The 57,331-nt window shown below is 68.1% G+C and carries 49 protein-coding genes and 1 pseudogene (2 of these 50 cut by a window edge); 31 read left to right on the plus strand and 19 right to left on the minus strand.

All coding sequences use genetic code 11. The features are described 5' to 3' along the window. From BN118_RS00265 to BN118_RS00275, 3 genes are all read left to right on the plus strand, one after another. Positions 1-2,718 carry the 3' portion of a multidrug efflux RND transporter permease subunit gene (locus tag BN118_RS00265; RefSeq protein ID WP_003815032.1) on the plus strand. Its footprint begins 390 nt before the window's first position, so 2,718 of the gene's 3,108 nt are visible here — the last part of the coding sequence; the start codon falls outside the window, past its left edge; it ends in the stop codon at positions 2,716-2,718. Continuing rightward, positions 2,715-4,217, plus strand: coding sequence for an efflux transporter outer membrane subunit (locus BN118_RS00270; protein WP_041166113.1), 1,503 nt, complete (start codon positions 2,715-2,717; stop codon positions 4,215-4,217). The genes BN118_RS00265 and BN118_RS00270 overlap by 4 nt, the downstream gene beginning before the upstream one ends. Before the next feature lie 98 nt (positions 4,218-4,315). Next, positions 4,316-5,266, plus strand: a complete 951-nt coding sequence (locus BN118_RS00275) for an IS481-like element IS481 family transposase (RefSeq protein ID WP_005012067.1) — start codon at positions 4,316-4,318, stop codon at positions 5,264-5,266. Here the strand turns inward: BN118_RS00275 and BN118_RS00280 are convergent. The 4 genes from BN118_RS00280 to argJ all read right to left on the minus strand — a co-directional run bounded on the left by BN118_RS00280 (position 5,263) and on the right by argJ (position 9,561). Then, positions 5,263-6,213 (minus strand): IS481 family transposase, encoded by a 951-nt coding sequence (locus tag BN118_RS00280; protein ID WP_014486105.1) that lies wholly within the window; start codon positions 6,211-6,213, stop codon positions 5,263-5,265. The two genes, BN118_RS00275 and BN118_RS00280, sit on opposite strands and share 4 nt — an antisense overlap. A gap of 100 nt (positions 6,214-6,313) precedes the next feature. Then, complete coding sequence (locus BN118_RS00285; RefSeq protein WP_003815027.1) at positions 6,314-7,276, minus strand: Nudix family hydrolase; 963 nt, start codon at positions 7,274-7,276, stop codon at positions 6,314-6,316. Next, complete coding sequence (locus tag BN118_RS00290) at positions 7,269-8,135, minus strand: ATP-binding protein (protein ID WP_003815026.1); 867 nt, start codon at positions 8,133-8,135, stop codon at positions 7,269-7,271. The genes BN118_RS00285 and BN118_RS00290 overlap by 8 nt, the downstream gene beginning before the upstream one ends. A 199-nt stretch (positions 8,136-8,334) precedes the next feature. Next, positions 8,335-9,561, minus strand: a complete 1,227-nt coding sequence (gene argJ / locus BN118_RS00295; RefSeq protein WP_010931662.1) for a bifunctional glutamate N-acetyltransferase/amino-acid acetyltransferase ArgJ — start codon at positions 9,559-9,561, stop codon at positions 8,335-8,337. Positions 9,562-9,730: 169 nt separating this feature from the next. Between argJ and BN118_RS00300 the strand changes: the two genes are divergently transcribed. Continuing rightward, positions 9,731-10,681 carry an IS481-like element IS481 family transposase gene (locus BN118_RS00300; RefSeq protein WP_014905388.1) on the plus strand — a complete coding sequence of 317 codons (951 nt, stop codon included), beginning with the start codon at positions 9,731-9,733 and terminating at the stop codon, positions 10,679-10,681. On the opposite strand, the pseudogene BN118_RS00305 reads toward BN118_RS00300, so the two are convergent. Beyond that, positions 10,678-11,846, minus strand: a pseudogene (locus tag BN118_RS00305) (MFS transporter). The gene BN118_RS00300 and the pseudogene BN118_RS00305 overlap by 4 nt on opposite strands. Positions 11,847-12,095: 249 nt before the next feature. Between BN118_RS00305 and glyQ the strand changes: the two are divergent. The 7 genes from glyQ to def all read left to right on the plus strand — a co-directional run bounded on the left by glyQ (position 12,096) and on the right by def (position 18,301). Continuing rightward, a complete protein-coding gene (glyQ, locus tag BN118_RS00310) occupies positions 12,096-13,007 on the plus strand; it encodes a glycine--tRNA ligase subunit alpha (protein WP_010929585.1) in 912 nt (303 codons plus the stop codon). 1 nt (position 13,008) lies between these two features. Further along, positions 13,009-15,147 (plus strand): glycine--tRNA ligase subunit beta, encoded by a 2,139-nt coding sequence (glyS, locus tag BN118_RS00315; protein WP_010929586.1) that lies wholly within the window; start codon positions 13,009-13,011, stop codon positions 15,145-15,147. Next, the gene (gene gmhB, locus BN118_RS00320; protein WP_003814404.1) at positions 15,144-15,683 is read left to right on the plus strand and encodes a D-glycero-beta-D-manno-heptose 1,7-bisphosphate 7-phosphatase; all 540 of its coding nucleotides are present in this window, start codon (positions 15,144-15,146) and stop codon (positions 15,681-15,683) included. Before glyS ends, gmhB begins: the two co-directional genes overlap by 4 nt. A gap of 3 nt (positions 15,684-15,686) precedes the next feature. After that, on the plus strand, positions 15,687-16,415 hold the full coding sequence (locus tag BN118_RS00325) for a lysophospholipid acyltransferase family protein (RefSeq protein WP_003814405.1): 729 nt from the start codon (positions 15,687-15,689) through the stop codon (positions 16,413-16,415). Further along, the gene (locus tag BN118_RS00330) at positions 16,402-17,295 is read left to right on the plus strand and encodes a M48 family metallopeptidase (RefSeq protein ID WP_010929587.1); all 894 of its coding nucleotides are present in this window, start codon (positions 16,402-16,404) and stop codon (positions 17,293-17,295) included. The genes BN118_RS00325 and BN118_RS00330 overlap by 14 nt, the downstream gene beginning before the upstream one ends. A gap of 70 nt (positions 17,296-17,365) precedes the next feature. Next, positions 17,366-17,761 (plus strand): lactoylglutathione lyase, encoded by a 396-nt coding sequence (gene gloA / locus BN118_RS00335; protein ID WP_003814410.1) that lies wholly within the window; start codon positions 17,366-17,368, stop codon positions 17,759-17,761. Positions 17,762-17,770: 9 nt separating this feature from the next. Further along, positions 17,771-18,301: a peptide deformylase gene (gene def / locus BN118_RS00340; protein ID WP_003814412.1), complete on the plus strand. Its 531-nt coding sequence runs from the start codon at positions 17,771-17,773 to the stop codon at positions 18,299-18,301. Between the two features lie 128 nt (positions 18,302-18,429). Here the strand turns inward: def and BN118_RS00345 are convergent, their stop codons facing one another. Continuing rightward, entirely contained in the window at positions 18,430-18,681 is a 252-nt protein-coding gene (locus BN118_RS00345) for a hypothetical protein (protein WP_041166115.1), read from the minus strand. 63 nt (positions 18,682-18,744) lie between these two features. Here BN118_RS00345 and BN118_RS00350 point away from each other — a divergent pair, with 63 nt between their 5' ends. The 3 genes from BN118_RS00350 (at position 18,745) to BN118_RS00365 (ending at position 21,578) form a co-directional block, all read left to right on the plus strand. Then, positions 18,745-19,695 carry an IS481-like element IS481 family transposase gene (locus tag BN118_RS00350; RefSeq protein WP_005013747.1) on the plus strand — a complete coding sequence of 317 codons (951 nt, stop codon included), beginning with the start codon at positions 18,745-18,747 and terminating at the stop codon, positions 19,693-19,695. Between the two features lie 98 nt (positions 19,696-19,793). After that, positions 19,794-20,744, plus strand: coding sequence for an IS481-like element IS481 family transposase (locus BN118_RS00355; RefSeq protein ID WP_010930048.1), 951 nt, complete (start codon positions 19,794-19,796; stop codon positions 20,742-20,744). Between the two features lie 243 nt (positions 20,745-20,987). Then, a complete protein-coding gene (locus BN118_RS00365; RefSeq protein ID WP_010929982.1) occupies positions 20,988-21,578 on the plus strand; it encodes a YceI family protein in 591 nt (196 codons plus the stop codon). Between the two features lie 15 nt (positions 21,579-21,593). Here the strand turns inward: BN118_RS00365 and BN118_RS00370 are convergent, their stop codons facing one another. After that, on the minus strand, positions 21,594-24,038 hold the full coding sequence (locus tag BN118_RS00370; RefSeq protein WP_014905390.1) for a TonB-dependent siderophore receptor: 2,445 nt from the start codon (positions 24,036-24,038) through the stop codon (positions 21,594-21,596). Between the two features lie 119 nt (positions 24,039-24,157). Next, the gene (locus tag BN118_RS00375) at positions 24,158-25,129 is read right to left on the minus strand and encodes a FecR family protein (protein ID WP_003814467.1); all 972 of its coding nucleotides are present in this window, start codon (positions 25,127-25,129) and stop codon (positions 24,158-24,160) included. Positions 25,130-25,260: 131 nt separating this feature from the next. Here BN118_RS00375 and BN118_RS00380 point away from each other — a divergent pair, with 131 nt between their 5' ends. Further along, on the plus strand, positions 25,261-25,785 hold the full coding sequence (locus BN118_RS00380; protein ID WP_023852739.1) for a sigma-70 family RNA polymerase sigma factor: 525 nt from the start codon (positions 25,261-25,263) through the stop codon (positions 25,783-25,785). On the opposite strand, the gene BN118_RS00385 is transcribed toward BN118_RS00380, so the two are convergent. The 3 genes from BN118_RS00385 to nspC all read right to left on the minus strand — a co-directional run bounded on the left by BN118_RS00385 (position 25,745) and on the right by nspC (position 29,249). After that, entirely contained in the window at positions 25,745-26,695 is a 951-nt protein-coding gene (locus BN118_RS00385; RefSeq protein WP_005012067.1) for an IS481-like element IS481 family transposase, read from the minus strand. The genes BN118_RS00380 and BN118_RS00385 overlap by 41 nt on opposite strands. 157 nt (positions 26,696-26,852) lie before the next feature. Continuing rightward, a complete protein-coding gene (locus BN118_RS00390) occupies positions 26,853-28,118 on the minus strand; it encodes a saccharopine dehydrogenase family protein (protein WP_003814462.1) in 1,266 nt (421 codons plus the stop codon). Between the two features lie 33 nt (positions 28,119-28,151). Further along, positions 28,152-29,249, minus strand: a complete 1,098-nt coding sequence (gene nspC / locus BN118_RS00395) for a carboxynorspermidine decarboxylase (RefSeq protein WP_003814461.1) — start codon at positions 29,247-29,249, stop codon at positions 28,152-28,154. 654 nt (positions 29,250-29,903) lie between these two features. On the opposite strand from nspC, the gene BN118_RS00400 reads away from it, so the two are divergent. Both BN118_RS00400 and BN118_RS00405 read left to right on the plus strand, forming a co-directional pair. Continuing rightward, entirely contained in the window at positions 29,904-30,854 is a 951-nt protein-coding gene (locus BN118_RS00400; RefSeq protein ID WP_014905391.1) for an IS481-like element IS481 family transposase, read from the plus strand. After that, entirely contained in the window at positions 30,855-31,424 is a 570-nt protein-coding gene (locus BN118_RS00405; protein WP_003814459.1) for a TetR/AcrR family transcriptional regulator, read from the plus strand. 67 nt (positions 31,425-31,491) lie between these two features. On the opposite strand, the gene BN118_RS00410 is transcribed toward BN118_RS00405, so the two are convergent. Next, the gene (locus BN118_RS00410; RefSeq protein ID WP_014905392.1) at positions 31,492-32,307 is read right to left on the minus strand and encodes an IclR family transcriptional regulator; all 816 of its coding nucleotides are present in this window, start codon (positions 32,305-32,307) and stop codon (positions 31,492-31,494) included. A 199-nt stretch (positions 32,308-32,506) separates the two neighbouring features. On the opposite strand from BN118_RS00410, the gene BN118_RS00415 reads away from it, so the two are divergent. The 6 genes from BN118_RS00415 to BN118_RS00440 all read left to right on the plus strand — a co-directional run bounded on the left by BN118_RS00415 (position 32,507) and on the right by BN118_RS00440 (position 40,511). Continuing rightward, on the plus strand, positions 32,507-34,093 hold the full coding sequence (locus BN118_RS00415; RefSeq protein WP_227914937.1) for an ABC transporter substrate-binding protein: 1,587 nt from the start codon (positions 32,507-32,509) through the stop codon (positions 34,091-34,093). Between the two features lie 78 nt (positions 34,094-34,171). Next, entirely contained in the window at positions 34,172-35,113 is a 942-nt protein-coding gene (locus BN118_RS00420; protein ID WP_010929978.1) for an ABC transporter permease, read from the plus strand. Further along, entirely contained in the window at positions 35,113-35,997 is an 885-nt protein-coding gene (locus BN118_RS00425; RefSeq protein WP_010929977.1) for an ABC transporter permease, read from the plus strand. Before BN118_RS00420 ends, BN118_RS00425 begins: the two co-directional genes overlap by 1 nt. 3 nt (positions 35,998-36,000) lie before the next feature. Continuing rightward, entirely contained in the window at positions 36,001-37,653 is a 1,653-nt protein-coding gene (locus BN118_RS00430) for a dipeptide ABC transporter ATP-binding protein (protein ID WP_010927038.1), read from the plus strand. 39 nt (positions 37,654-37,692) lie between these two features. Next, positions 37,693-39,090, plus strand: coding sequence for an amidase family protein (locus tag BN118_RS00435; RefSeq protein WP_010929976.1), 1,398 nt, complete (start codon positions 37,693-37,695; stop codon positions 39,088-39,090). Between the two features lie 41 nt (positions 39,091-39,131). Beyond that, entirely contained in the window at positions 39,132-40,511 is a 1,380-nt protein-coding gene (locus BN118_RS00440; protein ID WP_010929975.1) for an aminotransferase family protein, read from the plus strand. A gap of 39 nt (positions 40,512-40,550) precedes the next feature. Here the strand turns inward: BN118_RS00440 and BN118_RS00445 are convergent, their stop codons facing one another. After that, the gene (locus BN118_RS00445; protein ID WP_003814443.1) at positions 40,551-40,769 is read right to left on the minus strand and encodes a DUF1059 domain-containing protein; all 219 of its coding nucleotides are present in this window, start codon (positions 40,767-40,769) and stop codon (positions 40,551-40,553) included. A gap of 340 nt (positions 40,770-41,109) precedes the next feature. On the opposite strand from BN118_RS00445, the gene BN118_RS00450 reads away from it, so the two are divergent. The 3 genes from BN118_RS00450 (at position 41,110) to BN118_RS00460 (ending at position 43,144) form a co-directional block, all read left to right on the plus strand. Next, a complete protein-coding gene (locus BN118_RS00450) occupies positions 41,110-41,982 on the plus strand; it encodes an isocitrate lyase/PEP mutase family protein (RefSeq protein ID WP_003814441.1) in 873 nt (290 codons plus the stop codon). 113 nt (positions 41,983-42,095) lie between these two features. Next, a complete protein-coding gene (locus BN118_RS00455; RefSeq protein WP_010927036.1) occupies positions 42,096-42,743 on the plus strand; it encodes an OmpA family protein in 648 nt (215 codons plus the stop codon). Positions 42,744-42,766: 23 nt separating this feature from the next. Further along, positions 42,767-43,144, plus strand: a complete 378-nt coding sequence (locus BN118_RS00460) for a 4a-hydroxytetrahydrobiopterin dehydratase (protein ID WP_003814437.1) — start codon at positions 42,767-42,769, stop codon at positions 43,142-43,144. On the opposite strand, the gene BN118_RS00465 is transcribed toward BN118_RS00460, so the two are convergent. The 3 genes from BN118_RS00465 to BN118_RS00475 form a co-directional block, all read right to left on the minus strand. Further along, positions 43,129-43,830, minus strand: coding sequence for a DUF6776 family protein (locus BN118_RS00465; protein WP_003814436.1), 702 nt, complete (start codon positions 43,828-43,830; stop codon positions 43,129-43,131). The genes BN118_RS00460 and BN118_RS00465 overlap by 16 nt on opposite strands. A gap of 143 nt (positions 43,831-43,973) precedes the next feature. Then, positions 43,974-44,666 carry an N-acetylmuramate alpha-1-phosphate uridylyltransferase MurU gene (gene murU / locus BN118_RS00470; RefSeq protein ID WP_010931409.1) on the minus strand — a complete coding sequence of 231 codons (693 nt, stop codon included), beginning with the start codon at positions 44,664-44,666 and terminating at the stop codon, positions 43,974-43,976. Continuing rightward, the gene (locus BN118_RS00475; protein WP_010931410.1) at positions 44,666-45,769 is read right to left on the minus strand and encodes an aminoglycoside phosphotransferase family protein; all 1,104 of its coding nucleotides are present in this window, start codon (positions 45,767-45,769) and stop codon (positions 44,666-44,668) included. The genes murU and BN118_RS00475 overlap by 1 nt, the downstream gene beginning before the upstream one ends. Positions 45,770-45,878: 109 nt before the next feature. On the opposite strand from BN118_RS00475, the gene BN118_RS00480 reads away from it, so the two are divergent. From BN118_RS00480 to rsmA, 3 genes are read left to right on the plus strand one after another with little or no spacing between them, the layout of a single operon-like run. Continuing rightward, positions 45,879-48,251 carry an LPS-assembly protein LptD gene (locus BN118_RS00480; RefSeq protein ID WP_010931411.1) on the plus strand — a complete coding sequence of 791 codons (2,373 nt, stop codon included), beginning with the start codon at positions 45,879-45,881 and terminating at the stop codon, positions 48,249-48,251. Further along, positions 48,248-49,807 carry a peptidylprolyl isomerase gene (locus BN118_RS00485; protein WP_010931412.1) on the plus strand — a complete coding sequence of 520 codons (1,560 nt, stop codon included), beginning with the start codon at positions 48,248-48,250 and terminating at the stop codon, positions 49,805-49,807. Before BN118_RS00480 ends, BN118_RS00485 begins: the two co-directional genes overlap by 4 nt. 24 nt (positions 49,808-49,831) lie before the next feature. Continuing rightward, positions 49,832-50,629, plus strand: a complete 798-nt coding sequence (gene rsmA, locus BN118_RS00490; RefSeq protein WP_010931413.1) for a 16S rRNA (adenine(1518)-N(6)/adenine(1519)-N(6))-dimethyltransferase RsmA — start codon at positions 49,832-49,834, stop codon at positions 50,627-50,629. 31 nt (positions 50,630-50,660) lie between these two features. On the opposite strand, the gene BN118_RS00495 is transcribed toward rsmA, so the two are convergent. After that, complete coding sequence (locus BN118_RS00495) at positions 50,661-51,806, minus strand: glycerate kinase (protein ID WP_010931414.1); 1,146 nt, start codon at positions 51,804-51,806, stop codon at positions 50,661-50,663. A gap of 104 nt (positions 51,807-51,910) precedes the next feature. Here BN118_RS00495 and pyk point away from each other — a divergent pair, with 104 nt between their 5' ends. After that, entirely contained in the window at positions 51,911-53,353 is a 1,443-nt protein-coding gene (gene pyk, locus BN118_RS00500; protein ID WP_003814419.1) for a pyruvate kinase, read from the plus strand. A gap of 2 nt (positions 53,354-53,355) precedes the next feature. Here the strand turns inward: pyk and BN118_RS00505 are convergent, their stop codons facing one another. Then, positions 53,356-54,585 (minus strand): nucleoside recognition domain-containing protein, encoded by a 1,230-nt coding sequence (locus BN118_RS00505; RefSeq protein WP_014905394.1) that lies wholly within the window; start codon positions 54,583-54,585, stop codon positions 53,356-53,358. Between the two features lie 142 nt (positions 54,586-54,727). Here BN118_RS00505 and BN118_RS00510 point away from each other — a divergent pair, with 142 nt between their 5' ends. Next, on the plus strand, positions 54,728-56,743 hold the full coding sequence (locus BN118_RS00510; RefSeq protein WP_023852743.1) for an acyl-CoA dehydrogenase: 2,016 nt from the start codon (positions 54,728-54,730) through the stop codon (positions 56,741-56,743). Here BN118_RS00510 and BN118_RS00515 read toward each other — a convergent pair. Next, positions 56,723-57,331, minus strand: partial view of an IS481-like element IS481 family transposase gene (locus BN118_RS00515; RefSeq protein ID WP_005012808.1) — the 3' portion only. Its footprint extends 342 nt past the window's final position; only the last 609 of its 951 coding nucleotides appear in the window; its start codon lies beyond the right edge, outside the window; the stop codon is at positions 56,723-56,725. The two genes, BN118_RS00510 and BN118_RS00515, sit on opposite strands and share 21 nt — an antisense overlap.

Genomic DNA, 57,331 nt, shown 5'->3' on the forward strand with positions numbered 1-57,331 from the left:
AAGGCCAATCCGTCGGCGGCGCCGATCATGACGCTGGCCATGACCTCGGCCACGCTGGGCCAGGGCAAGCTGTACGACCTGGCCTCGACCATCGTCGCGCAGAAGCTGGCCCAGGTGAACGGCGTGGGCGAGGTGACGGTGGGCGGCAGCTCGCTGCCGGCGGTGCGCGTCAACCTCATTCCGGGCGCGCTGGCCAATCGCGGCGTGTCGCTCGACGAGGTGCGCCAGGCGCTGTCCAGTGCCAACGCCAACCGCCCCAAGGGCATGGTGGAGAACGACCAGTACCACTGGCAGGTCATGGCCAGCGACCAGCTCGACCGCGCCGAGCAGTACCGGCCGCTGATCGTGGCCTGGCGCGACGGCGCGGCCGTGCGGCTGTCCGACGTGGCCAGCGTGGAAGACTCGGTCGAGGACCTGTACCAGACCGGCTTCTACAACGACCGCAAGGCCATCCTGATGATCGTGCGGCGCCAGGCCGACGCCAACATCATCGAGACCGTCGACGCGGTGCGCGCCCAGCTGCCCCAGCTGGCGGCCCTGCTGCCGGGCGACGTGGACCTGACCGTGGCGCAGGATCGCACGCCCAGCATCCGCGCCTCGCTGCACGAGGCCGAGCTGACGCTGGTCATCGCGGTGGGCCTGGTGGTGCTGGTGGTGCTGCTGTTCCTGCGCCGGCTGCGTGCCGCCTTCATTCCCAGCGTGGCGGTGCCGGTATCGCTGATCGGCACCTTCTGTGTGATGTACTTGTGCGGCTACACGCTGAACACCATTTCGCTCATGGCCCTGATCGTGGCCACCGGGTTCGTGGTCGACGACGCCATCGTGGTGCTGGAAAACATCATGCGGCATATCGAGCGCGGCGCCACGCCCATGCGCGCGGCGCTGCGCGGCTCGCGCGAGGTGGGCTTCACCGTGCTGTCGATGAGCCTGTCGCTGGTGGCGGTGTTCATCCCCATCCTGCTGATGGGCGGCGTGGCGGGGCGGCTGTTTCGCGAGTTCGCCGTGACCCTGTCGGCCTCCATCCTGGTTTCGCTGGTGGTGTCGCTGACGCTCACGCCCATGATGTGCGCGCGGCTGCTGCGCGCCGAGCCGGCCGCGCCGCGCCCGCCGGGGCGGATCGGACGCCTCTGGACGCGCCTGTACGGCGGCATGCAGGGCGGCTACGAGCGCAGCCTGGGCTGGGCGCTGGCGCATGCGCGGCTGATGATGCTGATCCTGGCCGCCACCATCGGGCTCAACGTGTATCTGTACATGGTGGTGCCCAAGGGCTTTTTCCCGCAGCAGGACACCGGCCAGCTGCTGGGCTTTTTCCGCGGCGACCAGGGCACCTCGTTCCAGGCCACGGTGCCCAAGCTGGAGTACTTCCGCAAGGTCATCCTGGCCGACCCGGCGGTGCAGAGCGTGACGGCCTACGCGGGCGGTCGCGGCGGCAGCAATTCCAGCTTCATGCAGATCCAGCTCAAGCCGCTCGAAGAGCGCGGCGTGAGCGCCGACACGGTCATCAACCGGTTGCGCGGGCGCCTGCAGAACGAACCCGGCGCGCGCATGTTCCTGGTGGCGCAGCAGGATATCCATATCGGCGGGCGCCAGAGTTCCGGCTCGTACGACTACACGCTGATGTCCGGCGACCTGGCGCTGCTGCGCGAATGGATGCCCAGGGTGCAGCGGGCCATGGCGGCATTGCCCGAAATCACCGATGTGGACGCCGATGTCGAGGACAAGGGGCGCCAGATCGACCTGGTGATCGACCGCGATGCCGCCACGCGGCTGGGCGTGAGCATGGCCACCATTTCGGCCGTGCTGAACAATTCATTCAGCCAGCGCCAGGTTTCGGTCATCTACGGGCCGCTGAACCAGTACCACGTGGTCATGGGCGTGGATCCGCGCTTCGCGCAGGATATCGAGTCGCTCAAGCAGGTGCATGTGATCGCGGCCGACGGCCAGCGCGTGCCGCTGGCGGCTTTCGCGCAGCTGAAGGTGGCCAACGCGCCGCTGTCGGTCAGCCACCAGGGGCTGTTCGTGGCCGATACGATTTCGTTCAGCCTGTCGCCCGGCGTATCGCTGGACCAGGCCACCGGCGCCATCGACGCGGCCGTGGCCCGGATCGGCCTGCCGTCGGACCAGATCCAGGCGGGTTTCCAGGGCACGGCGGCCGAGCTGCAGAAGACGCTGGCGCGCCAGCCATGGCTGATCCTGGCGGCGCTGGTGACGATGTATATCGTGCTGGGCATTCTGTACGAAAGCCTGGTGCACCCGCTGACCATCCTGTCCACGCTGCCGTCGGCCGGCATCGGCGCGCTGCTGGCCCTGATGCTGCTCGGCCACGAGTTCACCCTGATCGCGCTGATCGGCGTGTTCCTGCTGATCGGCATCGTCAAGAAGAACGCCATCATGATGGTCGACTTCGCGCTGGAGGCCGAGCGGCGCGATGGCCTGGACGCGCGCGCGGCGATCCTGCGCGCCTGCCTGACGCGTTTCCGTCCCATCATGATGACGACCATGGCGGCCATTTTCGGCGCCTTGCCGCTGATGCTGGCCAGCGGGCCTGGCGTGGAGATGCGCCGTCCGCTGGGCATCACCATCGTGGGCGGCCTGGTGCTCAGCCAGATCCTTACCCTGTACACCACGCCGGTGGTGTACCTGTACCTGGACCGCTTCCGCCTGTGGGCCGCGCGCCGGCGCGCGGCGCGGTCCGCTCCTGATCCCACCCGCCCATGATCCGTATGCCTGGTTTCCGATTCTCCGTTCCGCCGCGCCGCCGGCTGGCCGTCGCGGCGCTGTGCGCGGCGCTGGGCGGCTGTGCGGTCGGGCCCGACTACCAGCGACCCGCCATCGACGTGGGGGCCGCCTACAAGGAGGCCGCCGCGCCGCAGCCCGGCTGGACGCCCGCGCAGCCCAGCGACGAGAGCGCGCGCGGGCAATGGTGGCAGGTGTATGGCGACCCGGTGCTCGACGGCCTGGTGCAGCAATTGAACCAGGGCAACTACTCCGTGGCGCAGGCCGAGGCCAATTATCGCCAGGCCCAGGCGCTGGTGCGCAATGCGCGCGCCGGCTTCTTCCCCACCATAGGCGCGGGCGCCGACGTGACGCGGTCCGGCTCGGGCGGCGGCAGCGGCGCCGGCTCGAACGGCAGCTCGGTCGGCAACCAGTACTCGCTCAGTGGGTCGGTCAGCTGGGAAGTCGATGTGTGGGGCCGGGTGCGCCGCGAAGTCGAGTCCAGCCGCGCCGAGGCGCAGGCCAGCGCGGCGGACCTGGCCGTCACCCGCCTGAGCGCGCAGGCCGCCCTGGTGCAGAACTACCTGCAATTGCGCGTGCTCGACGAGCAGAAACGCCTGCTCGACGCCACGGTGCTGGCCTACGAGCGCTCGCTGCGCCTGACGCAGAGCCGCTACGAAGCCGGCGTGGTGGGCAAGTCCGACGTGGCGGTGGCGCGCACCCAGCTGGAGAACACGCGGGCCCAGTCCATCGACCTGGACTGGCAGCGCGGCCAGTTCGAGCACGCCATCGCGGTGCTGATGGGGCAGGCGCCTTCGCGCTTCGCCCTGCCGGCGCAGCCGTTCGCGCAGCAACTGCCGGACATCCCGGCGGGCCTGCCCTCGCAACTGCTGGAGCGCCGGCCCGACGTGGCGGCCGCCGAGCGGCGCGCGGCCGCCGCCAATGCGCAGATCGGCGTGGCGCAGGCGGCCTGGTTCCCGGACCTGACCTTGTCGGCCAGCGGCGGTTTTCGCAGCGGCCAGTTCGCCGAGTGGCTGACCGCGCCGGCGCGCTTCTGGACCCTCGGCCCGGCGCTGGCCATGACGCTGTTCGACGGCGGCGCGCGTTCGGCGCGCGTCGAGCAGGCCCGCGCCGCCTATGACGCGCAGGCGGCCGCCTACCGCCAGAGCGTGCTGACGGCGCTGCGCGAGGTGGAGGATTACCTGGTGCAGCTGCGCGTGATGGAGCACGAGCAGCAGGTGCAGCGCAATGCGCTCGAGTCCGCGCGCGAATCGCTGCGCCTGGCGCGCAACCAGTACGAGCAGGGGCTGATCGACTACCTGAGCGTGGCGGTGCTGGAAACCACCGCGCTGAACACCGAGCGCAACGCCATCAGCCTGCTGGGCAGCCGGCTCAACGCCAGCGTGCAGCTGATCGCGGCGCTGGGCGGCGGGTGGCAGGGCTTGCCGGCCGAGGCGGCGGCCAGCGCGGCGGCCGAGCCGTCCGCGCCGTCCGCGCCCTAGCTGTGAAGATTCAATAGGTTGTATGCATGGTTCATCCGAACCGGATTTGAGAAACTGGAAATCGCCACCCCCCCAGTTCACTCAAGGAGCCCGGCCGGATGAACACCCATAAGCATGCCCGATTGACCTTCCTACGTCGACTCGAAATGGTCCAGCAATTGATCGCCCATCAAGTTTGTGTGCCTGAAGCGGCCCGTGCCTATGGGGTCACCGCGCCGACTGTGCGCAAATGGCTGGGCCGCTTCCTGGCTCAGGGCCAGGCGGGCTTGGCCGATGCGTCCTCGCGCCCGACGGTCTCGCCCCGAGCGATTGCGCCGGCCAAGGCGCTGGCTATCGTGGAGCTGCGCCGCAAGCGGCTGACCCAAGCGCGCATCGCCCAGGCGCTGGGCGTGTCAGCCAGCACCGTCAGCCGCGTCCTGGCCCGCGCCGGTCTGTCGCACCTGGCCGACCTGGAGCCGGCCGAGCCGGTGGTGCGCTACGAGCATCAGGCCCCCGGCGATCTGCTGCACATCGACATCAAGAAGCTGGGACGTATCCAGCGCCCTGGCCACCGGGTCACGGGCAACCGACGCGATACCGTTGAGGGGGCCGGCTGGGACTTCGTCTTCGTGGCCATCGATGACCACGCCCGCGTGGCCTTCACCGACATCCACCCCGACGAGCGCTTCCCCAGCGCCGTCCAGTTCCTCAAGGACGCAGTGGCCTACTACCAGCGCCTGGGCGTGACCATCCAGCGCTTGCTCACCGACAATGGCTCGGCCTTTCGCAGCCGCGCCTTCGCCGCGCTGTGCCATGAGCTGGGCATCAAGCACCGCTTTACCCGACCTTACCGCCCACAGACCAATGGCAAGGCCGAACGCTTCATCCAGTCGGCCTTGCGTGAGTGGGCTTACGCTCACACCTACCAGAACTCCCAACACCGAGCCGATGCCATGAAATCCTGGCTACACCACTACAACTGGCATCGACCCCACCAAGGCATCGGGCGCGCTGTACCCATCTCCAGACTCAACCTGGACGAATACAACCTATTGACAGTTCACAGCTAGCTGTCGATTCTCAATAGGTTATTCACATCTGGGATACGCGTGATGGGTGGCTGATGTCCGAGAGCGGAGTGTGGCCGATACCAGTTGTAGCGGTCAATGAAGGGCTGCAAGGCAGCCTGTCGTTCGGCTGAGCTCGTGTAGGGCCTGGCGTATGCCCACTCCCGTAAGCAGGTCTGCACGAGGCGCTCGGCCTTGCCGTTGGTCTTGGGGGTGTAGGGGCGGGTGCGGATGTGACGGATTCCCAGCTCCACGCACACCGCCCGAAAGGTCCTGGAGACGTAGCCGCTGCCGTTGTCGGTCATCACGCGGTCGATGCGCACGCCCAGACTGGCGTAGTAGGCGGTGGCTTGGCGCAGGAACTCAGCGCACTGATCGCCGCCTTCATCGTCGAGGATGCGAGCAAAGGACACGCGCGAGAAGTCATCGATGGCCAGGTGCACAGCGTCCCAGCCAATGCCGCGGTTGCGGTTCTGGGCCCGATCGCCGGTGATGCGATGGCCCACGCCCCGGATGCGGCCCAGCCGCTTGGTGTCGATGTGCAGCAGCTCGCCTGGGCTGGCGCGTTCATAGCGGCGCACCGGCGCCGGCGGCTCCAACGAGGCGAGTCGACTCAGGCCGATGCGTTCCATATACCGCGCCACGGTGGCCAGGCTGCGGCCGGCTTCACGCGCGATGCGCCACAGCGGCAGACGCTGGCGGCGCTGCTGGGCGAAGTGCTCAACCTGCTCGGGCGCACAGGCCTTCGGGCTGCGGTGCGGGCGAGAACTGCGGTCAAGCAGGCCGTCCAGACCTTCGCTTCGGAAGCGGGCAAGCCACTTGTAACCGGTGCGCAGGCTCACCCCTGCCGCCTGGCTGGCCTGCCTCATCGTCCAGTTCTGTTGCATCACCCTGTTAACAAGAAGGGCTCGACCTAGGCGGGTCAATCGCGCATGCTTATGGTTGTTCATCCAGTGTCCTGCCCTGAGTTGCGATGGCGTGGTAACCACAGCATCCCAGGTCCGGCCTGGATGAACAACCTATTGAGACATCACACCTAGCGCCGTTGCGTCAGAGCAGCCCGCGGATCCCGGCGATGCCGTGCGCGCCGTGCAGGCGCGCCTCGGCCAGGGTGGCGGGCGACTGGCCGCCCAGCGCGTAGACCGGCATGCCGGCGTCGCGGATGCCGGCCGCGAAGCCGGGCCAGCCCAGCGGCGCCTGCTCCGGGTGGCTGGCGGTGGCGAGCACCGGGCCCAGCACCGCGAAATCCGCGCCCAGGTCGCGTGCATGCACGATCTCGGCATGGCCGTGGGCCGAGACGCCCACCAGCGCGCCCTCGGGCAGCGCCGGACGCTGCTTGAGCGCCTGCGCGTCGCGCGCTGTCAGATGTACGCCGTCGGCTTCGCGCCACCAGGCCTGCGGATGGCGGCTGCTGACCAACAGGCGCGCGCCGGCGGCGCGGCATTGCGCCAGGATGGCCTGCATGGCGTCGCGCAGCGAAGCGGCGTCGGCGCCGCCGGGCCAGTCGGGCTCGCGCAGCAGCACCAGTTTCAGGCCCCCGTCCAGGGCTTGCCGCAGCCGCGCGGTGAAATCGGCCAGTGCGGCGGGCGCGCCGATGGCGCTGATGGCGTAGGCGGTGGGCAGCTGCAGCCAGCGCAGCGGCGGCAGGGCCGCCGGCAGCAGGTCGCCGACCTCGTGCGCGCGCGCCGGGTCGACCCATTCCAGGCGCTGGTTTTCCAGCCCGCGGGGTTCGCCTTCCCAGCCGGTGACGTGGCAGAACGCCAGCCGCACGGTGGTGTGCGGGTAGACGTGCACATAGGTCACCCAGGGGTGCGCCTCGGTCACGCGGATGCCCAGCTCTTCATGCAGTTCGCGCGCCAGGGCCTGCAGCACGGTTTCGCCCGGCTCCAGCTTGCCGCCGGGCAGCTCCCACCAGCCGGCCCAGGGCTTGCCCTCGGGGCGCTGCCCCAGCAGCAGCTGGCCATCCGGGCGCAGGATCAGGCCCGCGGCGACATCGACGATTTTTTCAGACATGGCGGGCGGCCCAGTCGCGTGCGAATTGATAGGCGACCCGGCCCGAGCGCGAGCCGCGTTCGAGCGTCCACTGCAGGGCCTCGGTGCGCGAGGCCTCGATCTGGTCGGCCGGGCAGTTCAGCTCGCGCAGCCAGTGGTAGACGATGTCCAGGTAGTCGTCCTGCTTGAACGGGTAGAACGACAGCCACAGGCCGAAGCGCTCGGACAGCGAGATCTTTTCCTCGACGGTTTCGCCGGGGTGGATCTCGCCGTCGGGCTGGTGCTTGGCGGCCAGGTTCTCGCTCATGTATTCGGGCATCAAGTGGCGGCGGTTCGAGGTGGCGTAGATCAGCACGTTGTCGCCCGAGGCCGCGACCGAGCCGTCGAGCACGGATTTCAGCGCTTTGTAGCCGGCCTCGCCTTCCTCGAACGACAGGTCGTCGCAGAACACGATGTAGCGCTCGGGCCGCGCCGCCACGAGCTCGACGATGTCGGCCAGGTCGCCCAGGTCGGACTTGTCCACTTCGATCAGGCGCAGGCCCCGGTCGCCGTAGGCGGCCAGCATGGCCTTGACCAGCGAGCTCTTGCCGGTGCCGCGCGCGCCGGTCATCAGCACATTGTTGGCCGGCTTGGATTCGAGGAACTGGCGCGTGTTGCGGTCGATGATGTCTTTCTGGCGCTCGATGTGCTGCAGATCGTCCAGCTCGATGCGCGCCACGTGGCGCACGGCGTCCAGCCAGCCGCGCGAACCGCGCTTGCGCCAGCGGTAGGCGTGGGCGGACCAGTCGATGTCGGGCGGCGCCGGCGGCAGCCAGGCTTCCAGTTGCGCCAGCACGCGCTCGGCGCGGGCGAGGAGGGGGGTGAGGTCTGTTGCGGTCACTGCGGTTCCTTGGCGGCGGCGCCCGGCGGGACGCCGCGTTTACGGTTGCTCGATGACGCCGGCGCCGCGCCGCGGGATAGGGCGCGGTGGGCCGGCAGGCGCGCGGACGGGGATGGCGCCGCGCGCTGCAGACGGGGCTTGCGGGCGCGCGGCGGCCGGGCGGCGTGCGCCGCGGCCATGCGCGCCGGGGTGTTCCGGTTCAGGAACGGTAATCGGCGTTGATGGTGACATACTCGTGCGAGAAGTCGCAGGTATAGACCGTGTCGGCCACCTGGCCGCGGCCCAGCGCGATGCGCACCAGGATCTCGGCCTGCTTCATGACGCGCTGGCCGTCGGCTTCCTGGTAGTCGGGGTTGCGGCCGCCGTCGACGGCCACCAGCACGTCGCCCAGCCACAGGCGCAGGCGCGAGACGTCCAGGTCGTCGATGCCGGCATAGCCGATCGCCGCCAGGATGCGGCCCAGGTTGGGGTCGGAGGCGAAGAAGGCGGTCTTGACCAGCGGCGAGTGCGCGACCGCGTAGGCCACCTTGAGGGCCTCTTCGGTATTGCCGGCTTCCTCGACGCGGATGGTCATGAACTTGGTGGCGCCCTCGGCGTCGCGCACGATCTTCTGCGCCAGGTCGGTGGCGGCGGCGGCCAGCGCATCGCGCAGGGCCGCATAGGCCGCGTCGCCGGCGCTGTCGACCGTCACGCCGGCCTGGCCGGTGGCGATCAGGATGAACGAGTCGTTGGTCGAGGTGTCGCCGTCGACCGTGATGCGGTTGAACGAGACGTCGGCCAGCTCGATGGCCAGCTGGCGCAGCAGCGGCTGGGCGATGCCGGCGTCGGTGGCCAGAAAGCCCAGCATGGTGGCCATGTTGGGCCGGATCATGCCGGCGCCCTTGCTGATGCCGGTGATGGTGACGGTCTTGCCGCCGATGTTCACGCGGCGCGAATGGATCTTCGGCAGCGTATCGGTGGTCATGATGCCGTGGGCCGCGCCGTACCAGCCGTCGGCCCGCAGGTCCGCCACCGCGGCCGGCAGGCCGGCGGTCAGGCGGTCCATCGGCAGCGGCTCGAGGATCACGCCGGTGGAAAACGGCAGGATCTGTTCGGCGGGGACGTCCAGCAGCTTGCCCAGCGCCGCGCAGGTGTCCTGGGCGTTCTTCAGGCCGGGCGCGCCGGTGCCGGCGTTGGCGTTGCCGGTGTTGACGACCAGGGCGCGGATCGGGCCGCCCTGGGCCAGGTGCGCTTCGCACACCTGCACCGGCGCGGCGCGGAAGCGGTTGCGCGTGAACACGCCGGCCACCGCGCTGCCCGGCGCCAGGCGGAACACCGTGAGGTCGCGCCGGCCGGCCTTGCGGATGCCGGCTTCGGCCACGCCGATTTCGACACCGGCGACGGGAAGGATTTCGGATTCGGAGGGAATCTGCAGATTAACGGCCATGACTTCGTCTCATAGGGCAGGGCGGCGCCTTGGGCGGCGTCTGAAGCTGGCTATTATCCCACTACTGCTAGGTGTGAAGATTCAATAGGTTGTATGCATGGTTCATCCGAACCGGATTTGAGAAACTGGAAATCGCCACCCCCCCAGTTCACTCAAGGAGCCCGGCCGGATGAACACCCATAAGCATGCCCGATTGACCTTCCTACGTCGACTCGAAATGGTCCAGCAATTGATCGCCCATCAAGTTTGTGTGCCTGAAGCGGCCCGCGCCTATGGGGTCACCGCGCCGACTGTGCGCAAATGGCTGGGCCGCTTCCTGGCTCAGGGCCAGACGGGCTTGGCCGATGCGTCCTCGCGCCCGACGGTCTCGCCCCGAGCGATTGCGCCGGCCAAGGCGCTGGCTATCGTGGAGCTGCGCCGCAAGCGGCTGACCCAAGCGCGCATCGCCCAGGCGCTGGGCGTGTCAGCCAGCACCGTCAGCCGCGTCCTGGCCCGCGCCGGTCTGTCGCACCTGGCCGACCTGGAGCCGGCCGAGCCGGTGGTGCGCTACGAGCATCAGGCCCCCGGCGATCTGCTGCACATCGACATCAAGAAGCTGGGACGTATCCAGCGCCCTGGCCACCGGGTCACGGGCAACCGACGCGATACCGTTGAGGGGGCCGGCTGGGACTTCGTCTTCGTGGCCATCGATGACCACGCCCGCGTGGCCTTCACCGACATCCACCCCGACGAGCGCTTCCCCAGCGCCGTCCAGTTCCTCAAGGACGCAGTGGCCTACTACCAGCGCCTGGGCGTGACCATCCAGCGCTTGCTCACCGACAATGGCTCGGCCTTTCGCAGCCGCGCCTTCGCCGCGCTGTGCCATGAGCTGGGCATCAAGCACCGCTTTACCCGACCTTACCGCCCACAGACCAATGGCAAGGCCGAACGCTTCATCCAGTCGGCCTTGCGTGAGTGGGCTTACGCTCACACCTACCAGAACTCCCAACACCGAGCCGATGCCATGAAATCCTGGCTACACCACTACAACTGGCATCGACCCCACCAAGGCATCGGGCGCGCTGTACCCATCTCCAGACTCAACCTGGACGAATACAACCTATTGACAGTTCACAGCTAGCGCGGCGCCTGGCCGCGCGGCAGCCAGTGCCAGAACACGGCGGCGGCGGCCAGGCCCACCCCGCCCATGGCCGCCACCCCGGCGGCCAGCGACACCAGCGCGGTGATGCCGGACAGCGCCACCGGCCCCAGGCTGCCGCCCAGGTCGGACATCAGGCGCCACAGGCCCAGGAACTCGGTACGCCCGGACGCAGGCGCCGCGTCGGCGCCCAGCGTCATGACAATGCCCGAGCCAATGCCGTTGCCCATGCCCAGCATCATCGCCACGATCACGAAACCGGCCACGCCGCTGGTCAGCGAGGTGCCGATCAGGGCGCAGCCCATCAGCAGCGTCGAGGGCACCGCCACCCACAGCCGCCCGCGCCGGTCCATCAGCATGCCTGCCGGATAGAACACCGACATGTCGATCGCCGCCACCAGGCCATAAATGAGCGAGGTGGTCGCCGGGTTGACGCCCAGGTGGTCGGCCCACAGCGGGATCACCACCTGCCGGGACGCGCGCACCGCGCTGACCAGCAGGATGCCCAGCCCCAGCGTCAGGTATACCTGGCGATGCGCGCGCGCCACGTCCAGCAGCCGCGGCCGGGCGACGGCCGCCTCGCCGCGGCGCCGCGGCGGCGCCATGTCGGGCGCGAACCACGCAATCAGGCCGGCCCCGGTCATGGCCACGGCCGCCACCCAGTACGCGCCCTGCAGGCCCATGAAGTGGATCAGCGCCGCGCCGGCGAACGGCCCGGCGAACACGCCGATGCGCATGGTGCCGGCCAGCGTGGACAGGGCGCGCGCGCGCATGTAGGCGGGCACGGCGTCGATCATGTAGCCCTGCCGCGCCAGCAGGAAGACCGAGGACGCCATGCCGACCATGAACACGCCGGTCGCCAGCATCCACAGCGTGCCGGCGAAGATGCACAGCAGCAGCGCCACCACGCTGAGCGCCGCTCGCCGTGGCGCGAGGTGAACATCGCGGCGGGGATGTTGCTGACCAGCGAACCGATGCCGACCAGGCCCACGATCAGGCCCGAGGTAGCCAGCGATGCGCCCAGTTCCCGTGCGGTAAGCGCCACCACGGGCAGGATGGCGCCATTGCTCACGCCATAGAGGATGGAGGGGCCGAAGGCGGGAACGGCAATGTCTTTGAGGCTGAACGAAGCGTCGTGGTCGGACACGATGGGAACAGGAAGTGGGGGCCGACCTGTATTCTAGGACCTGTCCCGCATGGGGACCGACATTCGCGGCAGCGTGTGCCTGTCCCCACTGGGACAGGCACACCGTCGTGCGACACGGCGAACGGCGGCCGCTCCGCGGACGGCCAAAAAGGGACGTGTCCGCCGTCTGCGCCAAGGCCAGTTAAAATGGCGGGTTTTCCACGCTGCCGGCTGGCGCGCGGCCTGCCGCGCCCCGACTTCCTTACCCCTATGCTCACCTTCCAGCAAATCATCCTCACGCTCCAGGACTATTGGGACAAACAAGGCTGCGCCCTGCTGCAGCCGTACGACATGGAAGTCGGCGCTGGCACCTCGCACACGGCCACCTTCCTGCGCGCCATCGGCCCCGAGCCGTGGCGCGCCGCCTACGTGCAGCCTTCGCGCCGCCCCAAGGACGGCCGCTACGGCGAAAACCCGAACCGCCTGCAGCACTACTACCAGTACCAGGTCGTGCTCAAGCCCGCGCCGCCCGAAATCCTCGACCTCTACATCGGCTCGCTCAAGGCGCTGGGCATCGACCCCACGCAACACGACATCCGCTTCGTGGAGGACGACTGGGAAAACCCCACGCTGGGCGCCTGGGGCCTGGGCTGGGAAGTCTGGCTCAACGGCATGGAAGTCACCCAGTTCACCTACTTCCAGCAAGTCGGCGGCCTGGACTGCACGCCCACGACCGGCGAGATCACCTACGGCCTGGAACGCCTGGCGATGTACCTGCAGGACGTCGAAAGCGTCTACGACCTGGTCTGGACCGAAGGCGCCAACGGCAACCGCGTCTACTACCGCGACGTGTTCCACCAGAACGAGGTCGAGCAATCGACCTACAACTTCGAGCACGCGTCGGCCGACATGCTGTTTGCGCACTTCAACGATTACGAAGCCGAGGCCAAGCGCCTGATGGACGTGCCGCTGGCCCTGCCGGCCTACGAGGCGGCGCTGAAGGCTGCCCACACTTTCAACATGCTGGATGCGCGCGGCGCGATCAGCGTGACCGAGCGCGCCGCCTACATCGGCCGCATCCGCAACCTGTCGCGCGCCGTCGCGCAGGCCTACTACGACTCCCGCGAACGACTGGGCTTCCCCATGCTTGCCGGCCGCAAGGCCGCCGGGGAGGCAGCCTGACATGACCACCGATATCCGCCCCCTGCTGATTGAACTGTTTACCGAAGAACTGCCGCCCAAGGCCTTGCAGAAGCTGGGCCAGGCGTTCGCCGAAGGCGTGCGCGCCACCCTGGCGCGCCACCATCTGCTGGCCGACGGCTGCGCGGTCGAGCCTTTCGCCACGCCGCGCCGGCTGGCGGTGCGCCTGTCGGCCGTGCTGGCCCAGGCCCCCGAGCAGGCCTACGCCGAGAAACTGATGCCGGTGAAGGTCGGCCTGGACGCCAACGGCCAGCCCACCGCCGCGCTGGCCAAGAAGCTGGCCGCCAAGGGCCTGGAAGGCCTGGATCCGGCCACGCTGGAACGCGAGTCCGATGGCAAGCAGGAATACCTGGTGGCGCGCGGCACGGCCGCCGGCGCGCAACTGGCCGTCGGGCTGCAGGAGGGGCTGGACGCCGCCATCGACGGCCTGCCCATTCCCAAGGTGATGCGCTACCAGTTGGCCGACGGCCAGACCACCGTCAAGTTCGTGCGCCCGGCGCACGGGCTGGTGGCCCTGTTCGGCGCCGACATCGTGCCGATCGCGGCGCTGGGCCTGCAGGCCGGCCGCGCCACGCAGGGGCACCGCTTCCAGAGCAACGGCGCCATCGAGCTCGCCACGGCCCAAGGCTACGAGGCCGACCTGGCCGAGCGCGGCCGCGTCATTGCCTCGTTCGAGGCGCGCCGCGCCGAGATTTCGCGCCTGCTCGACGAGCACGCGCAACGGCTGGGCGCCACGCTGGGCGACGACCCCGAAGTCACGGCCCTGCTGGACGAAGTGACCGCCCTGGTCGAACACCCCACGGTCTATGTCGGGCAGTTCGAGGAACAGTTCCTGCAAGTGCCGCAGGAGTGCCTGATCCTGACCATGCGGCTGAACCAGAAGTACTTCCCGCTGTTCGACCCGGCCAGCGGCAAGCTGACGCACCGCTTCCTGATCGTCAGCAACATGCAGGTGGCCGACCCGGCCAACATCGTCGAAGGCAACCAGCGCGTGGTGCGTCCGCGCCTGGCCGACGCCCAGTTCTTCTTCGAGACCGACCGCAAGACCCCGCTGGCCGCGCGCGTCGAGCAGCTGGGCAGCATCGTCTACCACAACAAGCTGGGCACCCAGCTCGAACGCGTCGAGCGCGTGCGCGCCATCGCGCGCGGCATCGCCACGGCGCTGGGCGGCGACGCCGCCCATTGCGACCGCGCCGCGCTGCTGGCCAAGGCCGACCTGGGCTCGAACATGGTGGGCGAGTTCCCCGAGCTGCAGGGCATCATGGGCGCCTACTACGCCCAGGGCGACGGCGAGCCCGCCGACGTGGTCACCGCCCTGCGCACGCAATACCGCAACCGCTATGACGCGCCGGTCGACGCCGCCACGCTGACCGCGGCCACGCTGTTCATCGCCGAGCGCATCGAAACCCTGGTCGGCATCTGGAGCATCGGCCTGGCGCCCACCGGCGAGCGCGACCCGTTCGGCCTGCGCCGCGCCGCGCTGGGCCTGATCAGCGCCTTCGAGCAACTGGCCGCCGGCGGCTGGCTGAAGGTCAGCGAAGACGGCCCGCTGTCGCTGGACGGCCTGCTGGCGCTGGCCGCGCAGGCCTTCCCGGACGGCAAGATCGGCGCCGACACCCTGGCCGAGGTGCGCGCCTTCATCTACGAACGCTACCGCAACCAGCTGATCGGCGAACACGACCGCAACGCGGTCGAGGCCGTCATCGCGCTGGCGCCGCCGCTGCACCAGGTGGCCGCACGCGTACGCGCGGTGGCCGCCTTCGCGCAACTGCCGGCGGCGGCCAGTCTGGCCGCGGCCAACAAGCGCATCGGCAACCTGCTCAAGAAGGCCGAAGGGGAAATCGGCGCGGTCGATGCCGCGCTGCTGCAGGACCCGGCCGAAAAGGCACTGGCCGAGGCCGTGGCGCAACTGCGGCCGCAAGCCCGGGCCCAGCTGCAGGCGGGCGATTTCGCCGCCAGCCTGGCCACGCTGGCGCAAGCGCGCGAGCCGGTGGACGCCTTCTTCGCCGATGTCATGGTGATGGCCGACGACGCGGCGCTGCGCGCCAACCGCCTGGCGCTGCTGGGCCAACTGCACGGCCTCATGAACCAGGTGGCCGACATTTCCAGGCTGGCCCAGTGAAACTGATCATTCTCGACCGTGACGGCGTGGTCAACCAGGACAGCGATGCCTTCGTCAAATCGCCGGACGAATGGATCGCGCTGCCTGGCAGCCTGCAGGCCATCGCGCGCCTGACGCAGGCCGACTGGACAGTGGTGCTGGCCACCAACCAGTCGGGGCTTGCGCGCGGGCTGTTCGACACGGCCACGCTCAACGCCATCCACGACAAGATGCACCGCGCGCTGGCGCAGATGGGCGGTGTCGTCGACGCCATTTTCATGTGCCCCCACGGGCCGGACGACGGCTGTGCGTGCCGCAAGCCGCTGCCGGGCATGTATCGCGACATCGCGCGCCGCTACGACGTCGACCTGGCCGGCGTGCCGGCGGTGGGCGACTCGCTGCGCGACCTGCAGGCGGCCGCGCAGGCAGGCTGTGCGCCGTGGCTGGTGCAGACCGGCAACGGCCGCAAGACGCTGGCGCAGGGCGGCCTGCCCGAAGGCACACGCGTATGCGAGGACCTGGCCGCGGTGGCCGAGCAACTGCTGCAGGAGGCCTGATCCATGGCCTGGCTGCGTTCGGCGCTGTATGCACTGTTCCTGATCGTCACCGTCATTCCCTATGCGTTCGCCTGCATCCTGTGGGCGCCGCTGCCGCTGCACTGGCGCTATCGCCTGACCGTGGGCTGGCCGCGCCTGGCCATCTGGGGCGCGCGCGTGATCTGCGGCATCCGCTGGCGCATCAAGGGCGCCGAGAACCTGCCCGACGGTCCCGCCATCCTGCTCTCCAAGCACCAGTCCGCCTGGGAGACGCTGTTCTTCCCGGCCCACATGCCGCGCGAAGTGTGCTTCGTCTACAAGAAAGAACTGCACATGGTGCCGTTCTTCGGCTGGGGCCTGGCGCTGCTGCGCATGATCCCCATCGATCGCGCCAAGGGCCGTGACGCCTTCGAGCAGGTCGTGCGCCAGGGCCAGGTGCGCCTGGACGAAGGCCGCTGGCCGCTGCTGTTTCCCGAGGGCACGCGCGTGCCGCCCGGAAAGACCGGCCGCTTCAAGATGGGCGGCGCGCTGCTGGCTTCGCGCACCGGCGCGCGCATCATCCCGGTGGCGCACAACGCCGGCGAATGCTGGCGCCGCAATGCCTTCGTCAAGCGCCCCGGCCTGATTACCGTCTCGATCGGCCCCGCGATAGAATCGCAGGACGTCGCCCCTGAAGTCCTCAACGCCAAAGTACAGGCCTGGATCGAAGGCGAGATGCGTGTTCTCAATCCCGAAAGGTATGGCCAAGCCTGATCAGCTGGAACTGCTGTTCGACGTCGCGCCGCCGGCGGATCCGGCCAGCGCGGCGCCGCGCAAGACGCCCAAGGCCCGGCCGGCGCCGCCCGCGCCGGCCGCCATCGCCACCCCGTGCCCCGATCCGCTGCCGCCCGGCGCGCGCTGGCGCGAAGTCCATACCGAACAACAACCCATCGGCTTCGTGCTGCTGCGCTCGCGCCGCCGCAGCATCGGCTTCGTGGTGGCCGACGACGGGCTGCGCGTCACCGCGCCCAACTGGGTCACGCTGGAACAGATCGATGATGCCGTGCGCGAGAAGGCGCGCTGGATCCTTGCCAAGCTGCGCGACTGGCACGCCCGCAAGGAACAACTGGCCATGGCGCACACGCGCTGGCAGGCCGGCGGCGAACTGCCCTACCTGGGCAAGCGCATCGTTCTCGGCCTGGGCGCCGAACGCCGCCAGGCTTGCCTGTCGGGCGATGCCGACGCGCCCTGCGACGGCGACACCCTGTGGCTGGCGCTGCCCGTCGATGCCGACCAGGCGCGCATCCGCGACGCCGCCCAGGCATGGCTGCAACAGCGCGCCGGAGCCTGGTTCGGCGCCCGCCTGGCGCACTTCCTGCAGCTCACCGGCCTGCGCATCCGGCGCTGGCGGCTGTCCTCGGCCGCCACCCGCTGGGGCTCGTGCACCAGCGACGGCAACATCATGCTCAACTGGCGCCTGATCCACTTCGCGCCGGCCATCATCGATTACGTCATCGCCCACGAACTGGCCCATCTGCGCGAGATGAACCACAGCCAGGACTTCTGGACCGAAGTCGGCCATATCCTGCCCGGCTTCGAGGACGCCAAGAACGTACTGCGGCGCCACGATCCCGCCACCCTGCCGCAGTTCTGAGCCCGCGCCGGCTGGCGCGGCCGATTTGCTACGATGACGCCCTGGACGTTTTACCCATGAGGAGTTCATCATGCGCCTGTTGCATACCATGCTGCGCGTCGGCAACCTGGATAAATCCATCGATTTCTATACCAGCGTGCTGGGCATGCGCGAACTGCGCCGCAAAGACTACCCGGATGGCCGCTTCACCCTGGCCTTTGTCGGCTACCAGGACGAAAGCGAAGCCGCCGCCATCGAGCTGACCCACAACTGGGACACCGAGAAATACGACCTGGGCACCGGCTACGGCCACATCGCCATCGAAGTCGACAATGCCTACGAGGCCTGTGACAAGGTCAAGGAAAAAGGCGGCAAGGTCACCCGCGAGGCCGGCCCCATGAAGCACGGCACCACGGTCATCGCCTTCGTCGAGGATCCGGACGGCTACAAGATCGAGTTCATCCAGAAAAAGGGTCGCAACGACTGAGGCCCCGCCATGATCCACGCCATACTCAAGATGGGCGACCCGCGCCTGCTGCGCGTGGCCGCGCCGGTCGAGCGCTACGACACGCCCGAACTGCGCGCGCTGATCGACGACATGTTCGAGACCATGGCGCACGCCCAGGGCGTGGGCCTGGCCGCGCCGCAGATCGGCGTGGATCTGCAGCTGGTGATCTTCGGGTTCGAGCGCAACGACCGCTACCCGGACGCGCCGGCCGTGCCGCGCACCATCCTGTGCAACCCGGTCATCGAACCGCTATCGGACGAGATGGAAGACGGCTGGGAAGGCTGCCTGTCGGTACCCGGCCTGCGCGGCCTGGTGCCGCGCTACCGCCATATCCGCTACAGCGGCTACGACCCCGCCGGCCAGCGCATCGAACGCGAAGCCGAAGGCTTCCACGCCCGGGTGGTGCAGCACGAATGCGACCACCTCATCGGCCGGCTCTACCCCACCCGTATCCGCGACCTGACCAAGTTCGGCTACACCGAGGTGCTGTTTCCGGAGATGGACCCGAACGCCGACTGATCCAGGCGCCTGTCCCCGCGGGGACGGATACGGTCTTGGCCGTCAAACCGCAGTGTGCCTGTCCCAGCGGGGACAGGCACACTGGCCGCAGTTGGGACAGGCACCCACGCACCCGGAGCCTGCGCCCGCTACCGCCCGCGGCCGGTCAGCTCCTGCGGCACGAAATCATCGACCGCCAGCACGCCCGCCACCGCCGCCTCGGCGGCCTCGATCTCGGCCGCCTGCTCGGGCGTCAGCGCGCCGCCGCGCAGCGCGTCGCGCCAATCCGGCACGCCTTCGCGCCGCAGGCGGTCCAGCAGGGGCTGCACCGCCGTCGCCAGGGCAAAGGCGCGCTCCAGGCGGCCGCTGTGAAGATTCAATAGGTTGTATGCATGGTTCATCCGAACCGGATTTGAGAAACTGGAAATCGCCGATCCCCCAGTTCACTCAAGGAGCCCGGCCGGATGAACACCCATAAGCATGCCCGATTGACCTTCCTACGTCGACTCGAAATGGTCCAGCAATTGATCGCCCATCAAGTTTGTGTGCCTGAAGCGGCCCGCGCCTATGGGGTCACCGCGCCGACTGTGCGCAAATGGCTGGGCCGCTTCCTGGCTCAGGGCCAGGCGGGCTTGGCCGATGCGTCCTCGCGCCCGACGGTCTCGCCCCGAGCGATTGCGCCGGCCAAGGCGCTGGCTATCGTGGAGCTGCGCCGCAAGCGGCTGACCCAAGCGCGCATCGCCCAGGCGCTGGGCGTGTCAGCCAGCACCGTCAGCCGCGTCCTGGCCCGCGCCGGTCTGTCGCACCTGGCCGACCTGGAGCCGGCCGAGCCGGTGGTGCGCTACGAGCATCAGGCCCCCGGCGATCTGCTGCACATCGACATCAAGAAGCTGGGACGTATCCAGCGCCCTGGCCACCGGGTCACGGGCAACCGACGCGATACCGTTGAGGGGGCCGGCTGGGACTTCGTCTTCGTGGCCATCGATGACCACGCCCGCGTGGCCTTCACCGACATCCACCCCGACGAGCGCTTCCCCAGCGCCGTCCAGTTCCTCAAGGACGCAGTGGCCTACTACCAGCGCCTGGGCGTGACCATCCAGCGCTTGCTCACCGACAATGGCTCGGCCTTTCGCAGCCGCGCCTTCGCCGCGCTGTGCCATGAGCTGGGCATCAAGCACCGCTTTACCCGACCTTACCGCCCACAGACCAATGGCAAGGCCGAACGCTTCATCCAGTCGGCCTTGCGTGAGTGGGCTTACGCTCACACCTACCAGAACTCCCAACACCGAGCCGATGCCATGAAATCCTGGCTACACCACTACAACTGGCATCGACCCCACCAAGGCATCGGGCGCGCTGTACCCATCTCCAGACTCAACCTGGACGAATACAACCTATTGACAGTTCACACCTAGCTGTGAAGATTCAATAGGTTGTATGCATGGTTCATCCGAACCGGATTTGAGAAACTGGAAATCGCCACCCCCCCAGTTCACTCAAGGAGCCCGGCCGGATGAACACCCATAAGCATGCCCGATTGACCTTCCTACGTCGACTCGAAATGGTCCAGCAATTGATCGCCCATCAAGTTTGTGTGTCTGAAGCGGCCCGCGCCTATGGGGTCACCGCGCCGACTGTGCGCAAATGGCTGGGCCGCTTCCTGGCTCAGGGCCAGGCGGGCTTGGCCGATGCGTCCTCGCGCCCGACGGTCTCGCCCCGAGCGATTGCGCCGGCCAAGGCGCTGGCTATCGTGGAGCTGCGCCGCAAGCGGCTGACCCAAGCGCGCATCGCCCAGGCGCTGGGCGTGTCAGCCAGCACCGTCAGCCGCGTCCTGGCCCGCGCCGGTCTGTCGCACCTGGCCGACCTGGAGCCGGCCGAGCCGGTGGTGCGCTACGAGCATCAGGCCCCCGGCGATCTGCTGCACATCGACATCAAGAAGCTGGGACGTATCCAGCGCCCTGGCCACCGGGTCACGGGCAACCGACGCGATACCGTTGAGGGGGCCGGCTGGGACTTCGTCTTCGTGGCCATCGATGACCACGCCCGCGTGGCCTTCACCGACATCCACCCCGACGAGCGCTTCCCCAGCGCCGTCCAGTTCCTCAAGGACGCAGTGGCCTACTACCAGCGCCTGGGCGTGACCATCCAGCGCTTGCTCACCGACAATGGCTCGGCCTTTCGCAGCCGCGCCTTCGCCGCGCTGTGCCATGAGCTGGGCATCAAGCACCGCTTTACCCGACCTTACCGCCCACAGACCAATGGCAAGGCCGAACGCTTCATCCAGTCGGCCTTGCGTGAGTGGGCTTACGCTCACACCTACCAGAACTCCCAACACCGAGCCGATGCCATGAAATCCTGGCTACATCACTACAACTGGCATCGACCCCACCAAGGCATCGGGCGCGCTGTACCCATCTCCAGACTCAACCTGGACGAATACAACCTATTGACAGTTCACAGCTAGGCCTGCCTGCGCCGCCGCGGTTTGCCAATTCGCGCGAAGTCTTGGCGATTTCCACGCTCGGCCCCACGGCGTCGGGCGGCCTCCATTGGTGCCGGCAGCGCAACGCTGTGGCCGTTTCGTACGGCTACCGCTTCAATCGAACATTCCTTATCCTTATGCCATGTCCCGGCGGCCAGCTGGCCTGGCCGCCGCCATGAACCAGGGCGCTTCCGATTTCCGGAGGCCAGGCACCAACGCGCATCCATGAAGAAAAACTACCCTGCCTATTTCGCCGCCACGCTCCTGGCGCTGGCTGGCCTGTCGGCGCAGGCCGCGCCGGTCGATTACCGGATCGATCCGGAGCACACCGAAGTCGTGGTCACCTGGGACCACCTGGGCTTCTCCAAGCCCACGGCGCACGCGGGCGGCGTCACCGGCGTGGTGCGCTACGACGCGGCCAGTCCGGCGGATTCGGCGGTCGATCTGCGCATACCGGTGTCGAAGCTGACTTCGCACGTTCCCAAGCTGGACGGGATGCTGCAGGGCGTCCAGTTCTTCGAGGCAGCCAGGTATCCCGATATCCGCTTCAAGAGCACCTCGGTGACCGACCGGGGCGACGGCAGGCTGCAGATCGACGGCATCCTGCGCATCAAGGGCATCGACAAGCCGGTGGTCCTGCAGGCGCGCCGGAACGGGCAGGGCATGCACCCGATGGCGCAGCGTCCCGCCATCGGTTTCGACGCCACGACGACATTGAAGCGCAGCGATTTCGGCGTGGACGCGTTCGCGCCGGATGTCAGCGACGAGGTCCAGCTGCGCATCACCATCGAGGCGGTCGCGGAAGCGGCGCGCTGACGCCGGCCGCGTTCCCTACCATTTGTACGTGACCCGGCCCAGCACGGTCCTGCCTTCTCCGTAGAAGCAGGCATAGGTGCACGAGGCCACGTAGTCCTTGTCGAACAGGTTGCGCACGGTGAGATCGGCCGTCCAGCCTTTCAGGGACAGGCTGCGCGCCCCGAAGTCGTAGCGCAGGGCGGCGTCGAACACGGTGTAGTCGCCGACCTTGGCGGCATTGGTGTTGTTGTAGGTCGAGCCCATGTAGCGCACGCCGGCGCCGATATTCAGCCCCGCCAGCGCACCGGACGGGACGGTGTAGTCGGACCATAGCGACGCCATGTTGCGCGGCACGGCCTCGGGCGTGTTGCCTAGCGTGTTGGAGTTGCTCTTGGTGATTTCCGCGTCGGTATACGTGTAGGCCGCGATCAGGTTCCAGCCCGAGGCCAGGTTGGCGGTGGCCGACAATTCGAGGCCGCGCGAGCGCACCTCGCCTTCCTGCACGCTGTAGACGGGGTTGGCGGGGTCGGTCGTGGGGACGTTGGTGCGCGTCAGCTCGAAGACGGATGCGGTGATGAACGAGTTCGAACCATTGGGCTGGTACTTCACGCCGGCTTCCCACTGCTTGCCCTTGGTCGGGTCGAAGGGCGTGGTGCCGCGTGCGGGCGAGGTGGTGCCGGCCTGCGGCTGGAACGAAGTCGAATAGCTGGTATAGGGCGCCAGACCGTTGTCCGCAAGGTAGAGCAGGCCGGTGCGCCACGTGAACGCGTTGTCGCCGGTGCGGGTATTGACGCCGCTCAGCTTGTTCAGCGTCGAGCCGTCGGCATTGTCGTAGCGGCCGCTGAGCACCACCACCAGTTTGTCGTCGAACTTTATCTGGTCCTGCAAGTACAGGCCGAGCTGGCTGCGCTTCTCGTTGGTGTAGGTGTCCGGCTTCGCCGGCAGCAGTACGTCCGAGCCGTACGCCGGATCGAAGAAGTCGATCGGGGCGAGGTTGTTGTAGCCGGCGTACTGTTTGCGGGTGAACGAGGTTTCGGTGTAATCGAGGCCGAACAGCGTGTTGTGCCTGAAGCGGCCGGATTGCCACGTGGCCTCGAACTGGTTGTCGATGCTCACGCCGTGGGCGTCATCGTCGCGGCGGTAGGCGCCGCGCTCGGCCGTGGAGAAGTCGCTTCCGGGCACCCAGGTCCACCAGTAGGCGTGGTTGACGCGGTTGCGCGACTGGGCGTAGCCCAGGTTCTGCTTGAATTGCCAGGTGTCGTTGAAGCGGTGCGCAAACTGGTACCCCACGTTGGCGACCTCCTGGTCCCACTTGCTCCAGTCCGGCTCGCCGGTGAAGCGGTGACGCGGGATGCGGCCGTTGGGGTTGTACTTGACCGTGCCTTCGAGCGGGTAGCCGGCGTTGTTGATGGTCTTGTTCTTCATGTAGCTCGCCAGCAGCGTCAGCGAGGTGTCCGGGCTGATGCGCCAGGTCAGCGCGGGGGCGAGATAGTAGCGGTCGTCCGGGACATGGTCGATCATCGTGTCGGCATTGCGCGCCAGGCCGGTCAGGCGGTAGGTCAGCCGTCCCTCGTCGTCGATGCGTCCGCCGAAGTCGCCGGCGAGCTGCCTGTTGCTGTGCGAGCCGCCGCTCAGCTGCAGCTCGCGCAGCGGGCTGTCTGTCGGCCGCTTGGATACCACGTTGACGATGCCGCCTGGCGAGGCCTGTCCGTACAGCACCGAAGCGGGGCCTTTCACGACCTCGATGCGTTCGAGCGCGTAGGGTTCGGACATCGCGCTGTAATGGGGCAGGGGGATTTTCAGCCCGTCGCGGAACATGACGCCGGGATTGGTGCGGACGTCGAAGCCGCGGATGATGAAAGGATCGTCGGTGCGGTTGAATCCTTCCTGCACCACGATACCGGGCGTGTAGCGCACGGCGTCGCCCAGCGTCTGCGGATTCTGCTCGCGGATCTGCGCGGCGGTCACCACCGAAATGGATTGCGGTATTTCGATCAGCGGCGTGTCCGTCTTGGTGCCGGCTGTCGTGCCTGTGGCCACGTAGGTGTCGGAGTCAGGCAGGGCGCCGACCACGCTGATTGCCGGCAGCGTCGCAGTCAGCGGCATGGGCGTGAGCGTGACGGTGTTGTGCTGGATCGAATAGCGGATGTTGCGGCCTTTCAGCAGGCGTTCCAGCGCTTCGGCAGGTTCCATGCGGCCCTGCACGGCGGGGCTGCGCTGGCCATCGACCAGGTCCTGGCTGTACAGGACCTGCAGGTTGGCTTGCCGGCCAAGCTGGTGCAGGGCTTGGGCCAGGTTCTGGGGCGGGATATCGACGTCGATGGGCGCGGCCTGTACGCCAGTGCCCAGGCAGGCAAGCGCGCCCAGCAGGGCAGGGATCAGGCGGCGGGGGCGCGACGATGAGTGCAGGGCGCGGGTTGCCGCGCTCGGTCTGGCTCGCATGGAATGTTTAACCGAAAAGAGATTGAAAGTAATTACCACTACCAATCTCTAAGACGGAACGGCCAGACCTCCTGGGAATGCAAAATTGAAACAAAATGAAACGTCACGCGAGTCTCGGCCGGCCGCTGCGCGGCGCTATCGCAAACGTGCGCCGCGGCTTATCGAGGCGGGTTGGGAACCAGCGCCAGGCTGCCGTCGGCCTTGCGTACCGTACGCACGGGCAGGATGTCAGGCAGCGCGCGGGCCAGTTCGCCCACATTGCGCACATCGTAGGTGCCGCCCAGGCGCAGGCCCGCGATGGCGGGATCCACCGCCGTGTAGCGCGCCTCGGCGGGCAGGTAGCGGTTGATCTGCATGATGGCGTCGCGCAGCGTGGTGTTGTCGAGCACCAGCTTGCCGTGGCGCCAGGCCGCGGACTGCGCGCCGTCGACGGCGCGCGTGACAGGCTCGCCGCGCCCGGCGTAGCGTGCCTGCGTCAGCGGTTGCAGGCTTACCGTCTTGCCGGTGGCGCTGGCGCGCAGGTCCACGCGGCCCTCGACCAGCGTGACGACGACGTTGTCGCCCGATTTCCAGACATTGAATGCCGTGCCGGTAACGGTGATCGTCCCGGCCCCGGCTTCGACCACGAAGGGATGGCTGGCGTCGTGGAACACGCGGAAATAGGCCTCCCCGTCGCTCAGGCGCACACGGCGCGCGTCCCGGTAGTTGCGATACACCATGGCCGTGTCGATGTTCATGTCGACTTCGGTGCCGTCGCCCAGCGTGACCGTGGCCACCCGCGCATCGCTGGCGTAGCGGTGGTAGGAACTGGGCAGTACGGCGAACCACCAGCCGGCTGCCCAGCAGGCCAGGCCCAGCGCGCAGGCGCCCAGCGCCCGGCGGGCGGCGGGATAGGGACGGCGCCGCGGCGCGCAGGCCTTGGCCGGCGCCTCATGGGCCGGCAGGTCCTGCGCCAGCGTCCAGATATCGCGCACCGCTTCGTACTCGCGGGCGTGGCGCGGATCTGCTTCGAGCCAGGCTTGCAGCGCCGCGCGGTCCTGCTCGGAACAGCACGCATCGTGGATGCGCACGCACCATTGCACGGCCTGCTCGGTCAGGAGGTCGTCCTGCTTGCTGGGTGGGACAGCCATGGCTGTTAATATAAATGAGATTTGTTACACATTTGGCGCCGTGCACGGCCTGGGGGAGAGCACGGTTTCAGGCGGCATTATGCAGGATTCCGCATTTGCGCCTTGGTCGGTCGACGCGGGGGAAGGCCTGGATGGAGCAGTACTACACGGAGTTGTTGCGGTTCCTTGCGCGAAAACTCGGCAATTCGCATGACGCCGCCGATGTCGCCCAGGAGGCCTATGCGCGCGTGCTCGATCGCAATGGCAGCTGCGCCATCGTCCAGCCGCGCGCATTTCTGTTCCGGGCCGCCCTGAATCTTTGCACGGACCTGTATCGCAACCGTCGCGGCAGCCAGGTCATGCCGCTGGACGCCGCCGCAGAAGCCGTCCGGTGCGAAGCGCCGCTGCAGGACGAGCGGCTCTACCGCCGGCAGCAACTGGCGCGGCTGGAACGGGCCCTGCAGGAGTTGCCGCCGGCCTGCCGTCAGGCCTTCCTGATGCGGCAGGTCGAAGGCATGTCGCACGATGAAATCGCCAACAGCCTCGGCATTTCCGTTGATATGGTGCACAAGCACCTCACGCGCGCGCTACGGCACTGCCGCTCCCGCTGCGCGCGTGGGAACACGGCGCCGATGCCTAGCTGTGAACTGTCAATAGGTTGTATTCGTCCAGGTTGAGTCTGGAGATGGGTACAGCGCGCCCGATGCCTTGGTGGGGTCGATGCCAGTTGTAGTGGTGTAGCCAGGATTTCATGGCATCGGCTCGGTGTTGGGAGTTCTGGTAGGTGTGAGCGTAAGCCCACTCACGCAAGGCCGACTGGATGAAGCGTTCGGCCTTGCCATTGGTCTGTGGGCGGTAAGGTCGGGTAAAGCGGTGCTTGATGCCCAGCTCATGGCACAGCGCGGCGAAGGCGCGGCTGCGAAAGGCCGAGCCATTGTCGGTGAGCAAGCGCTGGATGGTCACGCCCAGGCGCTGGTAGTAGGCCACTGCGTCCTTGAGGAACTGGACGGCGCTGGGGAAGCGCTCGTCGGGGTGGATGTCGGTGAAGGCCACGCGGGCGTGGTCATCGATGGCCACGAAGACGAAGTCCCAGCCGGCCCCCTCAACGGTATCGCGTCGGTTGCCCGTGACCCGGTGGCCAGGGCGCTGGATACGTCCCAGCTTCTTGATGTCGATGTGCAGCAGATCGCCGGGGGCCTGATGCTCGTAGCGCACCACCGGCTCGGCCGGCTCCAGGTCGGCCAGGTGCGACAGACCGGCGCGGGCCAGGACGCGGCTGACGGTGCTGGCTGACACGCCCAGCGCCTGGGCGATGCGCGCTTGGGTCAGCCGCTTGCGGCGCAGCTCCACGATAGCCAGCGCCTTGGCCGGCGCAATCGCTCGGGGCGAGACCGTCGGGCGCGAGGACGCATCGGCCAAGCCCGCCTGGCCCTGAGCCAGGAAGCGGCCCAGCCATTTGCGCACAGTCGGCGCGGTGACCCCATAGGCGCGGGCCGCTTCAGGCACACAAACTTGATGGGCGATCAATTGCTGGACCATTTCGAGTCGACGTAGGAAGGTCAATCGGGCATGCTTATGGGTGTTCATCCGGCCGGGCTCCTTGAGTGAACTGGGGGGTTGGCGATTTCCAGTTTCTCAAATCCGGTTCGGATGAACCATGCATACAACCTATTGAATCTTCACACCTAGCTGACCAGCGCGCGGGGCCCGGCCCGGGATGGCGCAGGCCGGGGCGATGGCGGCGTCAGGCGGCTTTCAGCAGCTTCCCGCATGGGCTGAGCAGCGCGCGGTCGCCGTGCGCATCGCGGATCCGGGACGGCAGCCCCATGGTCTCCAGCAGCTGCAGCCACGGGCGCGGCGCGAGTTGCTCGATGTTGTTCATCTTGCGGTTGTCCCACGCGCCGTCGGCGATCAGCAGCGCGGCCGCGGTGGCGGGCACGCCGGCCGTATACGAGATGGCCTGGCTGCCCACTTCGCGGTAGGCCTGCTCGTGGTCGCACACGTTGTAGATCAGGACCTCATGGGGGCGGCCGTCCTTGACGCCGCGGACCAGGTCGCCGATGCAGGTCTTGCCCTTGTAGGTGCGGGCCAGGGACGCGGGGTCGGGCAGCACGGCCTTGACCACTTTCAGCGGGACGACCTGCTGGCCCTCGGCCGTGCGCACCGGTTGCTCGGACAGCAGGCCGAGGGAGTTCAGCACGGTGAAGACGTTGATGTAGTGGTCGCTGAAGCCCATCCAGAAGCGGATGTTGGGGACGTTCAGGTGCGTCGACAGCGAGTGGATCTCGTCATGGCCGGTCAGGTAGGTGGTCTGGCGGCCGACCACGGGCAGGTCCCAGGCGCGCTGCTCTTCGAACATGCGGTTCTCGCACCAGCGGCCTTCCTGCCATGACCAGACGGATCCGGTGAACTCGCGGAAGTTGATCTCGGGATCGAAGTTGGTGGCGAAGTACTTGCCGTGCGAGCCCGCGTTGGTATCGATGATGTCGATCGAGCTGACCTCGTCGAACAGTTCGTCGACCGCCAGCTTAGCGTAGGCGTTGACCACGCCGGGGTCGAAGCCCGCGCCCAGGATCGCGGTCACGCCGGCGTCGGCGCAGGCCTGCGCCTGCTTCCACTCGTAGTTCGCGTACCAGGGCGGCGCCTCGCAGGTCTTCGCGGGGTCTTCGTGGATGGCCGTGTCGATGTAGGCCGCGCCGGTTTCGATGCATGCGGCGAGCACGGCCATGTTCAGGAACGAGGTGCCGGCCTGGATGACGATGCGCGCATTGGTGGCGCGGATGAGCGCGGCGGTCGCCTTGATGTCCAGTGCGTTCAGGCCATGCGCTTTCACGACGCCGTTGGTTTGCAGGTTGCCCATGGCATGGACCGAGCGGACGATTCCCTGGGCCTTGTCCAGCGTGCGCGACGCGATGTGGATTTCGCCGAGCGTGGCGTTGTGCTGCGCGCATTTGTGCGCGACCACGTGCGCCACGCCGCCGGCGCCGATAATCAGGACGTTTCGTTTCATTTTGACCTCGCTTCAATCAACAGAGCCAGTTCCTCAGGACAGGCTGTCTACGTAATCCTGGTAGCCGAACTCCCGCACCAGCCGAATTTCTCCATCCAGTTCCCGGATCGCGATGGCGGGCATGCGCACGCCGTTGAACCAGTTCTTCTTGACCATCGTGTACCCCGCGGCGTCCTGGATGGAAATCCGCGAACCGGGTTGCAGCGGCGATTCGAAGCTGAATTCGCCGAACACGTCGCCCGCCAGGCAGGAGTTGCCATAGATGACATAGCGGTGCGGGCCCTGGTCGGGCTGCACGCGCGCGCTCATGCGGTAGATCAGCAGGTCGAGCATGTGGGCTTCGGTCGCCGCGTCGACGATGGCCAGGTTCTTTTCGTTGCGCATCACGTCCAGCACCGTCACTTCCAGTGTGGCCGTATTGGTGATGGCCGCTTCGCCCGGCTCCAGGTATACCTGGACGCCGTACTGCTCCGAGAAGCGGCGCAAGCGGTCGCAGAAAGCGTCCAGCGCGTATCCGGGCTCGGTGAAGTGGATCCCGCCGCCCAGGCTGATCCAGTTGATTTGCCCAAGCAGGTGGCCGTAGCGATGCTCGAGTTCGGTCAGCAGGGCGTCGAAGCGGGTGAAATCGCGGTTCTCGCAATTGTTGTGGACCATGAAGCCGTCGATCATCGGCATGGCTTGCGCGATCCTGTCCAGGTCCGTTTCGCCCAGGCGGCTGAAGGGCCTGGCGGGGTTGGCCAGGTCATAGCCGGACACGCTGATGCCGGGGTTCAGGCGCAGCCCCCGCGGTATGGCCGAGGCGCGCGGCGCGTAGCGCTCGAGCTGCGACAGCGAGTTGAAGATGATCTTGTCGGCGCAGGCGACCACGTCGTCGATGTCGTCCTCGGCATAGGCCACGCTGTAGGCATGGGTCTCGCCGCCGAATTTCTCGCGGCCCAGGCGGACTTCGAACAGCGACGACGATGTCGTGCCGTCCATGTACTCGCGCATCAGGTCGAATACGCTCCAGGTGGCGAAGCACTTGAGCGCGAGCAGGACCTTCGCCCCGGATCGCTCGCGGATGCGGCGTATGACCTCCAGGTTCTGGAGCAGGGCACGTTTGTCGATCAGGTAGTAAGGCGTTTTCAACATGGCGGGGCAATGCCACGCACGGGGCTCGCAAGGCCATGCGTGGAGTGTTGCAATAGGAAAGTGGCCGGGCGATCGGCCGCGAAGCCGGGAGCCCGTGAAGGCGATGGCGGGTGGAGGCGCGCCGCAGCGCGGCGCTGGCCTCAGGTACGCATTCGGTCCGAGTGGGGAAGCAGCGTGCCAGCCTTGTGGTGCAGCGCGCCATGCAACGGATGCAGCGCACGCGCGGCCGACGCGAATGCGATTCGCGTTGCGGTCACGATAGTTCTGTCTTCCGTTTGGGTCGTGTTCAGCGATGCCGGAACGATCCCCAATTGGAAGAGGGCGTCACTATTCATAGCGTCCTCTCCAACCAGTAGATGGGCCCCTGCCGAGACGGGGCCGAGACTTCATATTGCATTACGCCAACGGCGGCCAGTGAGGCCGGACTCGCGGCGGGACAACGGGCGCGGCGTCACGCGCCATATGGAGGCACGAGGTGGAGGCACGAGGCGACACGAACCCCGGGACTCCGACTTGTTATCATATGATCGTATCATAATTGAATTTGGACGCCTAGATGTGAAGATTCAATAGGTTGTATGCATGGTTCATCCGAACCGGATTTGAGAAACTGGAAATCGCCACCCCCCCAGTTCACTCAAGGAGCCCGGCCGGATGAACACCCATAAGCATGCCCGATTGACCTTCCTACGTCGACTCGAAATGGTCCAGCAATTGATCGCCCATCAAGTTTGTGTGCCTGAAGCGGCCCGCGCCTATGGGGTCACCGCGCCGACTGTGCGCAAATGGCTGGGCCGCTTCCTGGCTCAGGGCCAGACGGGCTTGGCCGATGCGTCCTCGCGCCCGACGGTCTCGCCCCGAGCGATTGCGCCGGCCAAGGCGCTGGCTATCGTGGAGCTGCGCCGCAAGCGGCTGACCCAAGCGCGCATCGCCCAGGCGCTGGGCGTGTCAGCCAGCACCGTCAGCCGCGTCCTGGCCCGCGCCGGTCTGTCGCACCTGGCCGACCTGGAGCCGGCCGAGCCGGTGGTGCGCTACGAGCATCAGGCCCCCGGCGATCTGCTGCACATCGACATCAAGAAGCTGGGACGTATCCAGCGCCCTGGCCACCGGGTCACGGGCAACCGACGCGATACCGTTGAGGGGGCCGGCTGGGACTTCGTCTTCGTGGCCATCGATGACCACGCCCGCGTGGCCTTCACCGACATCCACCCCGACGAGCGCTTCCCCAGCGCCGTCCAGTTCCTCAAGGACGCAGTGGCCTACTACCAGCGCCTGGGCGTGACCATCCAGCGCTTGCTCACCGACAATGGCTCGGCCTTTCGCAGCCGCGCCTTCGCCGCGCTGTGCCATGAGCTGGGCATCAAGCACCGCTTTACCCGACCTTACCGCCCACAGACCAATGGCAAGGCCGAACGCTTCATCCAGTCGGCCTTGCGTGAGTGGGCTTACGCTCACACCTACCAGAACTCCCAACACCGAGCCGATGCCATGAAATCCTGGCTACACCACTACAACTGGCATCGACCCCACCAAGGCATCGGGCGCGCTGTACCCATCTCCAGACTCAACCTGGACGAATACAACCTATTGACAGTTCACACCTAGATGGTCAGACCCCGCACGATAGATCGAGAGCGTTTGCTGGATATCGCCGAATCCATCATTTCGGAGGCGGGCGCCGTGACGATCTCCTTTGGCGGGCTGGCCGAGGCGGCCGGCCTGTCCAAGGCGAGCGTCCAGTCCGTGTTCGGCACGCGCGAGGCCATGATGGAGGCCTTGCTGGAAAGGTGGCTGCGCAAGGAACAGCGCGCCTACCAGAAGAAGATCGGCCCGCAATCGTCGCTGCGCGAGCGTGTGCGCAGGCATGTCAAGATCACCGGCAAGGAATCGTCCGAGGCCAACTCAAGGCTGGCGGCGGTCCTGACGGCGCTGGTCGGCTCGGATGCGACCGAGGGCGTGATGGCGAAGTGGTACGCGTCGCGCGTCGGCAAGTTCTCGGCGGAAACTCAGGAAGAGCGGCTGTTGCGCATTGCTTTTCTTGCTGCCGAAGGTGCGTTTTTCATGCGGCATGTGGCTGGATTTCCGATGTCCGATCGGCTCTGGCGCGAGCTGTTCCACGATCTGCTGGACTTCGTGGCCGAACCCGTGGGCGGCGCGGCGCGCTCGGCCGCGTAAGGCGCGGCCATGGGCATGCCCGCGCGAGCCCATGGCCCGGATACGGGCTGCCGGCGCGGGCGCCGTCTCAGCTCAGGCGATTGATGGCCGTGGCGGCTTCCACCGCCAGCGGCGCGAATCGCGCGGTGAAGGCTTCGGGCGTCCACTCGCTCAGCGAGCCCGCGATATGTATCGCGCCGACCGGACGGCCGTCGGCGCCCAGCACCGCCACGCCTATGCCTATCTCTCCCACCAGCACCTCCTCGATGGTGACGGCGTAGCCGGACACGCGCGCCTGTTCGACTTTCTTGCGGATCTCCCTGAGCGCGGTGATGGTCTTGTCCGTGAACGGGGTGCGGTCGGAGCGGGCGATGATGTCGTCGACCTCGGCGCCGGGCAGGTGGGACAGGATGGCTCGCCCGCCGGCGGTGCAGAACGTGGGCACGCTGTGCCCCACCAGGGTGGCGAAGAAGGTCTCCCGCTTGCTCTGCAGGCGCGAGGCGTAGACCAATCGCAGGTCGTCGAACACGCTGAGGTCGACACGCTCCAGCGCATTGCGCCGCAGGTCGAGCAGGACGGGGGAGGCGCGCGAAATCAGGGTATTGAGCCGCAGGTAGTCCAGCGCATGGTCGAGGATGCGTATGCCGGGGACGTAGCCGCGTCCTCCGTCGCTGCGCTCGACATAGCCGAGCACGCGCAGGGTGTTGAGAATGCGCTGGGTGCTGCTGCGGCCCACTCCCGACGCCTCGGCGATTTCGTCCAGGCTCATGGGCCGCACCGCGCGATGGAAGGCGGACAGCACCTGCAGGGTTCTCGCCGCGGCCTGCACGAACAACGGGTCTTCGAGCTCTTCTTCGGTGGGAGACCTGACGCCCAGTTCGCTGTTGACAATACTGCGCCGCATGAATTCCTCCTATTGACGGGCTGACGATATCTCATTTAGGATTGTCACAAACAATATATAAGTATCTCACAGCGATACTTAAGTTCCGAAGTTTGTTTTCGATGTTAGTTGTTCCCGGTCACCGAAGTCATCTCTGATGTAGTCGACACAACAAGGGGAAGAAACGATGTTCATCGCACGCAATGCGGCTGATCCCGCTGTGAAGATACGCGCCGGCGCACGCCTGGCGGCCGTGGCGGCCGCGCTCTGCGGACTGGCCGCGACGGTCCCCGCGGCGGCGCAGGCGCCCAAGACGGTGACGGCCGTCATGCACTCGGGGCTGCGCGTCCTGGACCCCATCATCACGACGGCCCACATCACGCGCAATCATGGGTACATGATCTATGACGTGCTGGTCTCGATGGACAAGGACTTCAATGTCCGGCCGCAGATGGCGGATTTCAGTGTGTCGCCCGACGGGCTGACCTACACCTTCACGCTGCGCGAGAACCTGTGGTTCCACGACGGGGCGCCGGTCACGGCGGCCGATGTGGTGGCCTCGCTCAAGCGCTGGGGCGAGCGCGACACCGGCGGCCAGCACATTTTCGACCAGACCGAAAGCCTGGCCGCCACTGACGCCCGGACGATCACCTGGAAACTGAGCAAGCCGTTCGGCCCGATGCTGGAAACCCTGGGCAAGCAGTCGACGGTGCCGCCGTTCATCATGCCCGAGCGGGTGGCCAGGACGCCGTCGAGCGAAGCCATTACCGACTACACCGGCTCCGGCCCGTTCCGCTTCGTCCTGGACGAGTTCTCGCCCGGCGTGAAGGTGGCGTATGCGAAGTTCGACAAATACGTGCCGCGCAACGAACCGGCCAACTGGATGGCGGGCGGCAAGGTGGTCAAGGTCGACCGGGTCAACTGGGTGACCATGCCGGACGCGCAGACGGCGGTCAGCGCGCTGTCGTCGGGCGAGATCGACTATCTGGAGCAGACGCCGACCGATCTGCTGCCCATCCTCGAGTCGAACGCCGACGTGGTGCTGGAAGTGCGCGACCAACTGGGCTACCAGGCCCTGGGGCGCATGAATTTCAAGCAGCCGCCGTTCAACGACAAGCGGATACGCCAGGCCGCGCTCAAGGCCATGAGCCAGGAGCCCATCCTGGCGGCCATGGTCGGCAATCCCAAGTATTACCAGGTATGCGGCGCGGTGCTGGGCTGCGGCACGCCGCTGGCCTCCGAAGCCGGCGCCGGGGCCCTGACCGGCAAGGGCGACGTGGAGGGCGCGCGCGCCCTGCTCAAGGAGGCGGGCTATGACGGATCGCCCGTCGTGATCCTGCAGCCGACCGATGTGCCCATTCTCGCCGCGCCGCCGCTGGTGGCGGCCCAGCAATTGCGCGCCGCCGGCTTCAAGGTGGACCTGCAGCCGATGGACTGGCAGACGCTGGTGACCCGCCGCACCAACAAGGGCGCGCCGTCGCAGGGCGGCTGGAGCATGTTCTTCAGTTACTGGATGGTGCCCGAGGTCACGACGCCGTTGATCAACGCCACGCTCAACGCGCGCGGCGACGAGGGCTTCTTCGGCTGGGCGCAGGATCCCGAGCTGGAGGCGATGCGCGGCGAGTACATCACGGCCGGATCGCCGCAGGCGCAGCTGGACGTGGCCAAGCGGATCCAGGCGCGCGTCATGGACGAGGTCACCTACCTGCCGCTGGGCCAGTTCCAGACGGTCCAGGGGCGCCGCGCCAACCTGGTCGACATCATTGCGTCGCCGGTTCCCGTGTTCTGGCAGATGGACAAGAAGTAGCCATCGCACCATGGCGGACCGGCGGCCTGGAGAGGCCGCGGTCCGCCCCATCCTGACTCAATCCACAAGGGGCGGCCGATGTTCGGTTACATCCTGCGGCGCGTGCTCGCCACGATTCCGGTCGTGGTGATCGTGGCGGTGTTCGTATTCCTGCTGCTGCGCCTGACGCCGGGCGACGCGGCGGCCATCATCGCCGGCGATTCGGCCACGCCCGCCCAGATCGAGAACATCCGCAAGTCGCTGGGCCTGACCGAGCCGCTGACGGTGCAGTTCCGCACCTGGATGACGCAGCTTGCGTCCGGCGACCTGGGAACGTCGATCATTTCCAGGCAGCCGGTCACCAAACTGATCGGCCAGCGGGTCGGGCCGACGCTGCAGATCGCCACCCTGACCATCATCCTGTCGGTGCTGATCGCGGTGCCGCTGGGGGTGCTGGCCGCATGGCGGCATCGCAGCTGGCTCGACTACGCGGTGATGGCGTTCTCGGTCATCGGCTTTTCGATCCCGGCTTTCGTGGTGGGCTACATCCTGATGAAGATCTTCGCCGTGGACCTGCGCTGGCTGCCGGTGCAGGGCTTTACCTCGGTGTTCCAGGATCCGCAGCAGTTCCTGTGCACGGCGGTCCTGCCCTGCATGACGCTGGCCACGGTATTCGTGGCGCTGATCGCGCGCATGACCAGGGCCAGCATGCTCGACGTGCTGGGCGAGGACTACATCCGTACGGCGCGGGCCAAGGGCGTCAAGGAGCGCATCGTGCTGTTTCGCCACGCGCTGGGCAACGCGGCGGTGCCCATCGTCACCATCATCGGCACGGGGTTCGCGCTGCTGATCGTCGGCGTGGTGGTGACCGAGAGCGTCTACAACATTCCCGGCATCGGCCGCCTGACCGTGGACGCGGTGCTGGCGCGCGACTATCCGGTCATCCAGGCGATGATCCTGCTGACCAGCGCGCTGTACGTGTTCATCAATCTGTTGATCGATCTGTCCTATACCATTTTCGATCCGAGGATCCGCTACTGATGACCACGCTACCGCAGCCGGCCAGCGCCCTGCAGGCCGTATTCCGGGTCACCCAGCTGCCCGCATGGTGCCGCTTCGGCTGGCCGCCGATTGCCGCCGCGCTGGTGCTGGCGGTCCTGGTCCTGGCCACGGCGGCCGCCTATCTGTACATCCCGCACGATCCGATCGCGATCAACCCGCTGATGCGCCTGAAGCCGGCCAGCGCGGATCATTGGCTGGGCACGGATGCGCTGGGGCGCGACGTGTTCTCGCGCGTGATGGCGGGCGGCCAGGTCTCGCTGCTGGTGGGTGTGGCGGCGGCCGTCATCTCCATCGCCGCGGGGCTGTGCATCGGCCTGGTCTCAGGGTTCTTCCGCGTGCTCGACGGCGTGGTCATGCGCATCACGGACGCCGTGATGTCGGTGCCGTCCATCCTGCTGGCGATCGCCCTGGTCGCGCTCAACGGGCCGAGCATCTGGTCGGTCATCATCGCCATTACGGTGCCGGAGGTGCCGCGCGTGGTGCGCCTGGTGCGCTCGGTGGTGCTGTCGGCGCGCGAAGAGCCCTATGTCGAGGCGGCCCTGGCGCTGGGCACGTCGATGCCCGGCATTCTCTGGCGGCACATCATGCCCAATACCCTGGCGCCGCTCATGGTGCAGGCCACCTACGTCTGCGCCTCGGCCATCCTGACCGAGGCGGTGCTGTCGTTCCTGGGGGCGGGCGTCTCCACCGAGATACCGACCTGGGGCAACATCATGGCGGAAGCGCGCATGTACTTCCAGATCCGCCCGGGGCTGATGCTGTGGCCGGGCCTGCTGCTGTCGCTGTGCATCCTGTCCATCAACCTGCTGGGCGACACCGCGCGCGACATGCTCGATCCGCGCCTGAAGCGGCGGGGGGAGTAAACGATGATATTTCGCAAGCGCGATCTCCAACATCGCCCGGTGGTGCTGCGCATCGCGGGCCTGTCCCTGGTGGACGGGCAGCCGGGCGCCGGCAGCGCCATCTTGCGGGATATCGACGTCGATATCCGGCAGGGCGAGACGGTCTGCCTGGTGGGCGAAAGCGGCTCGGGCAAGTCCATGACCTCGCTGGCGGTCATGGGCCTGCTGCCCAAGGGGCATCTGCGGGTGACAGGCGGACGCATCGAACTCGATGGCCAGAACCTGCTCGACCTCGGGCCGGCCGCCTTGCGGGACTTGCGCGCCAAGCGCATTTCCATGATTTTCCAGGAGCCCATGACGGCCCTGAACCCGGTCATGAAGGTGGGGCCGCAGATCGAAGAGGTGCTGGACAGCCACACGGCGCTGCCCAGGCGCGAGAAAAAGCAGCGCGTGCTCGACATCATGGAGCAGGTCCACCTGCCCGACGTGGCGCGTATCTACGAGTCCTATCCGCACCAGCTCTCCGGTGGGCAGCGCCAGCGCATCATGATCGCCATGGCGCTGGTGCTGGAGCCGCGGCTGCTGATCGCCGACGAGCCGACCACCGCGCTGGACGTCACCACGCAGAACCAGGTGCTCAAGCTGATCAGCGAGCTGCAGCACAAGCACGATACGGCGGTGCTGTTCATCACCCATGACATGGGGGTGGTGGCCGAGATCGCCGACCGGGTCTATGTCATGCGCCTGGGCGAAATCGTCGAGAGCGCGCCGGTCGAGCAATTGTTGCGCGAACCGCGGCAGGACTACACCCGCAAGTTGCTCAAGTCGGTGCCCAGCCTGATTCCGCGGCCCGGCCGGGCCGCGCCGCAGGCGTGCGCCACGCTGCAGGTGCAGGGGCTTGCGAAACGCTATGCGATGGGCGGGTTCCCGGGCCGCCGGCGGGAAGTCCAGGCCGCGCACGATGTCGCGTTCAGCATCCAGCCCGGCCGTACGCTGGGCATCGTGGGCGAGAGCGGCTCGGGCAAGTCCACGGTGGCGCGCTGCGTGATGCGGCTGATCGAGCCGAGCGAAGGCGCCATCCGTGTCGGCGATGCCGATATCGCGCGGCTGGGCCCCAGGCAGCTCAAGCCGTTTCGCAAGCATCTGCAGATCGTCTTCCAGGATCCGTACCGTTCGCTCAACCCCCGCCGCACCATCGGCGCCAGCCTGATCGAAGGGCCGGTGAACTTCGGGCAGGACAGGCAGGCCGCGCTGGCGCAGGCGGCCGAATTGCTGGAGCTGGTGGGCCTGCCGGCCGACGCCCTGGCGCGCTATCCCCATCAGTTCTCGGGCGGGCAGCGGCAGCGCATCGCCATCGCGCGCGCCATCGCCATGCGGCCCGACGTCCTGGTGGCCGACGAGGCGGTGTCCGCGCTCGATGTCTCGGTACAGGCGCAGGTGCTCGAATTGCTCGACACGCTGCAGCGCAAGCTGGACATCGCGATTCTGTTCATCACGCACGATCTGCGGGTGGCCGCGCAGATCTGCGACGAGGTCATGGTGATGCGGCATGGCCGCGTGGTGGAGCACGACACGGCCGAGAATGTCCTGGCGCGGCCCGCGCACGCCTACACGCGCGCGTTGATCGAGGCCGCGCCGGGACGCGATTGGGACTTTGCCAACTTTCGCGAACGGTAGCCATCTGTCCGGCTTGCGAAGCATCGAGGGGGAAGGGGCGTGACATCAGAATTGTGGCGGCTGTCGGCCTGCGAGATTGTCGCGGGCGTGAAGTCGGGGGCGTTCTCGGCAAGCGAGGCGGTGCGCGCCGCGCTGGACCGCATGGAGGCCGTCAATGGGCGCATCAATGCCGTGGTCGACAGCGACCCCCAGGCGGCGCTGGCGGCGGCGGCCCGCGTCGACGCGCGCATCGCCGCCGGCGAGGACCCCGGCCCGCTGGCCGGCGTGCCGGTGACGGTCAAGGTCACGCACGACCAGGCGGGTTTCGCGACCACCATGGGCATCCGCAAGCTGAAGGACCACCGCGCCGCGGCCAACAGCCCCATCGTGGACAACTTCGAGCGGGCCGGGGCGATTCCCATCGGGCGCACCAACATGCCGGCGTTCGGCCTGCGCTGGTTCACCAATGGCCGCCTGCACGGCGACACCTACAACCCGTTCGACCGCAGCCTGACGCCAGGCGGCTCTTCCGGGGGCGCCAGCGCGGCGGTTGCCTCGGGCATCGGCGCCATCGCGCATGGCACGGACATCGCCGGCTCGATCCGGTATCCGGCCTACGCGTGCGGCGTGCACGGCCTGCGTCCGACCCTGGGGCGCATTCCCAACTACAACGCTTCGTTCCCCGAACGCGGCCTGGGCGGGCAGCTCATGTCGGTCTCCGGTCCGCTGGCCCGCACCGTGGCCGACATCGAATTGTCGTTCGCCGCGCTGGCCCACGCGGACCCGCGCGACCCGTGGTGGGTGCCCGCGCCGCTGGCCGGCCCGGCCCGGCCGCGCCGGGTGGCGCTGTGCCTGCGGCCCGACGGCCTGGAGATCGACGCCGCGGTGGCCGATGCGCTGCTGGATGCGGCGGCGCGCTTGCGCGACGCCGGCTGGGAAGTGGCCGAGCTGGACGACATTCCGCCCATGCGCGATGCCGCCGTGGCCCAGGTGACCCTGTGGCTGGGCGACGAATATCCGGCCTTGCTGGCCGAGGCGCAGGCCGAGGGCGACCCGGGCGCCCTGGCCATGCTGCGGGGCCAGCCGCAGTCGGCCGGCGTCACCCTGCAAAGCTACTGTTCGGCGCTCAAGGCGCGGGCGTCCTATCTGCGCCAGTGGATGCTGTTCTTCGAGGACTATCCCTTGATGATGCTGCCGGTGTCGGCCCGCCTGACCTTCGCCAACGACCTGGATACCCGGTCCGCGGCCGATTACGACAGCGTCTGGGAGGCGCAGATGCCGCAGCTTGGCCTGGCCTTCATGGGCCTGCCGTGCATGAGCGTGGCGACCGGCATGTGCGGCTCGGCGCCCGTGGGTATCCAGCTGGCGGCCGGCCGTTACCGCGAGGACTTGCTGTTCCTGGCGGCCGAGGACATCGCCGCGCGCGGCATGCCGCCCGTCCCGGTGGACCCCGTGTAACCCGTTTATTTCCCAGCCCCTACTTTCAGCGGAAGGTTTCCATGAACGACTTGGCAACGATCAATGATCTTCACAGCGTCGTCGAAGACGACCGCAATGCCATCTGGCATCACATGCTGCAGCACGACGCCCTGCAGGCCACGGCCCCCTGGGTGGTGGTCGAAGGAAAGGGCACGCGTATCCGCGATGCCAGCGGCAAGGAGTACCTGGACGCCACGGCCGGCGGATTCTGGACCGTCAATGTCGGCTACGGGCGGGAGCGGATCGCCAACGCCATGCGCGACCAGATGCTCAAGCTGAACTATTTCGCGCAAAGCGCGGGCAATGTGCCCGGCGCGCTGTTCGCCAGGCAGCTGGTCTCGAAGATGCCGGGCATGAGCCGGGTGTATTTTTCGAACTCGGGCTCCGAGGCCAACGAGAAGGTATTCAAGATGGTGCGCCAGATCTCCGCGCGCCACCATGCCGGCAGGAAATACAAGATCCTGTTTCGCGAGCGGGACTATCACGGATCGTCGATTGCCACGCTGGCGGCGGCGGGCCAGCCCGAGCGGGCGGCGCAGTACGGTCCGTTTCCCGACGGTTTCGTCCAGGTGCCGCACTGCCTGGAGTACCGCAAGCAATGGGATGTGGCGAACTACGGCGAGCGCGCCGCCGACGCCATCGAGGAGGTCATCCTGCGCGAAGGCCCGGAAACGGTCGGGCTGCTCTGCCTCGAACCCATCACCGCCGGCGGCGGCATCATCGTGCCCCCCGAGGGCTACTGGCGCCGCGTGCAGGAGATCTGCCGGCGCTACGATGTGCTGCTGCATATCGACGAGGTCGTGTGCGGCCTGGGGCGCACCGGCAAATGGTTCGGCTACCAGCATTTCGACATCGAGCCGGATTTCGTCACGCTGGCCAAGGGCACGGCCTCGGGCTATGCGGCCATTGCCTGCACGGTGACGCACGAGCGCATCTTCGAGCAGTTCAAGGACGAACCGGACGATCCCCTCAGTTTCTTCCGCGACGTCTCCACCTTCGGCGGCTGCGCGGGCAGCGCGGCGGCGGCGCTGGAGAATCTGCGCATCCTCGAGGAGGAGGGGCTGGTCGAGCATGCCGCGCAGGTGGGCGACTACTTGCAGGCGTGCCTGCGCCAACTGGCCGACAAGCATGCCGTCATCGGCGACGTGCGCGGCAAGGGTTTGCTGCAGGGCGTGGAACTGGTGAGCGACCGGGCGGCGAAAACGCCGGTTTCCGAGGCCGACGCCAAGCGCGTGGTGGCGCAGTGCAAGGCGCAGGGCGTGCTGATCGGCGTGATCACGCGCGCGCTGCCCGGTCTCAATACGACCTTGTGCCTGGCCCCGCCGCTGATCCTGACGCGCGACGAGGTGGACGAACTGTGCGGCGCGATCGACCGGGCGCTGGCCACGGTCTTCGGTTGACGGCGCCTGCGGCCGGGCCGCGTGCGGCCCGGCCCGTGGTCAGGCGCGGCTGCCGGCCTGCGCCGCGAGCGGCGGCGTGCCCTCATGGAACATGGTCTTGAGTTGCGCGCGCAACTCCGGGGTGTCGGCGTGCTTGTGCACGGTGGTGGCGTGCTGGACCGCGGCTTCCAGGAGTTCGGCGTCGCTGTCGGCCGACAGCGCGACCGAGCAGTTCATTTCGCTGGGAAACTCACGGCAGTCGATATATTTGCGTGACATGGTGTGCCCCTTGCGCGCCGCGGCGATGCTGCCGGCGGCGCATGAGGAATCGACGCGCGATCTTGCTGGCGCCGTTCCCGATGGCGCGTCGCACCGGGCGGGCGATCCAGGAAAAATTATAAGCTCGCGCGGCCTGCGCCGCCGTGGCGCCCGCACGCGCGCCTGGTAAGGGTTTGCATCTGCCATTCCTGTCCTGGGCGTGGCGCCAAGAATCATTCGGGGCCGCCTGGTATATGCTGCTGGGGCCAGCCCGACCTGCGCGTGAAGCCGCGCGGCGTGGGGAGCGCATCATCAACGGCGGCCCGGCGCAGGCCGGCTTCCTGCAAGGAGAGCATGGGCAATGAGCAATTCGACCAAACGGGTGCTGCGCGAACGGGTCGCGCAGCGCAATGGCATGCTGGTGGCGGGCGCGTTCAACGCGATGAGCGCCAGGATCGTGGCGGACCAGGGGTTCGAGGCGGTCTACCTGACCGGCGCGGGCCTGACCAACATGCATTACGGCGCGCCGGACCTGGGCATCATCGGCTTGCGCGACGTGGCCGACGCGACCTCGCGCATCCGCGATGCGGTCGAGTTGCCCCTGATCGTCGACGCCGACACCGGCTTCGGCAACGCGGTCAATGTATGGCATACCGTGCGGGTGCTGGAGCGCGCCGGGGCCGATGCCATCCAGCTGGAAGACCAGGTGTTTCCCAAGCGCTGCGGCCACTTCGCCGGCAAGAGCGTGGCGCCGCTGTCCGAGATGGTGTCGAAGATCAAGGCGGCGGCCGACGCGCGGCGCGACGAGGATTTCCTCATCATCGCCCGCACCGACGCGCGCGCTGTCGAGGGTTTCGACGCCGCCATCGAGCGCGCCCGGCGTTTCGCCGAGGCGGGCGCGGACATCCTGTTCGTCGAGGCGATCGTCGACCAGGACGAGGTGGGCAAGCTGCCGCAACTGCTGAGCCAGCCGCTGCTAGTCAATATCGTGGTGGGCGGCAAGACGCCGCCCATGCCGGCCGCGCAACTCGGGCGCCTGGGCTACAGCGTGGTGCTGTACGCCAATGCGACATTGCAGGGGGCGGTGCTGGGCATGCAGCGCGCGCTGGGCGCGCTCAGGCGCGACGGCAAGCTGGACGAGGACCCGGCGTTGCTCGCGCCTTTCCTGGAGCGGCAACGGCTGGTGGGCAAGCCGTTGTATGACGAGCTGGAGGAACGCTACAAGGATGCGTGATTCCGGGTGGGCCGGCAGGAATATACAAAATGTTTCGAGTGCGCCGTCTGCCGCTTGCTAGCATGGTCGAGCCGGTGCCTGCCGGTCCTGTCCCTACCGTCGAGGAGGTCGTCATGCAAGCAAGAACAACCATCATGCGCGTCGCCGTCGTCAGTGCTGCTGCCCTGCTCATTTCGGGCTGCGCGACACCGCAGCAGACCAATACCGCGATCGGCACGGGCGCGGGCGCGGCGGTGGGCGCGGGTATCGGCGCCCTGATCGGCCACGGCAAGGGCGCCGCGATCGGCGCCGGCATCGGCGCGGTGGCCGGCGGCCTGATCGGCTACAACTGGTCGGGCGTCAAGCAGGACGTGCAGCAGTCCGGCGCGTCGTCGCTGGGCATCGATGTGGTCGAGATGCCGGATGGCAGCCTGAAGGTCAACATTCCCAGCAACGTATCGTTCGACACCGACAAGTCGCAGCTCAAGCCGGCCTTGCTGCCGGTGCTCGACAGCGTGGCGCGCGCCCTGAACCAGCATCCGGAACTGCGCACCAAGGTGGTGGGCCATACCGACAGTACCGGCTCGGCGGCGCACAACCAGCAACTGTCGGTCAATCGCGCGCGCGCCGTGACGTCCTACCTGGGCAAGCAGGGCGTGGCGCAGGGGCGCATGACGGTCGAGGGCCGCGGCGCCAACGACCCGGTCGGCGACAATGCGACGGCCGAGGGCCGGGCCGCCAACCGCCGCGTCGAAGTCTATCTGTACGCGGTCAAGCAATAGACAGGACGGCGCGTCCGCCGCCCATGCCGGCTGGCGGACGCGGCCGCGGGGAGTTTGCGATGAGTACGGAATTTCCGATGCGTATCGGCGCCGAGGTGGCGCTGCCGGCCTTGCAGGGCTGGAACGCGGCGGCCGGGCGCGACGCCATCGAGAAGCGCTATCGGTTCGACAATTTCAATGCCGCGTTCGGCTTCATGGCGCGCGTGGCGATGTTCGCCGAGAAAATGGACCACCACCCGGAATGGCGCAATGTCTACAACCGGGTCGACGTGACGCTGACCACCCATGACGCCGGCGGGGTGACCGAGCTGGATGTGCGCATGGCGCAGTTCATGGACGAGGCGGCCGGGCGCCTGGGCGCCACCGGCCTGCCGGCGCGCGCGGATCAGCCGCGCACGTAGTAGATGCGCATGGCGTGCTGCTTCTGCTGGCCGTCCAGCACGCGGATGGTGACCGAGCGCGGCGTGAAGCCGTCGGGCAGCGGCAGGACGCCCTGGGTATTGTTGTAGCGCTGCAGGTCCAGCGCCAGCGGATCGGGCGTGAGCGTGCCGCGGCGGCCGTTGGCGTAGTTGCCTTCGATGGCCAGCGTCACATTGCCCTTGAAGGCCGGACCCGCATGGTTCTCGCGCATGATCAGCACCTGGTAGCTCAGCTGGCCCGGCTGGCGCTTGAACACGGCGGAGCGCACGCCGATGTCGCCGCCGCGCGGGTCGGGCGGCATGGCGTCCTGGAACAGCAGCAGCTCCTGGTTCAGCGTATCGATGCGCGTACGCGCTTGCGCCAGGTCGGTCGTGAGCTGTTCGTGGGTGGATTTGTTGGCGTCGCGCTGGCCGATGGCTTCGTCCAGCTGGGTCTGCAGGCGCTGGCGCTCGAGGTTGGCGGCGCTCAGTTCGGTGTGCAGTTGTTCGGATTGCTCGACGGTCAGCCGTTGCGGGCCGTAGTTGGTCTGCAGGAACAGCACGCCGCCCGCGCCGAGCGCAATGCCCACCAGCAGCAACACCAGCCAGCGCGGCATGCGCCGGGTGCGTTTACCGGGCTGATACACCGAGGGCTTGAATACTTGCCGTTGTGATCGTCCGAACGCCATGCGAGAGAATTTCCTGTAGCAGAATCAGCGAAGACAGCATGCGTGTCTTCGGGCCAAAGTGGTAGAGGATACCGCGTTGCAGCCTCCTTGGCGACCGGCGGATACCTCTGGTTTCGTCCGTAGATGACGTGAAATACGTGACGTTACGTGCCTTCCGGGCGCAACTGGCCGTCCAGCGCGGCCAGCCGCTGGGGGGTACCCACGTCGGTCCAGCGGCCGGCGTGCCGCGCGCCGATGACCGCCCGCCGCGCCATGGCCTGGCGCAGTAGCGGGGCCAGCGGGGCGGCGCTGCCGCGCGCCACAGGATCGAACAGGGCGGGCCGGTAAAGGCCGATTCCCGCGAAAGTCAGCTTCGGCGCGCCGTCGTCGGCGACCCGCCCGTCGTCTTCCAGCCGGAAGTCGCCCTGCGGATGCTGGGGCGGGTTGTCCACCAGCAGCAGCCAGGCTTGCGCGCCGGCGGCGTCCAGGGCCGCGGCCTGGCGCCGGGCCTGGGCGGGATCCCAGTCGCACCAGATATCGCCATTGATGACCAGGAAGGGGGCGTCGCCCAGCAGGGGCAGGGCCTGGGCGATGCCGCCCGCGGTTTCCAGCGCCGCCGCTTCGGCCGAGTAGTGCAGGCGCGCGCCGTAGGCGCCGCCGTCGCCCAGGTGGTCGACGATGCGCTGGCCCAGCCAGGCGTGGTTGATGACGATGTCGCGCAGGCCGGCGGCCACCAGGCGTTCGATATGCCAGACGATCAGCGGCTTGCCGCCCACGGCCAGCAGGGGCTTGGGCGTGGTGTCGGTCAGCGGGCGCATGCGTTCGCCGCGGCCGGCGGCCAGGATCATGGCGCGCATCAGAAGGTGTATCCGACCTGGACCTGGCGGTCGTCCAGCTTGTCCAGCAGGCGCAGCAGCGGCGCGAACGCGCCATAGCGCTGCGCCACCTGGCGCACGTAGCCGCTGACGCGCGGCATGTGCGACAGGTAGATGGATTTGCCGTCGCGGTGGTTCAGGCGGGCGAACACGCCCAGGATGCGCAGGTTGCGCTGCAGGCCCATCCATTCGTAGGCGCGGTGGAACTGCGCGAAATCGGCGTCCACCGGCAGGCCGGCGGCGCGCGCCAGCTCCCAGTAGCGGATCGCCCAATCCAGCTGCTGCGGCTCTTCCCAGGTGGTGCGGGCGTCGGTGACCAGCGAAGCCAGGTCGTACGTGAGCGGACCGGCCAGCGCGTCCTGGAAGTCGATGACGCCGGGATTCGGGCCGTAGCGCGGCTCGTCGCAGACCATCAGGTTGGGCGAGTGGAAGTCGCGGTGCACCAGCACCCGGTGGCCCGTGTCGCCCTCGGCCGCCAGCAGGCCGAATATCTGCCGCAGCGCGGCGGCCGTCTTGTCGTCCAGCGTCACGCCGTGGTGGCGGCCGACATACCATTCGGGGAAGAGTTCGAGCTCGGCCGCCAGCCGGGCGCCGTCGTAGGCCGGCAGCCCGGCCGTGCTGGCCTGCTGCAGGCGCACCAGCGTGGCCAGGGTGTCCCGGTACATCGACTGGAGCTGGGCGTCGCTGATGCCGGCGCGGATACGCTGGTAGAAGGTGTCCTGCCCCAGGTCGGACAGCAGCAGCAGGCCTTGCCCGGCGTCCTGGGCCACGATTTCGGGCACGTTGACGCCGGCCTCGCGCAGCAGGCCGTCGATGTGCACGAAGGGGCGCACGTCCTCGTGGGGCGGCGGGGCATCCATGACGATCAGGGTGCCGGCCGCCGCCTGCAGGCGGAAATAGCGGCGGAAGCTGGCGTCGCTGGAGGCGGGCTCCATGGTCTCGGGGCGCAGGCCGAGCGAGCCCGGCAGGGTTTGCAGCCACGCGTGGATCAGGGCCAGGCGGGAGTCTTGGTCGTTGTTCAAGCAGCGCGTCTCGATGGTTTCGGGATCCCGGCGGCCCCGGATGGGTAGGCTGGTGCCGGGCAAAACAGGAATTCCCCTATCGCCCGGCTTCTCTATAATACCGGGTCATTCCAGCCGTCGGTCGGGGCCAGTCCCGCCCGGGCGGCCTCATTCATAAGGCGTTGTTTCCCTCGTGCGCATGCTCCGGTGGTTGATCCTTTCAGCTTTCAGCGTAGCCGGGGCCGTTCAGGCTCAGGGCAATCAGGATTCGGCCGCGGCCAGCGCCCCCTCGGCCTCGATCGGCGCGCCGGTCCTGCGCACCTCGCCCGGGCTGCGCGTGCATCGGCTGCCGGACGAAAAGATCCCGGCCTTCATGGAGGCCGACCAGATCAGCGGCGACCCGGATAGCGAGGTCACCCTGACGGGCAATGCCCAGGTGCGCCGGGTGGACGGCATCATCAAGGGCGACCGCATCAATTACCGGCGCGATACCGGCGATGTGGACGTGCAGGGCAGCGCGCGCATGCTGCGCGACGGCACGCTGATCACCGGCCCGTCGGCGCGCCTGAACGTCGATACCTACAGCGGCGAGATCCAGGAGCCCAATTTCTGGATCGGCGCCAGCGGCGGCACGGCGCAGGCCCGGCACGCGGACATCTTCAGCAAGTCGCAGATGCGGCTGAGCCAGGTCACCTACAGCGGCTGCCCGTGCCCCAAGCCGTCGTGGTACATCAAGGCCGATACGGTAGACCTGGATTTCGACGAGAACGAAGGGGTGGCGCGCAACGGGGTGCTGTATTTCAAGGATGTGCCCATCCTGGCCTCGCCCTACCTGACCTTCCCGGTCAAGAAAGAGCGCAAGTCGGGCTTCCTGATGCCCACCTACGGCACCACCAGCAACAGCGGGTTCGACATCTCGCTGCCGTACTATTTCAACCTGGCGCCCAACTATGACCTGACGCTGGTGCCGCGCTACCTGAGCAAGCGCGGCGCGCAGCTGGGCGGCGAGTTCCGCTACCTGGGCTCGGGCTACCGGGGCGTGGCGATCGGCACCTACCTGCCCGACGACAACGAGACCGGCCGCGACCGCTGGATGTACCGCACGTATCACCGGCAGCTCCTGGGCAATGGCTTCTATACCGATTGGGATATCGCCGGGGCGTCGGACGACAACTACTTCCGCGACATCTCCGAGCTGGGGCTCAATACGGCGTCGACCACTTATCTGCCGCGACGTGGCCGGGTGGGCTGGTCCAGCACCTACTGGCAGACCTACGCGCAAGTCTACAAGTACCAGACCCTGCAAGACCCGGACGCGCCGCTGGCGCCGCCCTACGACAAGGTGCCGGAGCTGTGGCTCAAGGGGGCGCGCTACGATTGGGGCGGTTTCGACGCGGAATGGGTGAGCACGGCGGTGCGGTTCCAGCGCTCCTTGCTCAACGGCCGCCGCCTGGGCCCCGATGGCGACCGCTTGCAGACCTATCCCACGGTTTCGTATCCCATCGGGCGACCGGGCTGGTTCCTGGTGCCCAAGGTGGGCGTGCACTATACCCAGTACCGCACCGACTGGTACAACCGCGACTGGAACCGGATCGGCCTGTCGAACTACAAGCGCACCGAATCGCGCACCGTGCCCATCATGTCGCTGGACGCGGGCATGATCTTCGAGCGCGACGCCTCGCTGTTCGGCAAGGCCGCCACGCAGACGCTGGAGCCGCGCCTGTACTATCTGCGCGTGCCGTATCGCGACCAGTCCGCGCTGCCGGTCTACGACACGACGCTGGCCGATTTCAGTTTCGACCAGGCGTTCCAGGAGAACATCTACACCGGCGGCTGGGACCGCATCGCCAACGCCAACCAGCTCACGGCGGCGCTGACCACGCGCTGGCTGGACGCCAACACCGGTTTCGAGCGCCTGTCGCTGTCGGCGGCGCAGCGCATCTATTTCCAGGACCAGGAAGTCACCCTGCCGGCGGAGCAGCCGCGCAAGAATGTGCGTTCGGACTTCCTGGTGGGCGCCACCGCGGCGCTTACCGATACGCTGATCACCGACGTGGCGGCGCAGTACAACCCGTACGACAACAAATGGTCGCGCGGCATGGTCAGCGCGCGCTGGTCGCCGCAGCGCCTGACCACGGTGGCGGTGGCCTACCGCTACCAGCGCGATCCGCTGCCCGGCATTTCGTATCAGCCGCAGGGTCAGAACCAGGTCAGCCTGGCGGTGCAATGGCCGATCCATCGCCGCTGGTATGGCGTGGGCCGGGTCGATTACTCGCTGCGCTCCGAGCCCGCCACGGCGGCGGCGGCCGAGCAGTCGCCGCGCGTGACGCAGGCCATTGCCGGGCTGGAGTACAAGGGCGACTGTTGCTGGGTGGGCCGTGTGGTCTACCAGCGCTACGCGGTGTCGGCTGCCGACACCAACACGGCGCTGTTCTTCCAGCTTGAGCTGACTGGGCTGGGTGCCTTGGGTACCGATCCGATCAGCCTGCTCAACAGGAGCATCCCGGGCTACCAATCGGTGGTTCCACCGACGCCTACGGGCACGACTTTTGAAAGGTATGAATGATGCGTAGCTTGCATTCCCTGCGCCGCATGTCCGGCACGGTACTGGCGTTGATGCTGGCGGCGGGCCTGCCCCTGTCGGCCGCGCAGGCCCAGCCGGCCAAGCCGGCGCCGAAAGGCGACCAGAAGCCGGCCACGCCGGCGCCGAGCGAGCAGTTCGTCGACGGTATCGCCGCGATCGTCAACAAGGATGTCATTACCCTGCGCGAAGTGCGCGAGGCGTCCAAGCTGGCCTCTGCGGACCTGCAAAAACGCGGCATCCAGGTGCCCGACGAGCGCACCCTGCAGAAGCAGGTGCTGCAGCGCCTGATCATGGAGCGCCTGGAGCGCCAGGAAGCCGACCGCATGGGCATCCGCGTCGACGAGGCGCAGGTCGACCAGGCGATCAACATGATTGCCTCGCGCAACAAGATCACGCCGGCGGCCATGCGCGCCGAAATCGAGAAAAGCGGCGTGACCTGGGAGCAGTACCGCAAGTCCCTGCGCGACGATATCCGCATGGACCGCCTGCGCCAGCGCGCCGTGGACGCCAATATCATTATTTCCGATGCTGAAGTGGATGCCTTCCTGAAAGACCAGGAACGCAATCCCGCCGCCGCCCAGGCCACGCGTGCGCCGGCGCCGCAGCAGCCCCAGCCCCAGCCGCGGCAACCGGCGCAGTCCGGGCCGGCGATGCTGGTGCTGGCGCAGATCCTCGTGCGGGTGCCGGAAGGCTCGTCGCCCGACCAGGTCGCGGCCTTGCGCAAGAAGGCCGAGGGCTTGCTCGCCCGCGCCAAGAAGGGCGATGACTTCGCCAGCCTGGCCGCCGCCAATTCCGACGGCCCCGAAGCGCTGCAGGGCGGCATGATGGGCGCGCGCCCGCTGGACGGCTGGCCGGATCTGTTCGTCAAGGCGGCCGGCTCGCTGTCCGCTGGCCAGGTGTCGGGGCTGGTGCAAAGCGGCAACGGTTTCCATATCCTGAAGGTGGTCGACCGCGCCGGTGGCGGCCAGCCCGCGCAGGCCGCCCGGCCGGCGCCCGCGCCGGCGCCGCAGCAGCCGTCCTCGTTCCAGGAAGGGCCGTCGGTGGCCGCGCCGCAAGGGCCGGTGCGCGTGACGCAGACGCACGCGCGCCACATCCTGATCAAGACCTCCACCGTCATGACCGACGACCAGGCGCGCCAGCGCCTGGAGCAGATCCGCGAGCGCCTGCAGGGCGGCGCGGTGAAATTCGAGGACATGGCCCGTCAGTATTCCCAGGATTCGACCGCGCCGCAGGGCGGCGACCTGGGCTGGGTGAACCCGGGCGACACGGTGCCGCCGTTCGAGGCCGCCATGAATGCGCTGCAGCCCAACGAAATCAGCCCGCCCATGCTGTCGCCGTTCGGCTGGCACCTGATCCAGGTGCTGGAGCGCCGCGAGCACGACGTGTCCGACGAAGTGCAGCGCATGCGCGCCCGCCAGCTGCTGTTCGAGCGCCGCGCCGTGCCGGCCTTCGAGGACTGGCTCGAGCAATTGCGTTCGCAGGCGTTCATCGACAACCGCCTCGAGAAGCAAGAGCGGCTGGAACAGAACAACCGTTAGCATCCGACAGGACCGGTCCATTTCATGTCAGCACACCAGGCGCGCAAGCGCTTCGGCCAGCATTTCCTGACCGACGAGAGCGTGGTCGAGTCGATCGTGCGGGCCATCGGGCCCGCGCGCGACGACCGCGTGGTCGAGATCGGTCCGGGCCTGTCGGCGTTGACCCGCCCCTTGCTCGATCGCATCGATCACCTGACCGCGGTCGAGATCGACCGCGATCTGGCCGCGCGCCTGCGCCGGCAGTACCCCGCCGAACGGCTGACCGTGGTCGAGGCCGACGCCTTGACGGTCGATTTCGCGCAGTTCGGCCAGGGGCTGAGGGTGGTGGGCAATCTGCCGTACAACATTTCCAGCCCGCTGCTGTTTCACCTGATGGGCGCCGCCGAACAGGTGCGCGACCAGCATTTCATGCTGCAGCGCGAGGTCATCGACCGCATGGTGGCCGAGCCCGGCAGCGGCGACTACAGCCGCCTGTCGGTCATGCTGCAGGCCCGCTATCGCATGGAGAAGCTGTTCGACGTTGCGCCCGAGGCGTTCGATCCGCCGCCGCGCGTGGTATCGGCGGTGGTGCGCATGGCGCCGCTGCCGGCCGACCGGTTGCGTCCGGCCAGCGACGCGGCGTTCGAGACGGTGGTGGCGCGGGCTTTTTCGCAGCGGCGCAAGATGCTGCGCCGCGTGCTGGACGACTGGGCGGCCCTGACCCCCTGGGACGAACTGGGCATTGCACCGACCGCGCGCGCCGAGGAAGTGGGCGTGGCGCAATTCATCGGCCTGGCCGACGCCTTGCTGGCGGCCGGCGCGCCGGGGCTGGCCCGTCCCTGAACGGCGCGCGCCGCGCCGGGGCGGCTCGGCCCTAGAGCATGCGGCGTCCTGCCGCGACCCATAGTTGCATGATGTCGCGGGCCCGCTCGGCCAGCAGTGTTTCGGCCTGCTCGCAGGCCTGCTGCAGCGTGATGGGGCCGGGCGCCAGGCTGAATGCCGCCGTGATGCCGCCCGCATGCAGGTCCTGGTATCCCTCGCCCAGCGAGCCGGCCAGCGCCACCACCGGCACGCCGGCGGCGCTGGCGATGCGGGCCACGCCGGCCGGGGTCTTGCCGCGCAGCGTCTGCGCATCGATGCGGCCTTCGCCGGTGAACACCAGGGTGGCGCCGGCCACCGCCTGTGCCAGCTGGCCCAGTTCGGCGACGATCTCCACCCCCGGGCGCAAGCGCGCCGACAGGAAGGCGAGCGCGGCATAGCCCAGGCCGCCGGCGGCGTCGGCGCCCGGCGCCGCGCGCTGGTCGGGATGCCCCGCCCGCGTCACGATTTCGGCCATGTGCGCCAGGGCGGCGTCCAGCTGCCGTACCTGTTCCGGGGTGGCGCCCTTCTGCGGACCGAAGGTATGCGAGGCGCCGTGCGGGCCGCACAGCGGATTGTCGACGTCGGAGGCGATCTCGACCACGACGCCGCGCAGGCGCGCGTCCAGGCCGCTGGCGTCCACCTGCCGCACATCAGCCAGCGCCGCGCCGCCGGGCGCCAGTGCCCGGCCGTCCGCATCCAGCCACCGTACGCCCAGCGCTGTCAGCATGCCCGCGCCGCCGTCGTTGGTGGCCGACCCGCCCAAGCCCACGATGAGGCGCCGCGCGCCGGCATCCAAAGCGGCGCGGATCAGTTCGCCCACGCCATGGCTGCAGGCGCGCAAGGGATCGCGCTGCGCCGGCGGGGCAAGTTCCAGGCCGGCCGCGGCGGCCATTTCGATGACCGCGGTGGCGTCATCGGGCAGCCAGCCCCAGCGGGCCCGCACCGGTTCGCCCAGCGCGCCGCGCACGGTTGTTTCGCGCCATTGGCCGCCGGTGGCGGCCAGCACGGCCTGGACCGTGCCTTCGCCGCCGTCGGCCATCGGGATGCACAGGGTATGGGCGCCGGGACAGGCCTGCCGGACGCCGCGCGCGATGGCGGCGGCGGCGTCGGGGGCCGACAGGCTTTCCTTGAATGAATCGGGCGCGATGACGATCTTCACGATGGTGCGGCTCCTGGCGCGGCAAGGCGAGCGCCTATGATACCCGCGCGACCCGGGGCGTCGTACCATACAGGCTTGTCGTGTTTTCGTCGGAGAGAGCCTACATGCCCGTACTGCGCCGCACCAAAATCGTTGCCACCCTGGGGCCCGCCACGTCCACGCCCGAGCGGCTCGACGGGCTGATACGCGCCGGCATGGACGTGGCCCGCCTGAATTTCTCGCACGGCAGCGCGCAGGACCATCGCGAGCGCGTGCGGCTGGTGCGCGAGCTGGCGGCCGAGCAAGGGCGCTTCGTGGCCCTCATGGGCGACTTGCAGGGCCCGAAGATCCGGATCGCCCGCTTCACCGACCAGCAGGTCACCCTGCAGGCCGGCCAGCCTTTCACGCTGTCGCGTTCACATTCCAAGGAGGCCGGCGACGCAACCATCGTGGGTATCGATTATCCCGAGCTGGTGCAGGACTGCCGCCCTGGCGACGAGCTGCTGCTCGACGATGGCCGCGTGGTGCTGGTGGTCGACAGCGTGGGGGCCGAGGAGGTCCACACCACCGTGACGGTGGGCGGGCCGCTGTCGAACAACAAGGGCATCAACCGGCGCGGCGGCGGCCTTTCGGCGCCCAGCCTCACCGACAAGGACCGCACCGACATCAAGCTGGCCGCCGAGATGGAGCTGGACTACGTGGCCGTATCGTTTCCGCGCTATGGGGCCGACATCGATGAAGCCCGCGCGCTGCTGCGCGCGGCCGGCAGCCAGGCCTGGATCATCGCCAAGATCGAGCGCGCCGAGGCGGTGGCCGACGACGACGCGCTGGATGCGCTGATCCGCGCCAGCGACGGCGTGATGGTGGCGCGCGGCGACCTGGGCGTGGAAGTGGGCGACGCCGAACTGGTCGGCATCCAGAAGCGCATCATCCAGCACGCGCGTACGCTGAACAAGGTGGTCATCACGGCCACCCAGATGATGGAGTCCATGGTGGCCAGCCCCATGCCCACGCGCGCCGAGGTGTCGGACGTGGCCAACGCGGTGCTCGACTACACGGACGCCGTCATGCTGTCGGCCGAAAGCGCCTCGGGCCAGTATCCGATCGAGGCGGTGGCGGCGATGGCACGGGTCTGTCTGGGGGCGGAGAAGCACCCTACCACCACGCATTCGCACCATCGCCTGGGCGAGACGTTCACGCGCTGCGACGAGACCATCGCGCTGGCGGCCATGTACGCGGCCAACCATTTCCCGGGCGTGAAGGCCATCATCGCGCTGACCGAAAGCGGGCACACGCCGCTGATCATGTCGCGCATCCGTTCGGGCGTGCCGATCTACTGCTACAGCCCGCATGGTCCCACGCAGCGGCGCGCGGCGCTGTTTCGCGGCGTCTACACGGTGCCCTTCGCGCCGGCCGAATACGACCCGGCCGACTTGAGCAACGCGGCCATCGACGAGCTGAAGAAGCGTGGCCGTGTCGCGGCGGGCGACTGGGTCATCCTGACCAAGGGCGATTTCTACCGCGACAGCGGCGGCACCAACGGCCTGAAGATCCTGAAGGTGGAATAGCCCTAGCCGAAGAACCAGTAGCACACGCCGATTGAGGCCAGCACGCCGGCCAGGTCGGCGGCCAGCGCGCAACCCACGGCGTGGCGCGCCCGCACGATGCCGACCGAGCCGAAGTACACGGCCAGCACGTAGAAAGTGGTTTCGGTGCTGCCCTGCATGACCGCCGCCAGCAGCGCCGGAAAGCTGTCCACGCCGAAGTGGCTCATGGTTTCGAGCATCATGGCGCGCGCCGCGCTGCCCGAGAAGGGCTTGACCAGGGCGGTGGGCAGCGCGTCGACGAAGCGCGTGTCCCAGCCGGCGGCATGCGCCAGCCAGCGCATGCCGTCGAGCGCGAAATCCAGCGCGCCCGAGGCGCGCAGCACGCCGATCGCGCACAGCATGGCCACCAGGTAGGGCAGCAGGTCACGGGCGATGTTGAAGCCGTCCTTGGCGCCGGCGATGAAGGTCTCGTAGACCGGCACCTTCTTCCAGGCGCCCGCCACCAGGAACGCCAGCAGCACCGCGAACAGCGTCAGGTTGCCCAGCAGCGAGGACAGCGCGGCGATCGCGGCGGCCGACATGCCGGCCAGCATCACCATGAACGCGCTCAAGGCCAGCGCGGCGCTGCCCAGCCATGCCAGCACCACCGGGTCGTGCAGGCGCAGGCGCTGGCAGAACGCGACGGCCAGCAGGCCGGCCAGCGTCGAGGCGCTGGTGGCCAGCAGGATGGGCAGGAAGATCAGCGTCGGATCGGCCGCGCCCTGCTGGGCGCGGAACATGAACAGCGTGACCGGCAGCAGGGTGAGCGACGATGCGTTGAGCACGAGGAACAGGATCTGCGCATTGCTGGCCGTATCGGGATTGGGATTGAGCGACTGCAGCTCGCGCATGGCGCGCAGGCCGATCGGCGTGGCGGCGTTGTCCAGCCCCAGGCCATTGGCGGCGAAGTTCAGCGTGATGAGGCCGATGGCGGGATGCCCGCGCGGGACCTCGGGCATCAGGCGCGCGAACAGGGGCCCGAGCAGGCTGGCCAGCCGCTCGACCAGCCCGGCGGCTTCGGCGATGCGCAGAAAACCCAGCCACAGGGTGAGCGTGCCGAACAGCAGCACCATCACTTCCACCGACACGCGCGCCATGTCGAACAGCGAGACCACCATGGCCTGGAAGACGTCGGGTTCGCCCAGGCCCAGCCAGCGGTACAGGGCCGCGGCGGCGGCGGTCAGGAAGAAGGCGAGCCAGAGCTTGTTCAGCATGAGCGGGTGCGCGGTGAGGCGGACGGGACAGGGCGCCGCGGCGCGGCGCCGCTCATTGTCGCAGACTGGCGCGGCATTGGCCGCACCCGGTCAATTCTGGTAACTTGGGTCGCAGAGGCATCGATACGAAAAGGAATTGCGCATGGATTTCAACGCTTGGCGCCGCAGGCGTATCACCGAACCCGCATTTCGCTGGGCGCGCAAGGCCATGCCCGGCATGTCGGACACCGAACGCGAGGCCATCGAGGCCGGCGATGTCTGGTGGGACGCCGACCTGTTCACCGGCAATCCCGATTGGCGCAAGCTGCTGGATGTGCCGCCGGCCGAGCTGACGGCCGCCGAGCAGCGCTTCATCGATGGCCCGGTGGCGCAGCTGTGCGCCATGCTGGACGAATGGGACATCACCTGGTCGCGCCGCGATCTGCCCGAGTCGGTCTGGCAGTTCATGAAATCGCAGCGCTTTTTCGGCATGATCATTCCCGAGCAATACGGCGGCCTGGGCTTTTCTCCGTATGCGCATTCGGAGGTGGTGCGGCGCATTTCGGCTTATTCGATCACGGCGGGGGTGACCGTGATGGTGCCGAATTCGCTCGGACCGGGCGAGCTGCTGCTGCAGTTCGGCACGCCCGAGCAGCGCGAATTCTGGCTGCCGCGCCTGGCCGACGGCACCGAGGTGCCGTGCTTCGGCCTGACCAGCCCCGAGGCCGGCTCGGACGCGGCCTCCATGACCGACACCGGCGTGGTGTGCCGCCAGGTGGTGGATGGACGCGAGATGCTGGGCATACGCCTGAACTGGCACAAGCGCTACATCACGCTGGGGCCGGTGGCCACGGTGCTGGGCCTGGCGTTCAAGCTGTCCGACCTCGAGGGCCTGCTGGGCGGTCCGGCCGATATCGGCATTTCGGTGGCGCTGGTGCCCACCGAGGCGCCCGGCGTGGAAATCGGCCGGCGCCATCTGCCGGCCATGCAGGTATTCCAGAACGGCCCCAACCGCGGCCGCGATGTCTTCGTGCCGATCGAGGCCCTGATCGGCGGACCGGCGCGCGCCGGCCAGGGCTGGCAGATGCTGATGAGCGCGCTGGCCGCCGGCCGCGGCATCTCGCTGCCGTCGCTGTCGGCCGCGGCGGCCGTGGTCAGCGCGCGCGCCACCGGCATGTACGCGCGTATCCGCCGCCAGTTCGGCATCCCGGTCGGCCAGTTCGAGGGCGTGCAGGAGAAGCTGGCGCGGCTGGCGGGCAACGCCTATCTGGTCGAGGCCGCGCGCCGCCTGACCTGCGCGGCGCTGAACCAGGGGCACAAGCCGGCGGTGATCTCCGCCATCATGAAATACCACGCCACCGAGCGCATGCGCGAGTCGGTCGACGACGCGATGGACGTGCACGCCGGCAAGGCGGTGATCGACGGTCCGTCGAACTATCTCGGCAATCTGTATCGCGCGGTGCCCATCGCCATCACGGTCGAGGGCGCCAATATCCTGACGCGCTGCCTGATCGTATTCGGCCAGGGAGCGATCCGCGCCCACCCGTACCTGATGGGCGAGGTGCTGGCTCTGGGCGACCAGGACACCCAGCGCGGCCTGGAGGCCTTCCATGGCCTGTTCTGGAAGCATCTGGGCCACGCCGGCGCCAACACCTTGCGGGCCTGGGGCCGGGCCTGGACCGGCGGGCTGCTGGCGCGCGCGCCGGTCAGCGGACCCACGGCGATCCATTACCGCCAGCTCAGCCGCTACGCGGCGGCGTTCGCGCTGCTGGCCGATGTGGCGCTGGGCGCGCTGGGCGGAGCGCTCAAGCGCCGCGAAATGATTTCGGCGCGCCTGGGCGACATCCTGTCCGAACTGTATCTGCTGTCGGCGGTGCTCAAGCGCTGGGAGGACGAGGGGCGCTGCCACGGCGACCTTGCCCTGGTGCGCTGGTGCATGGAGGATGGCCGCCATCGCATCGAGACCCGCATCGACCAGGTGCTGTCCAACCTGCCCAACCGGCCCTTGGCATGGCTGGTGCGCGCGCTGATCCTGCCCGTGCGGCTGGCGCGCGGCCCCTCGGATGCGCTGACGCGCGAATGCGCGGCCTTGCTGCTGTCGCCGTCGCGCACGCACGACCGGCTGGCGGCCGACCTGCAGCGCGATGGCGACGATCCGCTAGTTGTGAACTGTCAATAGGTTGTATTCGTCCAGGTTGAGTCTGGAGATGGGTACAGCGCGCCCGATGCCTTGGTGGGGTCGATGCCAGTTGTAGTGGTGTAGCCAGGATTTCATGGCATCGGCTCGGTGTTGGGAGTTCTGGTAGGTGTGAGCGTAAGCCCACTCACGCAAGGCCGACTGGATGAAGCGTTCGGCCTTGCCATTGGTCTGTGGGCGGTAAGGTCGGGTAAAGCGGTGCTTGATGCCCAGCTCATGGCACAGCGCGGCGAAGGCGCGGCTGCGAAAGGCCGAGCCATTGTCGGTGAGCAAGCGCTGGATGGTCACGCCCAGGCGCTGGTAGTAGGCCACTGCGTCCTTGAGGAACTGGACGGCGCTGGGGAAGCGCTCGTCGGGGTGGATGTCGGTGAAGGCCACGCGGGCGTGGTCATCGATGGCCACGAAGACGAAGTCCCAGCCGGCCCCCTCAACGGTATCGCGTCGGTTGCCCGTGACCCGGTGGCCAGGGCGCTGGATACGTCCCAGCTTCTTGATGTCGATGTGCAGCAGATCGCCGGGGGCCTGATGCTCGTAGCGCACCACCGGCTCGGCCGGCTCCAGGTCGGCCAG

It is taken from the genome of Bordetella pertussis 18323, from assembly GCF_000306945.1.
Taxonomy (GTDB): Bacteria; Pseudomonadota; Gammaproteobacteria; order Burkholderiales; family Burkholderiaceae_B; genus Bordetella; species Bordetella pertussis.

Excerpts from the sequence above, each read along its gene's own strand:
- BN118_RS00400 (WP_014905391.1), top strand. The coding sequence starts at position 29,904 with ATGAACACCCATAAGCATGCCCGATTGACCTTCCTACGTCGACTCGAA.
- glyQ (WP_010929585.1), top strand. The coding sequence starts at position 12,096 with ATGCTCACCTTCCAGCAAATCATCCTCACGCTCCAGGACTATTGGGAC.
- argJ (WP_010931662.1), bottom strand. The coding sequence starts at position 9,561 with ATGGCCGTTAATCTGCAGATTCCCTCCGAATCCGAAATCCTTCCCGTC.
- BN118_RS00455 (WP_010927036.1), top strand. The coding sequence starts at position 42,096 with ATGCAAGCAAGAACAACCATCATGCGCGTCGCCGTCGTCAGTGCTGCT.
- BN118_RS00420 (WP_010929978.1), top strand. The coding sequence starts at position 34,172 with ATGTTCGGTTACATCCTGCGGCGCGTGCTCGCCACGATTCCGGTCGTG.
- BN118_RS00440 (WP_010929975.1), top strand. The coding sequence starts at position 39,132 with ATGAACGACTTGGCAACGATCAATGATCTTCACAGCGTCGTCGAAGAC.
- def (WP_003814412.1), top strand. The coding sequence starts at position 17,771 with ATGATCCACGCCATACTCAAGATGGGCGACCCGCGCCTGCTGCGCGTG.
- BN118_RS00445 (WP_003814443.1), bottom strand. The coding sequence starts at position 40,769 with ATGTCACGCAAATATATCGACTGCCGTGAGTTTCCCAGCGAAATGAAC.
- BN118_RS00450 (WP_003814441.1), top strand. The coding sequence starts at position 41,110 with ATGAGCAATTCGACCAAACGGGTGCTGCGCGAACGGGTCGCGCAGCGC.
- BN118_RS00350 (WP_005013747.1), top strand. The coding sequence starts at position 18,745 with ATGAACACCCATAAGCATGCCCGATTGACCTTCCTACGTCGACTCGAA.
- BN118_RS00380 (WP_023852739.1), top strand. The coding sequence starts at position 25,261 with ATGGAGCAGTACTACACGGAGTTGTTGCGGTTCCTTGCGCGAAAACTC.
- BN118_RS00325 (WP_003814405.1), top strand. The coding sequence starts at position 15,687 with ATGGCCTGGCTGCGTTCGGCGCTGTATGCACTGTTCCTGATCGTCACC.
- murU (WP_010931409.1), bottom strand. The coding sequence starts at position 44,666 with ATGCGCGCCATGATCCTGGCCGCCGGCCGCGGCGAACGCATGCGCCCG.
- BN118_RS00510 (WP_023852743.1), top strand. The coding sequence starts at position 54,728 with ATGGATTTCAACGCTTGGCGCCGCAGGCGTATCACCGAACCCGCATTT.
- BN118_RS00275 (WP_005012067.1), top strand. The coding sequence starts at position 4,316 with ATGAACACCCATAAGCATGCCCGATTGACCTTCCTACGTCGACTCGAA.
- BN118_RS00300 (WP_014905388.1), top strand. The coding sequence starts at position 9,731 with ATGAACACCCATAAGCATGCCCGATTGACCTTCCTACGTCGACTCGAA.
- gloA (WP_003814410.1), top strand. The coding sequence starts at position 17,366 with ATGCGCCTGTTGCATACCATGCTGCGCGTCGGCAACCTGGATAAATCC.
- BN118_RS00405 (WP_003814459.1), top strand. The coding sequence starts at position 30,855 with ATGGTCAGACCCCGCACGATAGATCGAGAGCGTTTGCTGGATATCGCC.
- BN118_RS00280 (WP_014486105.1), bottom strand. The coding sequence starts at position 6,213 with ATGAACAACCATAAGCATGCGCGATTGACCCGCCTAGGTCGAGCCCTT.
- BN118_RS00375 (WP_003814467.1), bottom strand. The coding sequence starts at position 25,129 with ATGGCTGTCCCACCCAGCAAGCAGGACGACCTCCTGACCGAGCAGGCC.
- BN118_RS00330 (WP_010929587.1), top strand. The coding sequence starts at position 16,402 with ATGGCCAAGCCTGATCAGCTGGAACTGCTGTTCGACGTCGCGCCGCCG.
- BN118_RS00485 (WP_010931412.1), top strand. The coding sequence starts at position 48,248 with ATGATGCGTAGCTTGCATTCCCTGCGCCGCATGTCCGGCACGGTACTG.
- BN118_RS00460 (WP_003814437.1), top strand. The coding sequence starts at position 42,767 with ATGCCGGCTGGCGGACGCGGCCGCGGGGAGTTTGCGATGAGTACGGAA.
- nspC (WP_003814461.1), bottom strand. The coding sequence starts at position 29,249 with ATGTTGAAAACGCCTTACTACCTGATCGACAAACGTGCCCTGCTCCAG.
- rsmA (WP_010931413.1), top strand. The coding sequence starts at position 49,832 with ATGTCAGCACACCAGGCGCGCAAGCGCTTCGGCCAGCATTTCCTGACC.
- BN118_RS00410 (WP_014905392.1), bottom strand. The coding sequence starts at position 32,307 with ATGCGGCGCAGTATTGTCAACAGCGAACTGGGCGTCAGGTCTCCCACC.
- BN118_RS00355 (WP_010930048.1), top strand. The coding sequence starts at position 19,794 with ATGAACACCCATAAGCATGCCCGATTGACCTTCCTACGTCGACTCGAA.
- BN118_RS00345 (WP_041166115.1), bottom strand. The coding sequence starts at position 18,681 with ATGAACCATGCATACAACCTATTGAATCTTCACAGCGGCCGCCTGGAG.
- BN118_RS00465 (WP_003814436.1), bottom strand. The coding sequence starts at position 43,830 with ATGGCGTTCGGACGATCACAACGGCAAGTATTCAAGCCCTCGGTGTAT.
- BN118_RS00505 (WP_014905394.1), bottom strand. The coding sequence starts at position 54,585 with ATGCTGAACAAGCTCTGGCTCGCCTTCTTCCTGACCGCCGCCGCCGCG.
- BN118_RS00430 (WP_010927038.1), top strand. The coding sequence starts at position 36,001 with ATGATATTTCGCAAGCGCGATCTCCAACATCGCCCGGTGGTGCTGCGC.
- glyS (WP_010929586.1), top strand. The coding sequence starts at position 13,009 with ATGACCACCGATATCCGCCCCCTGCTGATTGAACTGTTTACCGAAGAA.
- BN118_RS00365 (WP_010929982.1), top strand. The coding sequence starts at position 20,988 with ATGAAGAAAAACTACCCTGCCTATTTCGCCGCCACGCTCCTGGCGCTG.
- pyk (WP_003814419.1), top strand. The coding sequence starts at position 51,911 with ATGCCCGTACTGCGCCGCACCAAAATCGTTGCCACCCTGGGGCCCGCC.
- BN118_RS00385 (WP_005012067.1), bottom strand. The coding sequence starts at position 26,695 with ATGAACACCCATAAGCATGCCCGATTGACCTTCCTACGTCGACTCGAA.
- BN118_RS00390 (WP_003814462.1), bottom strand. The coding sequence starts at position 28,118 with ATGAAACGAAACGTCCTGATTATCGGCGCCGGCGGCGTGGCGCACGTG.
- BN118_RS00425 (WP_010929977.1), top strand. The coding sequence starts at position 35,113 with ATGACCACGCTACCGCAGCCGGCCAGCGCCCTGCAGGCCGTATTCCGG.
- BN118_RS00270 (WP_041166113.1), top strand. The coding sequence starts at position 2,715 with ATGATCCGTATGCCTGGTTTCCGATTCTCCGTTCCGCCGCGCCGCCGG.
- BN118_RS00285 (WP_003815027.1), bottom strand. The coding sequence starts at position 7,276 with ATGTCTGAAAAAATCGTCGATGTCGCCGCGGGCCTGATCCTGCGCCCG.